General features: G+C 60.8%; 41 protein-coding genes, 1 tRNA gene, 3 pseudogenes and 1 riboswitch (1 of these 46 running past the window's edge). Of the genes and pseudogenes, 11 read left to right on the top strand and 34 right to left on the bottom strand.

The window, feature by feature from the left end; genetic code table 11:
- Nucleotides 1–114: 114 nt before the first annotated feature.
- The 22 genes from ACGG9J_RS08130 to ACGG9J_RS08025 all read right to left on the bottom strand — a co-directional run bounded on the left by ACGG9J_RS08130 (nucleotide 115) and on the right by ACGG9J_RS08025 (nucleotide 26,102).
- Nucleotides 115–1,227 (bottom strand): type I restriction enzyme HsdR N-terminal domain-containing protein, encoded by a 1,113-nt coding sequence (locus tag ACGG9J_RS08130; RefSeq protein ID WP_390135213.1) that lies wholly within the window; start codon nucleotides 1,225–1,227, stop codon nucleotides 115–117.
- Nucleotides 1,228–1,934: 707 nt separating this feature from the next.
- Entirely contained in the window at nucleotides 1,935–3,269 is a 1,335-nt protein-coding gene (locus ACGG9J_RS08125; RefSeq protein ID WP_390135211.1) for a 3'-5' exonuclease, read from the bottom strand.
- A 950-nt stretch (nucleotides 3,270–4,219) separates the two neighbouring features.
- Nucleotides 4,220–4,296: transfer RNA gene (locus ACGG9J_RS08120), tRNA-Arg, on the bottom strand.
- 106 nt (nucleotides 4,297–4,402) lie between these two features.
- Nucleotides 4,403–5,212: a TlyA family RNA methyltransferase gene (locus tag ACGG9J_RS08115; RefSeq protein ID WP_390135209.1), complete on the bottom strand. Its 810-nt coding sequence runs from the start codon at nucleotides 5,210–5,212 to the stop codon at nucleotides 4,403–4,405.
- Nucleotides 5,209–5,529 carry a hypothetical protein gene (locus ACGG9J_RS08110; protein WP_390135207.1) on the bottom strand — a complete coding sequence of 107 codons (321 nt, stop codon included), beginning with the start codon at nucleotides 5,527–5,529 and terminating at the stop codon, nucleotides 5,209–5,211. The genes ACGG9J_RS08115 and ACGG9J_RS08110 overlap by 4 nt, the downstream gene beginning before the upstream one ends.
- Before the next feature lie 5 nt (nucleotides 5,530–5,534).
- Complete coding sequence (locus ACGG9J_RS08105) at nucleotides 5,535–6,599, bottom strand: HAD-IIA family hydrolase (RefSeq protein ID WP_390135205.1); 1,065 nt, start codon at nucleotides 6,597–6,599, stop codon at nucleotides 5,535–5,537.
- A complete protein-coding gene (locus ACGG9J_RS08100; RefSeq protein ID WP_390135203.1) occupies nucleotides 6,599–8,749 on the bottom strand; it encodes a helicase in 2,151 nt (716 codons plus the stop codon). Before ACGG9J_RS08100 ends, ACGG9J_RS08105 begins: the two co-directional genes overlap by 1 nt.
- A gap of 23 nt (nucleotides 8,750–8,772) precedes the next feature.
- The gene (gene tyrS / locus ACGG9J_RS08095; RefSeq protein WP_390135201.1) at nucleotides 8,773–10,104 is read right to left on the bottom strand and encodes a tyrosine--tRNA ligase; all 1,332 of its coding nucleotides are present in this window, start codon (nucleotides 10,102–10,104) and stop codon (nucleotides 8,773–8,775) included.
- Between the two features lie 248 nt (nucleotides 10,105–10,352).
- Entirely contained in the window at nucleotides 10,353–11,084 is a 732-nt protein-coding gene (locus ACGG9J_RS08090) for an SGNH/GDSL hydrolase family protein (RefSeq protein WP_390135199.1), read from the bottom strand.
- Between the two features lie 93 nt (nucleotides 11,085–11,177).
- On the bottom strand, nucleotides 11,178–12,623 hold the full coding sequence (argH, locus tag ACGG9J_RS08085) for an argininosuccinate lyase (RefSeq protein WP_390135357.1): 1,446 nt from the start codon (nucleotides 12,621–12,623) through the stop codon (nucleotides 11,178–11,180).
- A gap of 17 nt (nucleotides 12,624–12,640) precedes the next feature.
- Nucleotides 12,641–13,876, bottom strand: a complete 1,236-nt coding sequence (locus ACGG9J_RS08080; RefSeq protein WP_306221028.1) for an argininosuccinate synthase — start codon at nucleotides 13,874–13,876, stop codon at nucleotides 12,641–12,643.
- A gap of 59 nt (nucleotides 13,877–13,935) precedes the next feature.
- Nucleotides 13,936–14,472 carry an arginine repressor gene (locus ACGG9J_RS08075; RefSeq protein WP_390135196.1) on the bottom strand — a complete coding sequence of 179 codons (537 nt, stop codon included), beginning with the start codon at nucleotides 14,470–14,472 and terminating at the stop codon, nucleotides 13,936–13,938.
- Nucleotides 14,472–15,446: an ornithine carbamoyltransferase gene (gene argF / locus ACGG9J_RS08070; RefSeq protein WP_390135195.1), complete on the bottom strand. Its 975-nt coding sequence runs from the start codon at nucleotides 15,444–15,446 to the stop codon at nucleotides 14,472–14,474. The genes ACGG9J_RS08075 and argF overlap by 1 nt, the downstream gene beginning before the upstream one ends.
- 54 nt (nucleotides 15,447–15,500) lie before the next feature.
- A complete protein-coding gene (locus ACGG9J_RS08065; RefSeq protein WP_390135356.1) occupies nucleotides 15,501–16,766 on the bottom strand; it encodes an acetylornithine transaminase in 1,266 nt (421 codons plus the stop codon).
- 28 nt (nucleotides 16,767–16,794) lie between these two features.
- Complete coding sequence (gene argB, locus ACGG9J_RS08060) at nucleotides 16,795–17,742, bottom strand: acetylglutamate kinase (protein ID WP_390135193.1); 948 nt, start codon at nucleotides 17,740–17,742, stop codon at nucleotides 16,795–16,797.
- Nucleotides 17,743–17,813: 71 nt separating this feature from the next.
- Complete coding sequence (gene argJ / locus ACGG9J_RS08055; protein WP_390135191.1) at nucleotides 17,814–18,983, bottom strand: bifunctional glutamate N-acetyltransferase/amino-acid acetyltransferase ArgJ; 1,170 nt, start codon at nucleotides 18,981–18,983, stop codon at nucleotides 17,814–17,816.
- Nucleotides 18,980–20,074: an N-acetyl-gamma-glutamyl-phosphate reductase gene (gene argC, locus ACGG9J_RS08050; RefSeq protein WP_390135355.1), complete on the bottom strand. Its 1,095-nt coding sequence runs from the start codon at nucleotides 20,072–20,074 to the stop codon at nucleotides 18,980–18,982. Before argC ends, argJ begins: the two co-directional genes overlap by 4 nt.
- Nucleotides 20,075–20,182: 108 nt before the next feature.
- Nucleotides 20,183–20,773, bottom strand: coding sequence for a DJ-1/PfpI family protein (locus ACGG9J_RS08045; RefSeq protein WP_390135189.1), 591 nt, complete (start codon nucleotides 20,771–20,773; stop codon nucleotides 20,183–20,185).
- A gap of 23 nt (nucleotides 20,774–20,796) precedes the next feature.
- Complete coding sequence (locus ACGG9J_RS08040) at nucleotides 20,797–21,405, bottom strand: DUF4190 domain-containing protein (RefSeq protein WP_390135187.1); 609 nt, start codon at nucleotides 21,403–21,405, stop codon at nucleotides 20,797–20,799.
- A gap of 25 nt (nucleotides 21,406–21,430) precedes the next feature.
- Nucleotides 21,431–24,037 carry a phenylalanine--tRNA ligase subunit beta gene (pheT, locus tag ACGG9J_RS08035; protein WP_390135185.1) on the bottom strand — a complete coding sequence of 869 codons (2,607 nt, stop codon included), beginning with the start codon at nucleotides 24,035–24,037 and terminating at the stop codon, nucleotides 21,431–21,433.
- A gap of 7 nt (nucleotides 24,038–24,044) precedes the next feature.
- A complete protein-coding gene (gene pheS, locus ACGG9J_RS08030) occupies nucleotides 24,045–25,112 on the bottom strand; it encodes a phenylalanine--tRNA ligase subunit alpha (protein WP_390135183.1) in 1,068 nt (355 codons plus the stop codon).
- Nucleotides 25,113–25,181: 69 nt separating this feature from the next.
- Complete coding sequence (locus ACGG9J_RS08025; protein WP_390135354.1) at nucleotides 25,182–26,102, bottom strand: TrmH family RNA methyltransferase; 921 nt, start codon at nucleotides 26,100–26,102, stop codon at nucleotides 25,182–25,184.
- Nucleotides 26,103–26,322: 220 nt separating this feature from the next.
- On the opposite strand from ACGG9J_RS08025, the gene ACGG9J_RS08020 reads away from it, so the two are divergent.
- On the top strand, nucleotides 26,323–26,943 hold the full coding sequence (locus ACGG9J_RS08020; protein WP_024626528.1) for a superoxide dismutase: 621 nt from the start codon (nucleotides 26,323–26,325) through the stop codon (nucleotides 26,941–26,943).
- A 106-nt stretch (nucleotides 26,944–27,049) separates the two neighbouring features.
- Here ACGG9J_RS08020 and ACGG9J_RS08330 read toward each other — a convergent pair.
- The 5 genes and pseudogenes from ACGG9J_RS08330 to ACGG9J_RS08005 all read right to left on the bottom strand — a co-directional run.
- Nucleotides 27,050–27,778 (bottom strand): annotated as a pseudogene (locus ACGG9J_RS08330) (energy-coupling factor transporter transmembrane component T family protein); the annotation flags it as partial.
- A 309-nt stretch (nucleotides 27,779–28,087) separates the two neighbouring features.
- Nucleotides 28,088–28,771, bottom strand: a pseudogene (locus tag ACGG9J_RS08325) (ATP-binding cassette domain-containing protein); the annotation flags it as partial.
- A 213-nt stretch (nucleotides 28,772–28,984) separates the two neighbouring features.
- Nucleotides 28,985–29,545, bottom strand: a pseudogene (locus tag ACGG9J_RS08320) (energy-coupling factor ABC transporter ATP-binding protein); the annotation flags it as partial.
- Between the two features lie 10 nt (nucleotides 29,546–29,555).
- Nucleotides 29,556–30,230 (bottom strand): ECF transporter S component, encoded by a 675-nt coding sequence (locus ACGG9J_RS08010; RefSeq protein WP_390135179.1) that lies wholly within the window; start codon nucleotides 30,228–30,230, stop codon nucleotides 29,556–29,558.
- A 191-nt stretch (nucleotides 30,231–30,421) separates the two neighbouring features.
- A complete protein-coding gene (locus tag ACGG9J_RS08005; protein WP_390135177.1) occupies nucleotides 30,422–31,798 on the bottom strand; it encodes a dipeptidase in 1,377 nt (458 codons plus the stop codon).
- 66 nt (nucleotides 31,799–31,864) lie between these two features.
- Between ACGG9J_RS08005 and ACGG9J_RS08000 the strand changes: the two genes are divergently transcribed.
- The 5 genes from ACGG9J_RS08000 (at nucleotide 31,865) to ACGG9J_RS07980 (ending at nucleotide 38,031) form a co-directional block, all read left to right on the top strand.
- Nucleotides 31,865–32,491: a DUF3043 domain-containing protein gene (locus tag ACGG9J_RS08000; RefSeq protein ID WP_390135176.1), complete on the top strand. Its 627-nt coding sequence runs from the start codon at nucleotides 31,865–31,867 to the stop codon at nucleotides 32,489–32,491.
- Between the two features lie 140 nt (nucleotides 32,492–32,631).
- Nucleotides 32,632–34,119: a dihydrolipoyl dehydrogenase family protein gene (locus ACGG9J_RS07995; RefSeq protein WP_390135174.1), complete on the top strand. Its 1,488-nt coding sequence runs from the start codon at nucleotides 32,632–32,634 to the stop codon at nucleotides 34,117–34,119.
- A gap of 48 nt (nucleotides 34,120–34,167) precedes the next feature.
- Nucleotides 34,168–34,902 (top strand): DUF4191 domain-containing protein, encoded by a 735-nt coding sequence (locus ACGG9J_RS07990; protein ID WP_390135172.1) that lies wholly within the window; start codon nucleotides 34,168–34,170, stop codon nucleotides 34,900–34,902.
- Between the two features lie 145 nt (nucleotides 34,903–35,047).
- Complete coding sequence (gene glnA, locus ACGG9J_RS07985) at nucleotides 35,048–36,484, top strand: type I glutamate--ammonia ligase (protein ID WP_390135170.1); 1,437 nt, start codon at nucleotides 35,048–35,050, stop codon at nucleotides 36,482–36,484.
- A gap of 200 nt (nucleotides 36,485–36,684) precedes the next feature.
- A complete protein-coding gene (locus ACGG9J_RS07980; protein WP_390135168.1) occupies nucleotides 36,685–38,031 on the top strand; it encodes an MFS transporter in 1,347 nt (448 codons plus the stop codon).
- Nucleotides 38,032–38,181: 150 nt separating this feature from the next.
- Here the strand turns inward: ACGG9J_RS07980 and ACGG9J_RS07975 are convergent, their stop codons facing one another.
- From ACGG9J_RS07975 to ACGG9J_RS07965, 3 genes are all read right to left on the bottom strand, one after another.
- Nucleotides 38,182–39,378 (bottom strand): Mrp/NBP35 family ATP-binding protein, encoded by a 1,197-nt coding sequence (locus tag ACGG9J_RS07975; protein ID WP_390135166.1) that lies wholly within the window; start codon nucleotides 39,376–39,378, stop codon nucleotides 38,182–38,184.
- 69 nt (nucleotides 39,379–39,447) lie between these two features.
- On the bottom strand, nucleotides 39,448–42,036 hold the full coding sequence (gene ligA, locus ACGG9J_RS07970) for an NAD-dependent DNA ligase LigA (protein ID WP_390135164.1): 2,589 nt from the start codon (nucleotides 42,034–42,036) through the stop codon (nucleotides 39,448–39,450).
- Entirely contained in the window at nucleotides 42,029–45,460 is a 3,432-nt protein-coding gene (locus tag ACGG9J_RS07965) for a tetratricopeptide repeat protein (RefSeq protein ID WP_390135162.1), read from the bottom strand. Before ACGG9J_RS07965 ends, ligA begins: the two co-directional genes overlap by 8 nt.
- Before the next feature lie 53 nt (nucleotides 45,461–45,513).
- On the opposite strand from ACGG9J_RS07965, the gene ACGG9J_RS07960 reads away from it, so the two are divergent.
- Complete coding sequence (locus tag ACGG9J_RS07960) at nucleotides 45,514–47,769, top strand: hypothetical protein (protein ID WP_390135160.1); 2,256 nt, start codon at nucleotides 45,514–45,516, stop codon at nucleotides 47,767–47,769.
- 18 nt (nucleotides 47,770–47,787) lie between these two features.
- Here ACGG9J_RS07960 and ACGG9J_RS07955 read toward each other — a convergent pair whose 3' ends face one another.
- The 4 genes from ACGG9J_RS07955 to ppgK all read right to left on the bottom strand — a co-directional run bounded on the left by ACGG9J_RS07955 (nucleotide 47,788) and on the right by ppgK (nucleotide 53,637).
- The gene (locus ACGG9J_RS07955; protein WP_390135158.1) at nucleotides 47,788–50,025 is read right to left on the bottom strand and encodes a glycoside hydrolase family 3 C-terminal domain-containing protein; all 2,238 of its coding nucleotides are present in this window, start codon (nucleotides 50,023–50,025) and stop codon (nucleotides 47,788–47,790) included.
- A gap of 71 nt (nucleotides 50,026–50,096) precedes the next feature.
- Nucleotides 50,097–51,473 carry an MFS transporter gene (locus tag ACGG9J_RS07950; protein WP_390135156.1) on the bottom strand — a complete coding sequence of 459 codons (1,377 nt, stop codon included), beginning with the start codon at nucleotides 51,471–51,473 and terminating at the stop codon, nucleotides 50,097–50,099.
- 136 nt (nucleotides 51,474–51,609) lie between these two features.
- A complete protein-coding gene (locus ACGG9J_RS07945) occupies nucleotides 51,610–52,791 on the bottom strand; it encodes a pyridoxal phosphate-dependent aminotransferase (RefSeq protein WP_390135154.1) in 1,182 nt (393 codons plus the stop codon).
- Nucleotides 52,792–52,866: 75 nt separating this feature from the next.
- A complete protein-coding gene (ppgK, locus tag ACGG9J_RS07940) occupies nucleotides 52,867–53,637 on the bottom strand; it encodes a polyphosphate--glucose phosphotransferase (RefSeq protein ID WP_390135152.1) in 771 nt (256 codons plus the stop codon).
- Nucleotides 53,638–53,831: 194 nt separating this feature from the next.
- On the opposite strand from ppgK, the gene ACGG9J_RS07935 reads away from it, so the two are divergent.
- The 4 genes from ACGG9J_RS07935 to ACGG9J_RS07920 form a co-directional block, all read left to right on the top strand.
- Entirely contained in the window at nucleotides 53,832–54,611 is a 780-nt protein-coding gene (locus ACGG9J_RS07935) for a nitroreductase family protein (RefSeq protein ID WP_390135150.1), read from the top strand.
- A gap of 64 nt (nucleotides 54,612–54,675) precedes the next feature.
- Nucleotides 54,676–55,449, top strand: coding sequence for a histidine phosphatase family protein (locus ACGG9J_RS07930; protein ID WP_390135148.1), 774 nt, complete (start codon nucleotides 54,676–54,678; stop codon nucleotides 55,447–55,449).
- 517 nt (nucleotides 55,450–55,966) lie between these two features.
- Nucleotides 55,967–56,101, top strand: a riboswitch (FMN riboswitch).
- Entirely contained in the window at nucleotides 56,086–56,712 is a 627-nt protein-coding gene (locus ACGG9J_RS07925; protein WP_390135146.1) for an ECF transporter S component, read from the top strand. (Overlaps the previous riboswitch by 16 nt.)
- Nucleotides 56,713–56,745: 33 nt before the next feature.
- Nucleotides 56,746–57,671, top strand: partial view of an energy-coupling factor transporter ATPase gene (locus ACGG9J_RS07920; RefSeq protein ID WP_390135144.1) — the 5' end (the start) only. 1,507 nt of this gene lie beyond the right edge of the window; only the first 926 of its 2,433 coding nucleotides appear in the window; it begins with the start codon at nucleotides 56,746–56,748; its stop codon lies beyond the right edge, outside the window.

The raw sequence follows: 57,671 nt of genomic DNA, 5'->3' as shown, positions 1-57,671 counted from the left end.
GCTTTCTCGAACTGCAAGGTGTACATGCCACCGCTTGCGCAAAGGTAGCGTATTTTATGCCCGCTGAGCATAGTCTTATAAAACCAGCGTAAAATTACGTTTATATAAAATAAATCAAAGAAGACGGTCTACCTCTTCACGTATCTGATCAGCATAGGAATAGATGTCATCAACTTTTTCGATTGCCATTCGATTGCATTGCTTATTTTCATCAAAAAGGCCGACATATTTTTGCTTCCTATTGAAATAGAGGCGCGCAATAGGTTTCCTATTGTTATCATCAAGAAAAATGGCACAATACTCTTTGGCATCACGCATAGTTACACGTTCCGGGTCGACATTCGAACATGCAATGGCCTTTATAATTAAATAGGCAGCCCACTCTTCATCGGTAGTGACAATGTCACTTTCGGGTTCCATCGGTTCATTTTCGGCAGTTCCGTCATCACCTGTTCCTTGATCATTCTGACTCGATTCGCCAGATTGAACAGGCAAAGTGGTTTTGATGTCATCAGCGCCTAAGGCAGTTTTAAGACGATCGTTAACCTGCTCTGATAGAAACTGCTTCAATGCTTTACCAACTAAAGGTTCGAATTTTTCCTTTATAGACGAACTAAAGCGACCATCATAAACATGTCTTGTAAGAAGCTTTACAAACTCTGTAGAAGGTTCTTTAAACTCATTGCCAATGGCCCTTTTCAGCGAACCGACATACTTGAGTTCCTCTGCGCTACTAGCTATGGAATCAATATCGAAATCAGGTTTAGTTAGTTTTTCCAGAGCTGGCAACATGGTGGGATCGATATTTAATAGATCCAATACTAGAAAAGGTTTGGAATCCATAATATTGGGCTGGTCTATGTCCATATAGAAGTTCCAAACCTGTCCGTTAGTAAGAACCCCTATACGCGCCTTAGTTGTGGCAAAATACCTGAATAGCTGGCTAGCATTGTCTATACTTAAAGGACAGCCAATTTTTTTGCATTCAACAAGAATTTGCACTTGTTCATCATGGACTAATGCATAGTCGACCTTTTCACCCTTCTTCAGGCCAACGTCTGCGGTAAATTCTGGTATAACCTCTCGAGGATTAAAAACATCGTACCCAAGTACTTGTCCTATGAAAGGTAATACAAAAGCAGTCTTTGTCGCTTCTTCAGTATCGATGATACTTTTCTGCTCCTGAACTTTAGCCGCAACCTGATTCAAACTCTCCTCAAAATCCATAGTCACCCTTCCCCATTGAACATTTGTATAATCGTATAATATCAAGACTTGTGTATAAAAATAGGCATATATTACAGGTGTTGGGTCAATGACGCACAATCCGCGAATCCCGAAAAAGCAAATGATAAGTTGTTAATCCTATTGAAATAGAATTCCGGATCTACAATTCTAAATTTATGGACTAATCCTTAACTGGAAATTCCATCAATAAAAGTTACGATAACAGTTATTATTCCTGGCTTCATTACGGGCATAAAAGACAAAGAAAAGAAGCCACTCTGTAAAACAGAAGTCTATTTAAATCTATTATGGACATTGTTCAAATAAGTAGATACAGCCATCTATACTCTACCAAGGCATACTCTACTGATTACTATGCCTGTCTATTGTTTATACGCACCTATAACCATGATCAAAAGCGAATACTTCATTTTATTGAACAAACAAGGCATCCCGATCTAAGAGTTGAGCATTAATCTTATATGCCGCTTGAAGCAACGGTCCGAAGCAATCGTCCTATACAAATCCTTGATAGCTAAGTTGTCTCTATCTATAGGCACAAAGCCGCTTAATGGATGAAGTTGCCCAATTGAGTCAAAACGATAACAACATTCATGTAAGCAAAATTGCCTTGCAACCCTCATGTAGATCCATCGACAGCTACTTTGCCGTTCTAACTTTTCAGCTCAAACTGCTAAGATTTCTCTTCACACAAGCAAATTTAAATTGTCATCCTCTTCATGAGCTACCTGTTTGATTTGGCTCAGTTCTATTTCGGCATGGGCATAGGGGAACGAGACCCGCAACTGGCAGGTTCCCCTTTTAGTTCTCGCGCCGAAATGTGCGTACGATACGCCGCCTTCAGGCGGAACCTGGCAGTAATGGCGTGATGTCTGCAATACGGTGAGGCATCCCGCATATTCTCCGTCAAGCCAGACTTGTATTGTCGGCCAACCTTTGTACTTACCTGTTTTGATGAATCCATGCAGCAATCTCACCCAGAACTCGTCGCTGGAGGAGAATCGGTTAAACAGATCCTGGTGCTTTGCCGCACCCGATACACCGACGGTCTGCCACTTGTCTATACCCTCTACGATGCACTGACCATCAGGACGCTGATTGCATGGGCAATGCACGCCCCTCCCCTTGAAACGCCGGGATTGCCTGGGCTGCTTCAATACCGTAGAAGCACTGGATGAAGAATCTGACGCATTGAAGACAGTAGTGAAACCACCGCCTCGTTCACTCATATACCGACGCATCCATTCAAAGCACTCCTGCGTCTGCGCGGCATCAGACAACGCACGATGCTCCTCGTTCTCTGCAATGCCGAATCTGCGAATAAGATCCTGCAGTCGATGGTGCTTCTCCTGGGGAAACAAAGCACGGCTCATTTGCAAAGTATCTATGCACACTGGGCCGGGCATGGTATATCCCGCCCGTGCGCTCTCAGCTTCGAAAAACCTCATATCGAAACGCACATTATGACCTACAACAGGGTCGTCGCCGACCCAGGACCAGAACGATGGCAGCACATCGCCGATCTTCGGCTGACCGTCCAGCATGGCATCAGTAATGCCAGTCAATTCGACAATCCTGCTATCCAAACTCCTGCCAGGATCGACAAGGGTATCGAAACTGTCGACAATGTTCCTGCCTCGAACCTTCACCGCCCCAATCTCGATGATCTGATCCATCTGTGCACGCAGACCCGTCGTCTCGGTATCAAGTACCACATAATCCGCAGGCAAGCCGTCATCGTTATCGGCAGGTTTCGCATTATCGTTTGAAGCAACCAGCTCGTCAGCAGGACGCTTTGCATGTTTCCCTCTCGGACCATGCTTTTTCTCAGCGGCTGGGCTTATCCACTCATTTCCAAGGTCTTTGGTCTGCGGCTTATACGCCACTGCGTACAGCACTACCAACAGAACAATAACCGCAATAATGATTCCTGAAATCACCGGATGTATGATGATCACGCCGAGCAATGCAAGAATGACAATGCCCAGCAACGAGCCCTTGTCATTCTTCCTTTTTCTCACGATTGTTAAGCTACACCGCAGCCTGGAAACCCGCCAACGTCATTCTGATTCCTTTATGAGGGCATGTAAACATCAGCGGGCACCTTAGCGGGGAACGAAGAGCATGACTCATGCAAGGTCCGGTGCGAATATATAACTTTCTGCATAAGCTCGCTCACTTACGACATGCCAGAATCAAGGAACTAGGCAAAAAGCGATATTGAACATCGACCGGCAGTAACTGATACGTCGCTTATATGCCTTTGCTATGACTGCTGAAAACAAACTTACCTTTCTAGCTCAGGCTTACGTGATATTCTATTGCCGCTCACTGAAGACGAGAGGAAGTGCAAATGCGCAAGGGCATCGCGGCTACAGTAGTCGCAATAGTCATGTCAATGGGCTTGTCATCGTGCTGAGGAAATTCTTCAACAAGCTCGGATGCAGGAAAGCAAACGACCAATTCACAAGAGAAGCCTAAGAAAACGAACAAAGCCCCACAACCGGCTGATCTGACAGGGACATGGAAGCAGACAAACGGTTCCGATAAAGACCCTGCCAGCAAGCAACGTTAACCGCCGATAGCATAGAAATCGGTTGGATGAGCCCCGACACTACCAGCCTATACTGGTCCCGGCAGCTTCACTCCGCCCACCACCGCCGGTGACTACTCTTGGACCAGCCAAGGCAACAAGGACAAAATGTCGCAGAGCCTGCTCGCATCACAGAACGACACCAAAGATTTCAAGTACCAAAAGGGTGAAATCACCTAAAAGGCCAGCGCGAATGGGCACCACAGCCACCGTGCGCCTCAAGAAGCAGTAAAAATAAACTATATAGTGCCCCGCTTAAGCCGGGCACTATTTTACGGGGACTTTTATCCAACAAATGACACGCAAAAACACATTTCAGACAGGATCCACAAAGCAGTAGGAAAGCCCTGCAGCCTTTGCGGCTGTAGGGCTTTCATGTGGTGCGCCAGACAGGATTCGAACCTGCAACCTGCTGATCCGTAGTCAGCTGCTCTAATCCGTTGGGCTACTGGCGCAAGTCATCTTGACGAGGAACTCGTTTTTGACAACTCATTTATATTACCGCAGTTGTGGATTCTGTCCAGTCTGGTGTGTCGCGTGGAAAGCGGGAAGCCACAGCCTTCAGACCGACTGTGACCAAGACAGCCAGAGCAGATATTCCACATTGCCGTGGGCTCCGGTTATGGGAGATGGCATGGTAGCACGGACAGCAAATCCATGCTCACGTGCACAGGCCAAGACCCGCTCCAACGCCTCCTGCCTGCGGTCCTCGTCAGTCACAATGCCATGATGGCCCAGCAGGCTGCGTCCCACCTCGAACTGGGGCTTGACCAGCAGCAGGCAGTTGGCAGCAGGTGCCAGCAAGGCAGGCAGGACGGGAATGACATAGGTCAGCGAGATGAAAGACACATCCGAAACCACATATTCCGGATGATACGGCAGATCCCCCGGCTGGACTTCGCGTATGTTGACACCGTTCCTGTCAATCACCCTAGGATCAGCGGCAATCCGTTCCAGCAACTGTCCGTGGCCCACATCAAGGGCGATAACTCGCCTTGCGCCATGTCTGAGCAGAACGTCAGTGAAACCACCCGTGGACGCCCCGATATCGAGGCAGAGCCTGTCCTGCGGACCGGGCATCCCCTGCGCCGCAAAAGTCGTCAGGGCACCCTCCAGCTTCAGCGCTCCCCGGGAGGCATAGTCATCGCCCGGATCCAGAAGGATCACATCGCCTGGCTGGACACTCTGAGCAGGCCTTGATGCCTGATGATCGTTGACCGTAACCCGGCCCTGTCGAATCAGTGCCTGAGCTCTGGCCCGCGAATCCGTCAGCCCCTGTGCAGGCAGGATGCGATCAAGCCGGTCGCGGGTGTGAGCAACGGTTCTTCTGCAACCATCCCCAGCGCTGACAACCGTATCATCATCGTTCACTTGCCCTCCCGATTCAGGTCCTGCTGAAGCCCGGCCAGCACCTTGCCGAGCATCTCAACCTGTTGGGCATCGTCCAGATTGTCCAATTGAGCCAAATCAGGGAAACGTTCCAAAAGAGGTGCCATGGCCTGCTTATCCATGGGCTCTTCGGGTACTGAGGCAGTCGTATCCTCGTCATCTGCCTGAGAGGACCATCCAGAACGCTCAGACTCTACAGGCTGCCCGGTCTGGCCGGACTGCTCAGGTGGCCCGTAGTGATTGGACTCCTGGGATGGTCCACTCGCTCCCGGCTGTCCGGAGTCGACCTCTTCCGACATGGCCGCTATGCCCCGACGACGAAGGCGGGCAGATCCAGCGCGTCCATGTCTCCGCCACGATCCTGGTACTCCCAGAGCGCACAGGCGCAGGCCCGCACAGCATCCAGATCGGACAGGGGGTCGCCGCCACCATCAAGAGCATGCAGAGTCACATGCCCATCATCATTCACCTTTGCGGTTTGGCCGCCGCAGTGCCAGGTCTGGTCGGCCTCCTTACTGGGCTGGGGTTGTGGTGCAGTCAGGCCGCGCAGGTCTTCAGCCAGATAGGCAGGCCGCAACTTGGCAGGTGCAGTCAGAATGGCGGGTGTTCGGGCCACACCCGTCAGGACGAGCATTGAGTCGTACCCGCCCCGGTTGGCTGCCTCGATGTCGGTGTCCAGACGATCGCCCACGGGCAGGCACCGGCCGATGTCCAAGATCTTCTCCTGGCTGTCGGTCAACAGCTGCCGTGCCTCGTCGTACATGGCCGATTCCGGCTTGCCGGCCGAGTCCTCCGGCTGCTTGCCAGTAGCCAGAATCACCGGTTGGAGCATAGCTCCATTGCCGGGTGCCATGCCTCCTTCGCGGGGCAGGGTCTGATCCTTGTTGGTGGTGAAGTAACGTGCACCGTTTTCGATGGCAAAGGCGGCCTGGGCCAGGTCCTGCCAGCTCAGCTCGGGATACCAGGCCTGAATGACGGCCTCTGGCTTATCTACGGCCTTGTTTACCGGCACCATTCCGTTGAGGCGGATCTGATCACGTAGATGATCGGATCCAATGACCAGCACCCTGGCGCCCTCCTGCAGGTGTCGGCACAGCATTCGTGCGGCGACTACGGCCGAGGTGATGACCTGGCCATCGTCCAGGGTCAGACCGAACCCGCGCAGTTGATCTGCCACTACATGGGGAAACCGGGATGCATTGTTGGTGGTGTAGGCCATGCGCATGCCGAGCGTCTGAGCGCGGTCGATGCCCTCGGCCGCATGCTCAACAGGGTCAGCACCCCGGTAGACCACCCCATCCAGGTCAAGCAGTGCCAGATGATAGGTCTTTGCCGGAGCGTCGTCAGTTCCTTTGAGGAATACGGTCACTATTCAGTCCTAGCTTCATCAGGCGTATCGGACTCATTGACCTGCTCATCCTTGGCCTGTTCAGGTTCATGATCGATAGCGCCTGCCTCGGATCCTGCAGCCTGGACAGTCGCGTCACCGTTGTCAGCAGCAGATTTATCGGCGACAGCCACGTCAGCTTCGCTACCGTTCCGGTCACTTTGAGACCCATCGTCCGAAGTTTCTGCATCAAGGCGAGAGGACTCGCCCCCGGGTTGCTTCACAGAATCCGACGATTCCGGCACTTCAGATTCAGGCGCTTCAGATGAACCAGTTGACTCGGACGAACCAGTCGAATCAACTGCGTCGAATGTATCAGTCGAATCGGATGAGTCACCAGTGTCAGTTGAGTCCGCTGAATCGTCCGAAGCAATTGATTCTGGAGATTCCTCAACCAGGCTGTCATCGGCACCCTGATCGGATGCATCAGTGACATCAGACTGGGCGGTTTCGGTCTCAGTTTCAGCCTCATCCGAGTCATCCTCACCGCCATCCGGGTCAATGGAGAGATCCTCCATCATGGCCGAATCCAGGTGCTCCAGGTCGTAGTCGATCAGGATCTCCTCGGACTGCCCGTCCATCTGATCGTCCTCATCCTCATCGGCATACTCCGCTTCCAGCCGATCCAGCAGGGGTTCCAGCTCCAGGGCCTCCTGGCTGCGTCCAGCCTGTTCGAGGAAGTTCTGCTCGGCCTGCACAGCGCGCATCCGGTAATCGCCGCTGAGCCCACGGGCCTTGACCAGGGCCTGAACAGTCTCGATGGCCTTGTCCCACAGGCCCAGATCGCCCAAGGCTCCGGCATAAACCAGGAACATCTCCGCCTTGGACTCGCCTTGCAGCTGGCTGCCCTCCTCAGAGGTGGCCTCCTCAATGGCCTTGCGAGGATTGCCCAGACCACGCTCGCAGTCGGCGATGAAGGGCAGGTAATCAGAGTAGCCGTTCATACGGTGTGCGGTGCGGAACTCCTTCAAGGCCAGCTTGTAGTCGCCCTGACGATAGGCCACCAGGGCCAGAGTCTCACGGGCAAGATCGATCCGCGAAGCCTGCCGGGCAGCCCACTTGGCGTGGGCTAGAGCACCTTGAGGGTCGGTCTCCTCTAGCGCGTAGGCGGCCAGGATGTGCAGACCAATGTTCTCAGCATGCTCCTTGCTCAGTCCGCGCAGGCGCAGGCGATCATCCTTGGAGAGCATGGACCACTCCAGGCCCTTGGGCATCTTGGGCTCTCCAGGCCGACGATCCGTGTAGGGGTTCTGCGATGGGTAGGAAATGGTCCCGTCTGAGTTGCGGCGACCGCGGTCATAGCCATTCTGGTGGTCACGCTGATAAGTCCCGCGGCGGTCGTCATGGCGATAATCTTCACGGCGACGATCATCACGACCATGCTGGCCTTGGTACCTGTCGCCATGGGAACGGTCACCCCGATAGCCGCCTTGACGATGGTCATCACGGGAACGGTCGCCATAGGAACGGTTGCCGTAGTGACGATCTCCATGTGAGCGCTCCTGGCGTGGGCGATCATCACGGGAGTGGTTGTTCCATGGGCGATCCCCGCCAGACCGCTCATCTTGCCTACGATCAAACCTACGGTTGTCATCCCGGCGACGGTCGCCACGGAAGCCCTGCCCACGATCATGGTCACGGTCATGCCGCTGGTAGCCACGTCCGGAACGACGTTCGCCATATCCCGACCGACCGCGGTCGTTGTCATGATCACGATGCCCGTACCCGCCATGCCCATTGGCATGGAAGTCACGACGTGAACGGTCTCCATCCTGCCGACGGCCATGGCGATCCCGGTCGGAATCCCTGTGGAAGCCGCCGTGGCCATCCTGACGGTCATGCCTGTATCTGCGATTGTCATGGTCGAACCGATCGTGCCCGCGTCCGCGGAAGGGCCGCTGTCCATTCCTGCTCTCGGAGCGACGCTCTTCGCCGCTCTCGCCGTCATGGTTATGGAAGTTGCCGGAGCGGTGACCTCCCGAACGATAGCCTCCGGAGCGGTATCTGCCCGAGCGCGAACCGCCCTTGTGGAAGCCCGAAGAGCGACGGCCGCCCGACCGGAAGCCTCCTGGGCGCGAACCGCCCCGGCCCCGTCCGCGATCGCCCCGGGAATGATTGTGTTCTTCTGCCATCAGTGTCCTTAATTCCTACGTTCCTACTTGCTGGCCCGACGCTCAAGTGCGCCCAGGGCCTTCTTTCCTCTGCGAACCAGGGCGAAGCGCCCATGCAGAAAGTCCTTGTTCTCCAAAACCTGATCCGGATCCCCGACCCGCTGGTTATTCAGGTAGAAACCGCCCGAGGCCACAGTCTTGCGCGCCTCGGAGACCGAACGGAAGAGTCCGGCCGCAACCCCGGCTTCTACCAGACGCTGGCCCTCGCTGGCCGCGGGTAGAACTCGCCCGCCTTGACCATCATCGACTTTGAGGCCGTCCAGAGCGGAATCCAGCACATCCTCGTCCAGCTCCTCCAGGGTCTTGCCGCGACCGAAGAGGGCACCCGAGGCATCAATGGCCCCTTGGGCGGCATGCTCGCCGTGCACATAGGAAGTCACCTGCCAGGCCAGAACCTTCTGGGCCTCGCGCACGCCCGGATCCTGAGCGGTCCTCTCCTCCAGACGCTCGATCTCGGCCTTGGGCAGGAAGGTGAAGGTCTTCAGCAGCTTGACCACCTGGTCATCGGGCTGGTTGAACCAGAACTGGTAGAAGCGGTAGGGACTGAACATGGTGGGATCCAGCCAGACCGCATTGCCTTCGGACTTGCCGAACTTCTTGCCCTGGGAGTCGGTGATCAATGGACTGGTCATGACGTTGACGGAGGCATTGCGCACCTTGCGGATCAGGTCCAGGCCGCTGGTCAGGTTCCCCCACTGGTCGCTGCCGCCCAACTGCAGACTGCATCCGTAGCGGTCGAAGAGCTCCAGGAAGTCGTTGCCCTGGAGCACCTGGTAGCTGAACTCGGTAAAGGAGATGCCCTCGTCGGAGTCCAGACGGCGGGCCACCGTGTCCTTGGCCAGCATGGTGCCCATGCGGAAGTTCTTGCCTACATCGCGCAGGAAGTCGATGGTGCTCATGGACCCGGTCCACTCATAATTATTGACAAACCGGACGGGATTCTCACCTTTGGTGTCCAGGAAGCGCCCGATCTGGCCACGCAGGCGCTCGGTCCACTCGGCCACGGTTTGCTTGGGATTCAGCGTGCGCTCCCCCGACTGCCGAGGGTCGCCGATCAGCCCGGTGGCTCCGCCCACAACGGCGATGGGATGCAGGCCGGCCGCCTGCAGGTGGCGCATGTTGAGCAGCTGGACCAGATTGCCCACGTGCAGTGAGGGGGCCGTGGGGTCAAATCCGCAATAATAGGTCACCGAGGGGTCGGCCAGCACCTTCCTGAGCTCGGACTCGTCCGTGCACTGGGCAATGAGACCGCGCCACTTGAGTTCGTCGAAAAGCGAGTCGAAACCCGCCTGCCTGAAATCGGTGACCTGCGACATGAGAGGCTACTCCCTATCGAAAATTTGATGAATGTATGCTAAACCCTACTATTCTTGCAACAGATACCGACACAGCAGGGCCCTGAACCGCCGCGAACAAGGCCGCATCAAACCGGAATCACCAAGGCATGAAGACGGACTTATTATTCATTGCGAATCAGCCGCTGTCGATTGACTATTGACCGCTGACTGTTTCACTGAGGCATGGCGACCAGAAGGAGCCTCTCAGCCTAATCGCTGCATTCAAGTCAGGAATGTACAGACACCGACAACTGATCGATCAAGTCTTGGGGAATGTGGTCGACCACGCAGGCGGCCATACGCCGGTAGCCCTCAACCCCCGGATGGAAGTGATCGATGCCCCAGAAGTCGGGTCGGTCAGTGCCAACGTCGTCGCGGGTGGCATCCACGAAAGGCACCGAGACCTCTTGGCAGACCTGACGGCTGGTCTGCGTCTGGCGGGCTATTCGACGTTCCACCTCGGCCCTGAGCGCCCGGCCCAGGGCAGGATCCCGATAGAGCTGACCGGAGCTGAGGACCAGCACCTGGCGGCCCTTGTCTTTAGCCAGCTCGATGCTGGCTGCCAGGTCATCCCGCCACTGCTCATTGGTGCGATTGGCCATGATGTCGTTGGATCCTGCACACAGGATCAGCAGATCAGGATGATCCTGCAGAGCGGGCAGGAACCGGTAACGCACCCTGCGGATGGTGGCCCCCAGCCGACCCTGGGTCGACCAGGATACCGGACGCCTCAGCCGGGTGGCCAGGCAGGCGGCTATATCGGGGACGAAGCCCTGGCTCTGGTCCTTCACCCCGCAGCCGACCGCCATGGAGTCGCCCACCACCAGCATGGTCAATGGCTCCAAGTCGCGGCCTTGGTCCGGAGGCGAGCACAACCCCTGGCGGGAACCGGGCGGCTCCTTGGCCAGAGTGATGTGCTGCTTGGCCCACCAAGCCTGGACCAGTGCCACCGGATTCATGATCGCCGCCGCCTTTCGCCGTTTACTCTTCCTCTTGAAGAATTGCCGTTGGGCATTCTAACGCGGCCACCGGTCCGGCGGAGACCAGAGGCTTCACCTGGGAGGATGGTAGGCAGGCCCGTCAGACTGTGAGTCGGCGAAAGCCTTCAGCTCCTCCAGCGCATGTGCAGCCTGGTCCATCTGCTCCCTGACCCTCTCCGGTGCGGTGCCCCCCTGGCCCCGGCGAGCGCGCACGGCTCCCCCGGCGGTCAGGACAGAGCGGACCTGAGGAGCCCGATCAGCGGGCACCCAGTCAGCGAAGACCCTGGCGAAGTCGTCATCATCCAGGTCGGCCAGCTCGCAGCCACGACCCTCGGCCAGCTTGACGCAGGCTCCGGAGAGTTCGTGGGCATGCCGGAAGGGTACCCCTTGCCTGACCAGCCACTCGGCCAGGTCGGTGGCCAGGGCGAATCCTGTGGGGGCCTGCTCCTCCAGGCGGTCCTTGTTGAAGATCAAGGTGGCGACCATGCCGGCAAAGGCGGGCAGCAGGACCTCCAGAGTGTCCACCTGGTCGAAGACCGCCTCCTTGTCCTCCTGCAGGTCGCGCGCATAGGCCGTCGGCAGCCCCTTGAGGGTGGTCAATAGGCCTGCCAGGTCCCCGACCAGTCGACCGGCCTTGCCGCGAGCCAGCTCAGCCACATCGGGATTCTTCTTCTGGGGCATGATGGAGGAACCGGTCGAGTAGCCGTCGTCCAGGCGGACGAAGGCAAACTCCTGGGTGTTCCAGATGATGATCTCCTCGGCCAGCCTGGACAGGTCCACGCCGATCATGGCGGCGACGAAGGCGAACTCGGCCACCACATCCCTGGCGGCAGTCCCGTCGATGGAGTTGGCGCTGACCCGGCTGAAGCCCAGATCCCGGGCCACCGGCAGGGGATCCAGACCCAAGGTGGTGCCCGCGAGCGCGCCCGATCCGTATGGACTGGCATCGGCACGCTTATCCCAGTCCCTCAGGCGTTCCAGGTCACGGATCAGCGGCCAGACATGGGCCATGAGCTGGTGGGCCAGCAGGACGGGCTGGGCGTGCTGCATGTGGGTGCGGCCCGGCATGACCGTGGTCCCCGCCGACCGGGCCTGATCCATCAGAGCCTGGGCCGTGCGCAGCAGATCCTTGGCCAGCACCCGGGCGTGGCGGCGCAGCCAGATCCGAATCAGGGTGGCGATCTGATCGTTGCGCGAGCGCCCGGCCCGCAGCTTGCCGCCCAGCTGGTCCCCCGCTATGTCGATCAGGCCGCGCTCCAGGGCCGTGGCCTCGTCCTCGTCGCCAGGCTCAAGGGCGAAGGCGCCGGAGTCCACCTGGTCCTGGAGCTCATCCAGGGCCTGTTCCATACTTGCCAACTCGCCATCGTCCAGCAGTCCAGCACGGTTGAGGGCACGGGCGTGGGCCCGGGAACCGGCCAGGTCGTCGTCGGCCAGACGCCAATCGAACTGGGTGGATCGGCTGAGTTCGACCAGCGCCGGCGAGGGCCCGCTGCTGAAGCGCCCGCCCCAGAGGGCCATGGGCTTGTCGCCGCTGCTCACTGCTCTTGTCCGTCCTGTGCGATGCCGTTGCCGAAGCGCATGTCGCGAGCGGCGGCCACCTTGTCGGCCAAGCCGTAGATGGCGATGAACCCGTTGGAGGCGTTCTGGTCGAAGCTGTCGCCGGACTCGTAAGTGGCCAGGCTGTAATCGTAGAGGGAGCTGTCGGAGTGCCGGCCGGTGACCACGGCCCGTCCCCCATGCATGACCATGCGGATGCGGCCGGAGACATAGCGCTGGGTCTCCTCGATGAAGGCGTTCAGGGAGCGGACGGCAGGCGAGTACCACTGGGCGTCGTAGACCAGCTCGCCCCAGCGCTTGTCGATGTCGCGCTTGATCCGGTGCTGTTCGCGCTCCAGGCAGCAGTTCTCCAGTTCCTGGTGGGCGGTAATCAGTGCCACAGCCCCTGGTGCCTCATAGAGCTCACGGGACTTGATGCCCACCAGCCTGTCCTCGATCAGATCCACGCGTCCGATCCCCTGGGCTCCAGCCCGGCGGTTCATCTCCTCGATGGCCTCCAGAGGGGTGACGGCCCTGCCGTCAATGCGCACGGGGATACCCTGCTCGAAGTCGATGGTCACCTCGTCCTCGACCGGCGGGAAGGCCGGATCATCGGTATAGGAGTATACGTCCTTGGTGGGCCCGTTCCATGGATCCTCCAGGTAGCCGGTCTCGATGGCCCGTCCCCAGACATTCTGGTCGATGGAATAGGGGCTCTCCTCAGTCTGTTCGATGGGCAGGCGGTGCTCCTTGGCGTAGGCGATCTCCACATCCCTCATCAGCCCCAAGTCACGAACCGGGCTGATGGCCTTCAGCGAGGGGTCGATGGACATGATGGAGACCTCGAAACGGACCTGGTCGTTGCCCTTGCCGGTGCAGCCGTGGGCTATGGTGTCGGCACCGTACTGGTGGGCCGCCTGGACCAGATGCTTGGTGATCAGCGGCCTGGAGATGGCCGACACCAGCGGGTAGACCCCCTCGTACATGGCATTGGCCTTGAGCGCCAGCATGCAGTAATCCCTGGCGAACTCGTCCCGGGCATCCACCACGACAGACTCGACGGCTCCGCAGTCCAGGGCCCGCTGGCGGATGGTCTGCAGACGCTCCCCGCCCTGCCCCACATCCAGGGAGACGGCCACCACATCCTTGCCGGTGCGCTCCTTGAGGTAGGGAATGGACACCGAGGTGTCCAAGCCGCCCGAGTAGGCCAGCACGATGCGATTGTTTTCGGTCATGGCGATCCTCTTTCCTTGTGATTTCACACTTGCAGATGCTGAATTCTTGTCTTCTGCGTTCATCGGGCTCTGGCATCCTCCTGGCCGGAGACGATGGTCATGAGCCAGTCGGCCCGGGATGATGCCGCCTCATCGTCTGCAGCGATGATCAGAATCGTGTCGTCCCCGGCTATGGTGCCCAGGATTCCATTGATGGGCTGGCGGTCCAGGGCGGAAGCCGCATACTGGGCGGCACCGGCCGGGGTTCTGACCACCAGCAGGTTGCGGGCCCGGGCCACCGAGGTGATCAGCCCGGACAGAATCTTGGCCAGATAGGCATCGGTCTTGTTCTCCCCTTCGACCTCAGGCCCCTCGGCGGCAGCCGCCTCCATGGCCTGCTGGTCGGTGGTGGCGGGAATCCAGTAGGCCATGCTCCCGTCTGCATACCGCAGCTTGGTGGCATGCAGGTCGTCCAGGTCACGGCTCAGGGTGGCCTGGGTCACCTCGATGCCCTGCTCAGCCAGCAGGGCCGACAGCTGCTGCTGGGAGTTGACCCGATGCCGGCTCAGGGCCTGGCGGATGGCATCCAGCCTGGCCACCTTGGTCGTCGGGCGCATCAACACACCCCCTGCAGGAGAGATTCGTCACCCCGGGAGCGGGCCACCAGCCAGGTCATCAGGGCCTTCTGGGCGTGCAATCGGTTTTCCGCCTCGTCCCAGACCACGGACTGCGGTCCGTCAATGACCTCGGCCGTCACCTCCCGGCCCCTGTAGGCGGGCAGGCAATGCTGGAAGAGGGCATCCGGGCGGGCATGGGCCATAAGTGCGGCGTTGACCTGATAGGGCTGGAAGGGATGGGAGCGAATGGCATATTGGTCCTCCTCGCCCATGGAGACCCAGGTGTCGGTGAAGACGCAGTCGGCGTCCTCCACAGCTTGAACCGGATCCGTGGTGACCAGAATGGATCCGCCGTTTTCAGCAGCCAGGGTCCGCGCCTGATCCACCAGGCTTGGATCGGGCAGGAAGCCGTGGGGGCCGGCAATCCGCACGTTCATGCCGGCCACTGCCCCGGCCAGCAGGTAGGAGTTGGCCATGTTGTTGGCTGCATCACCCAGGTAGGCGATGGTCATGCCGGCCAGGGCGTCGACCCCGCCCCGGTGCTGGGCCAGGGTCAGGAAGTCGGCCAGAACCTGGCAGGGGTGGAAGGAGTCGGTCAGCGCGTTGATGACAGGCACGGTGGCATGGGCAGCCATGGTCTCCACCCGATCCTGTCCAAAGGTGCGCCAGACTATGGTGGACGTCATCCGCGTCAGCACCTTGGCGGTGTCCGCCACGGGCTCGCCACGGCCCAGCTGCGAGCCAGAGCTGTCGATGACCATGGGATAGCCGCCCAGCTGGGCCACACCCACGCAGAAGCTGGTTCTGGTGCGCGTGCTGGGCTTGTCGAAGATGATGGCCACGGCCTGGGGGCCCTGATAGGGCTGAGATAAATAGGGATTTGCCCTGAAGGCCATGCCCAGTCGAAGAACCTCCAACTGCTCCTCATGGTTGAGGTCATCGTCACGCAGCATGTGCCGCAAACCGCTGTTCATCTCTGCCTCCCTATCGCTATGATCATGTACGTCATTGATGGCTGGTCTCACTGATCATCCTGTTGCAAGCCCTTCCCCGAGACTGACCGGAGCCTTGGACAGGATATCCACGGCCAGGTCGATCTGGTCGGCCTGGATGATCAGGGGCGGGGCCAGACGCAGGGCATCAGGGGCCACAGCATTGACGATCAGCCCGTGATCCAGGGCCCAGGAGGCCAGATCCCCGGCACAGGGGGCGCTCAGCTGGACCGCATCCAGCAGCCCTCTGCCTCTGACCTGGTTATAGAGGGGATTGCCGCAGTCGGTAAGGCCAGCGCGCAGCCTCTCGCCCATCTGCCGCGCCCGTTCCAGCAGGTCCTCCCGTTGGATGGTCTCCAAGGTGGTCAGTGCCAGGGCCGACCCCAGGGGATTGCCGCCGAAGGTGGATCCGTGCATGCCAGGGGTCAGCAGACCTGATGGCCCAGAGCCGAAGGTGATCATCCCGCCCATGGGGAAGCCGCCTGCCACCCCCTTGGCGAAGGTGAGCACGTCAGGGCAGGCTCCTCCGGACAGGCTCCGGTCCTGGAAGGCGAACCAGTGGCCGGTCCTGCCCATGCCGGTCTGCACCTCGTCCAAAATCATCAGGGCTCCGTGCCGGCTGCAAAGCTCACGCACCTGCCGAACGTAGTCAGGATCCAGCGGCAGCACCCCGGCCTCACCCTGGATGAGCTCCAGAATGACGGCGGCCACCGGCTCTCCTGAGGTCTCCCCCTGTGCGAAGGCCTCCTCTACAGCCTCGCCGTCTTCTGCCGGCAGGAAGCCCATACCCGGGACCAGGGGCTGGAAGGGCTCACGGATGGCCGGCTTCCAGGTCAGGCTCAGAGAGCCCATGCTGCGGCCGTGGAAACTATGGGTCAGAGCCAGGATCCGGCCAGGGTGACCGCCCATGCGAGCGCCATGCAGCCGGGCAAGCTTGATGGCCGCCTCATTGGCCTCGGTTCCCGAGTTGGCGAAGAAGACACGGGATCCCTCCGGGGCCTGAGCCAGGTCCAGCAGTCGTTCGGCCAGCTCGATCTGAGGCTGGGAGGCGAAGAAGTTGCTGATGTGAGCCATCTTCCCGGCCTGCTCAGCCAGGGCCTTGTTCCAGGCCGGATGGGCATAGCCCAGGGCATTGACCGCGATTCCGGCCATCATGTCCAGATAGCGGTTGCCGTCCAGGTCCCAGATCCAGGCGCCTCGGCCATGGTCCATGACCCTGCCCGGCCGTCCGAAGACCCGCATGTGGACGCGATCATAGCGGTCTGCCCATTGACTGCTCTGCGGCCCCTGAGGAGTCCTCATGGGCTCCGAAGCTTCCGCAGGAAACGCATCAGCCTTCGTCATGGCTCCTCCTCATGATCATGTCCTTGCCCGGTACGACCACCGTGCCGATGCCGTTGCGGGTGAAGATCTCGTTGAGCATGGAATGCGGCCGCCGTCCGTCGATGACGTGGGCCTCGCCCACCCCGGAGCGCACGGCCTGCAGGCAGGCCTCCATCTTGGGGCGCATCCCCTCATGCATGTCCTCCAACATATCCTCCAGCCGGTCCACGCCGATGCTGGAGACCAGGGAGTCGGCCTGGGGCCAATTGGCGTACAGGCCCTCCACATCGGTGAGGATGACCAGTTTCCGGGCCCCCAGAGCTACTGCCAGAGCGGATGCGGCCGCGTCGGCATTCACATTGAGCACCTGGGTGGGATCCTGCTCGTCAGGAGCCACAGAGGAGACGACGGGAATCCGCCCGGCATCGATCAGATCCTCGACGGCAGAGGCATCCACGCCCACGACCTCGCCCACCAGGCCCAGGTCGACTGGTCGGCCATCCGCCATGCCGGTGCGGCGGGCCGCACTGAACAGGCCGGCATCCTCCCCTGACAAGCCGACCGCCATAGGACCGTGAGCATTGATGGCACCGACCAGATCCCTGCCCACCTGTCCGGTCAGCACCATGCGAACCACCTTCATGGTCTCCGGTGTGGTCACCCGCAGACCGCCGCGGAAGACCGAGGGGATGCCCAGGGCCTGGAGCATGCGGGAGATCTGCGGGCCGCCCCCGTGCACCACCACCGGATGCATGCCCACCTGCCTCAAGAAGACCATGTCCTGAGCAAAGCACTGCCGCAGATGGTCGTCCACCATGGCATGGCCGCCGTATTTGACTACGATCCTCTGACCGGCGAACTCCTCCAGCCAGGGCAGGGCCTCGATGAGCACCTGGGCCTTGCGGGCATCGTCCAAGGCTGTTTCAGCTTCGGCATCCTGCTCGACATCCGCCATCCTCTTCCCCTTCCTTATGACCATCTTCCAATTGCTGCGGCTCTTGGCAGCGCGCCCGATCAGGTTTCCTGTCAGGTGTGGTAGTCGGCATTGATGGACACGTATTCGTGGGTCAGATCATCCGTCCATACCGTGGCCTGGCTGTCACCATGACCAAGGTCGATGTCGATATGAACCTCTGGGACGTGCAGGTTGACCAGCTCCGGATCCTGACCGGGACGGCCGCCCTGGCAGACCTTGATGCCGTTGAAGCTGACATCCACATGGGCCGGGTCATAGGCCGCCTTCGAAACCGGCACGGTGCCCAGGGAGGACACCACCCGGCCCCAGTTCGGGTCCTCGCCGGCCACCGCGCACTTGAGCAGCGTGGAGCCGGAGACCGCCCGTGCGCAGGCAAGGGCTGCATCCTCGTTCTCGGCACCATCCACACGGATGCGGATCCGATGCCTGCTGCCCTCACCGTCGGCCACAATCCGATGGGCCAGATCCGCGCAGGCCTGACCAAGCTTCTCCTGGAACTGGCCGGGGTCAGGCCGCACGCCAGAGGCCCCGGAGGCCATCAGCAGGACGGTGTCGTTGGTGGACATGCACCCGTCCACGTCGATCCGGTTGAAGCTGAGCCGGCAAGCCTCGGACAGGGCTTGGCGAGCCTGTTCCGGCTCCAGAATGGCATCGGTGGTGATTACGCAGATCATGGTGGCCAACTGCGGGGCGATCATCCCGGAACCCTTGACCATGCCGCCCAGCCGCCAGCCGGAACCGTCCACAGCCACGGTCTTGGTGCAGGTGTCGGTGGTCAATATGGCCTTTGCGGCCTCTTCGCCGGCTTCCTGACTGGCCGACATCTCCTGGGCAGCCTGGTCAATGCCGGTCAATATGGAATCCAGGTGCAGCAGATGGCCGATGATCCCGGTGGAGCAGACAGCAACCCGCTTGGCCGGCAGACCCAGTTGCTCTCCTGTCCGTTCGGCCATGGCCCTGGCCTGGTCCAGGCCCTCGGGGCCCGTGCAGGCGTTGGCATTGCCGGAGTTGATGACCACGGCTCCAGCACGACCATCTTCAAGGATCCTGCTGGTCCAGACGACCGGAGCGGCCCGGAAACGATTGGGTGTGAAGACCCCCACAGCCGTGTCCATGGGTCCGCTGTTGACGACCAAGGCCAGGTTGCGGCGCTGTGAGCCTCCCGGACGATGGGCGATGGCCGTGCCGGTCTGGAAGCCTGCAGGGTAGGTGATGCTCATGGTGCCACTCCTATGGTTGTCAATCCGGTCTCCTCGGGCAGGCCCAGAGCCAGATTCACGGCTTGGAGGGCCTGGCCTGCGGTGCCCCGGGTCAGGTTGTCGATGGCGGCGAAAGCGTAGAGGCGGTCGGCGCGCTGGTCCACAGCGACCTGGACCTGGGCCCGGTTGGAGCCATACACATCGGCCGTGGAGGGAAGCCTGCCCTCGGGGAGCAGATCGACAAACTGCTCGTCGGCATAGATCTCTTCCCAGACGGAACGAATATCAGCCATACCCATGCTCTGTCCACGCGCGCTCAGCTTGGCTGAGACCACAGCCAGAATCCCCCTTGACATGGGGACCAGTATGGGGGTCAGCCCCAAGCGGATGGATTGTTTCCCAAGACCCCCGAGGTTCAGGTCCGCAGCTGCGGTCTTGCGCAGGTTCTGCAGAATCTCAGGGATATGCCGATGGGTGCCTCCGACCGAGTAGGGATGGGCCGAATTGATGGCCTGGGCTGCCAGCAGATCCATTCTGCCGCCCGAGCGCCCAGCGCCCGAGTAGCCGACGGCAAGGTCGGCCACCAGATCATCGGTCTGCACCAGTCCGGCGGCCAAAGCGGGTTGGAAGGCCAGAGTGACTGCTGTGACATTGCAGCCGGGACCAGCGATCCGCCGAGTCTGTCCAAGCAACTGACGTTGACGACCGCCACCAGGATTGAGCAGCTCAGGCATCCCGTAGGTCCACGGGCTTGAGAAAGGCCCTCCGTAGTAGTCTTGCCAGTCGCTCGGATCCTCCAGCCGGTGATCAGCGCCCAGGTCGACCATCAGCGATTGTGGATCCAGCTGCTCGGCCAAGGGGCCCGAAGCCCCGTGAGGCAGGGCCAAAACCACCAGATCATGGCCGGCCAAGATCTCCGGCTTCGTATCCTGAATCTGCAGCGAGGCCAGCGACTCCGGAAGGTTGGGCGAGAACTCCCCCAACAGTCGACCAGCGGAGCCGTGACCGGTGACCGTGCATACCTGAAAGGCTGGATGCGCTGCCAATAGACGAATCATTTCCGAGCCGGCATACCCCGAAGCTCCCGCCACAGCCACCGTGTATTGCCGCATGAGTGCTCCCTTCATCGGGCACCATAATACATACTCATGCAGTAAAACGCATATTTATACAATTCGGCGTGTCGCTATGCACCTGCTTTAGCTGCGCATCACTTTCATTTATGCGAAGGGGTCATAACCGGAGTCTCGGTTGCGGATGTATTCCATTTGCATGCTGGCCTTGTCCGCAGCATCGGGCCCGCATGTGTCCTCCACAAAGGCCAGGGCCATATCGATGCCGGCCGAGATACCCGAAGAGGTGCGAAACTTTCCATCGACCACCCAGCGGGCATCTTTGATCCAGTCCACACGCTCCCCCATGCTGACGACCCAGTCAAAGGCCAAGTCATTGGAGGTTGCACGCCGACCGTCGAGCACACCGGCGGCAGCCAAGAGAGCCGAGCCTGTGCAGACCGTCATTACCTGCGGCGACTGGGCAGCCAGACCTGCTAGCTGCCCAATCCATTGGTCATTTCCAACCAGAGTTCGCGTGCCAGAACCGCCGGGTATCAACAAAACTCCCTTGGGATCAATCGCTTCGAGTCCTACAGCTTCGACCCGGACGCCGCCTTCCCCGACTTTCACTCCAGGACCGTCCAAGGAGAAAAGCCGCACCCGGGCGTCATCAGTGTTGACGAAAACCTCAAAGGGGCCAAAGACATCCAAGGGTTCAAACCCGTCGAATACGACAATATTGATATCCAAGCCCATCTGAATGACCCCCTGCTTAAATCTCAGGCGCTGACGCCACCTGAGCCGGAGCCGCCGCCACCCGTCGAGGGCGACGGCATCATCTGCTGGTAGAAGTCGTTCAGGGAGACCCCGTTGACCAGAAGCCAGATCCAGGCCAAGGTAAAGAGCAGGTTGATGATCAGGGCAGCCATGGCCAGCCCATAGCCCTTCATATGCAGTCGGCGGGTCCGATACATGGAAACGCCGCCGAGCAAAGCGGGAATCACAGGCATGGGCAGGAAGAGGGCCATGAGGAAGGCGATGATGGCGCAGGGATCCCAGTGGCCGTAGACCGGATTTTGGGAGGGATCGTTCAGATCGGGCATGCCCTGGGGAGGCCATCCTGGCGCACCGGGACGGGTCTGAGGATTCCCAGGATTTCCGCCGCGACCGAGACCCGGCTGCCCCGCCATGGGCATGGGCCGGTTGGCGGGGTTGCCTTGGGACGAATCGGATTCCTTGGTCTTGGATTCAGGGTCTGGGCGACCGTAGATGTACGGATTCCATCCTGGATAACGATCGGCGCGTGCGCCGTACAAGGGCTGGTCGCCCCCATCATGATCCTGGCGGTCAGGTCCACCGGCTGTGCCCTGTTCTTGAGAATCCGTCATGTCCCTCGGTCCCCTCGATGCCCGGTCAGGCACGCAGCACGGCGCCCAGACCTGCAGTCTTGTCAACAATGGCCTGGCGCAGGGATTCGCTGTCCTCGGACGTCAAGGTGCGGTCCGGGGCGCGGAAGGTGACTGCGAAGGCCAGCGATTTTGCATGCTCACCGATCTGATCGCCAGTGAAGACGTCGAACAGCTCGATGGATTCAAGACTAGACCCAGCCGCTTCTCTGATGGCGGAAGTCAGGTCGGCTGCCGAGACCGTGTCCGGCACGGTGAAGGCCAGATCCTGACGGACCGGCGGGAAGGTCGACACGGGCTTGGCCTGCAGAGGGGTGTAGTCCAAATGGTCCAGCACCATGTCCAGACTCAGCTCGAATGCGGCCGAGTGGGCAGGGAAGCCCAGAGCCTGATCAACCCGAGGATGCAGCTCGCCCACCATACCGACAAGCGTGCCGTCATCCAGAACCAGCCTGGCGGTACGGCCCGGATGCCACTGGTCAGGCACCTGCTCAGCCGAGGGCTGCTCCAGCCGATAATGTGCTCCCAGCCTATCCAGGACACGACGAGCCGATTCGACCGCATCGGTCCAGTCCACATCCCTGCTGTCTTTGAGCCAACCGTCCTCCTGGGCACGGCCGGTCAGCAAGGCCGCCACATGCAGCCGTTGCTCTGGCAGACCCTGGTCCAAGCGGGCCAGATCCTCGTCGCTGGGCCGCACACCGCCCGGAAGGGTGGGCACCGCAGGCGCCTTGGGGTCGCGACGGAAGACATAGCCGATCTCGAAGAGCCGCACGTCCGTGTTGCCACGGCGCAGGTTGCGCTCCACAGTGTTGGCCAGCGGCAACAGCAGGCTCTGGCGCAGATAAGGCCTGTCAGCAGCCATCGGGTTGGCCAGCTCCACGCTGTTGATATGGACCTCATCAGGATCCATGCCGAAGGCTTTGAAATCACTGTCGCCAACAAATGGGTAATCCAGAACCTCGGTCAGCCCATACTCGGCCATGGTGTCAGCCACCCACCGGCGACGCTGCTGGCGATCGGTCAGACCAACCGCTCCGGACACCTTGGGTGATGGCACGGTGACGGGGATGCGGTCATAGCCCACCAGGCGGGCCACCTCCTCGACAAGATCACAGCCCTCGCCCAGGTCGGGCCTCCAGGTTGGCGGAGTCACCGACAGCCGGTCTTGAGGATCACCTTGGACCGTGCATCCGATGTCTCGCAGAATGGCCACGATGCGCTGGGGCTCCACCTCCAGTCCGGTCAGACGTGCCACCTCGCTGACGGCAAAGTCGATGACCGGCATGGGCTTGGTCTGATCCATATCCAGCGGAGCATCCAGGTCCTGGCCACCGGCAAGGCGATGCAACAGGTCGGCGGCCATGGCTGCGGCGGCTGGCTGCATCTGCGGATCGACTCCGCGCTCAAAGCGCTTGGAGGCCTCCGAGGGCAGCTTGTGGCGACGGGCGGTCCGGGCGATGGTCACCTGGTCGAAGTGAGCGGACTCAATCAGAATGTTCTTCGTCTGATCGGTCACTTCTCCGTACAGACCGCCCATGACGCCGGCCAGTCCCAGGATGCGGGAACCCTCTTGACCCTGGGGCGAGTCGGTGATGAGCAGATCTTCAGTGCTGAGCTCGCGATCCTTGCCATCAAGGGTGGTCAGGTGCTCGCCCTGCCTGGCCCTGCGCACCACGATGGGCCCGCTGAGCTTGTCCAGATCGTAAGCGTGCAGAGGCTGGCCCAGATCCAGCATGACGTAGTTGGTGATGTCCACCGGCAGGCTGATAGAGCGCATGCCGGCCCGAACCAGCCGTCGACGCATCCAGCTGGGAGTCGGCGCCTTGGGGTCGCACCTGGTCAAGGCACGCAGGTAGTACCGGTCACAACCGGGCTGACCATGAATAGGGTTCTCATCCTGGACGCGCACGGCCAGCGGAGCCTGATCCTCTTGGGCAGCGGAAGCAGGCACGGTCTTGTTCAGCTCAATCACCGGATCCGTGTACTCGGCGCCCGTGGAGTGGTGATATTCGCGGGCAACCCCCCGGTAGGAGAAGGCATAGCCACGGTCAGGGGTGATGTTGATCTCAAGGACAGGCGTGTTCATATGCAGGAGGCTCATGGCATCGTCACCGGGCTTGAGCTGTTCGTACTGCTCGGGGGTGAACCCATAGTTGCGCAGCAGGATGATGCCCTGATGGTCCGAACCAAGCCCCAGCTCACGCTCAGAGGCGCACATGCCGTCCGAGATGTGGCCATAGGTCTTGCGTGGTTCGATGCGGAAGTCACCGGGCAGGACGGCTCCAGGCAGGGTCACCACCACCTTCTCGCCCGCAGCCATGTTGGGGGCCCCGCAGACGATGCCACGCGGCACCTTGTGACCCTGGTCGTCCACGGCGTTGTACTGCTCGCCCACATCCACATGGCACCAGTTGATGGTCTTGCCGTTCTTCTGAGGCTCGGGCTCGGCATCCACCACATAGCCGACCACGATGGGGCCGGTCACTGTGGACTGGTGGATGTCCTCTTCCTCCAGACCGACCCGAACCAGGTCCTTGGCCAGCTGTTCATAGGTCAGATCCTCAGGGACCTGCACATGCTCTTTGAGCCAGTCGATATCTACCATTGGCATCTGACGGTCACTCCCCCATCTCGAACTGCTGGCTGAACCGCACGTCGCCTTCGACCAGGTCGTGCATATCGTTGATGTCGTGGCGCAGGAGCAGGGTGCGCTCCATGCCCACACCGAAGGCGAAGCCTGAGTAGCGCTGCGGGTCCACGCCGGCCGACCTCAGAACGTTGGGGTTGACCATGCCGCAGCCTCCCCATTCGATCCATCCGGGGCCACCCTTCTTGTCAGGGAACCAGAGATCCATCTCGGCGCTGGGCTCGGTGAAGGGGAAGTACGAGGGCCGTAGTCTGGTCCGGGCCTCGGGACCGAACATAGCCACAGCGAGCTTGTCCAGGGTGCCCTTGAGGTCGGCCATGGTCAGATGTTCATCGACGGCGATGGCCTCGCACTGGTGGAAGACCGGGGTGTGGGTGGCATCAAGCTCGTCGGTGCGGAAGACCCTGCCCGTGCAGGCCACGTAAAGCGGTACACCACGGGTTATCAGGGAACGGGCCTGGTCGGGCGAGGTATGTGTGCGCATGACCATGTTGGAGCCGACGAAGCCGGCGGCGTCCCTGGCCTGGCTGCCCTTGACGTAGAAGGTGTCCTGCATCTGGCGGGCGGGATGGTCAGGGCCGAAGTTGAGGGCATCGAAGTTGTACCACTCGGCCTCCAGCTCGGGGCCCTGGGCGATGCTCCAACCCATGGAGACGAAGAAATCCTCCACATCCTCCATGAGCTTGGACAGCGGGTGACGGGCACCTTGGGGACGGCGGTTGACCGGCAGGGTCATATCCACCTGTTCGGCAGCCAGGCGGCGGGATTCCTCCTCCTGGCGCAGCTCCCGCTCCTTGAGCCCATAGGCACGTCCGAAGTCAGCCTTGAGCTTGCCCGCTAGGCGCCCGGCGGTCTTCTTCTGATCCGCCGGCAGCCTTCCAATGATCCGGCCGGATCCAGCCAGGGCTGAACCCGTCCCCGCATACTTGGCCTTGATCGCCTTAAGTTCCTCCAGATCGGAGGCTTCGCGAATCCTGCCGATGCCCTCGTTGACCTCGTCGGTCATCGCCGCGGGGTCGAATTCTTCCTGTGCCACCATGGACCTTTCCACTGTTGCCAATGCCGTATCCGGGCCGCAAATCAGCGGAAATCCCGGTCGTTGACGCCTTCACATTCTTTCAATACGACTCGACATGGCCATGGCGTAAAGCAGCACTGCTGCCGAAGTAGCCAGATTGAGTGATTCAGCCCGCCCATATATGGGTATGCGGACGATCTGATCCATGGACTGCAGCAACTCATTGGGCAGTCCACGTGCCTCATTGCCGAAGAGCAGGGCCATGGGCTGACCCGCCGAGTCTGGCTTGGCCAGGGCACCGCTCGCCATCAAATCAGTCAGGGAGCTGACGGGTTTATCCGGCGTGCCATAGACATCCGCGGCCACCATGGTCCGGCCCTGCCGCCTGCACAAGGCCAGGAAGTCGTCGGTGCTCATGGTCATCAGGGGAATGTGAAAGGCCGAGCCAGCCGTGGAGCGAATGACCTTGGGATTGGTGGGCTCCACGCACTGGTCCACTAGTATGACTGCCCGGCAACCGGCGGCATCAGCGGTGCGAATGACGGTTCCGGCATTGCCTGGATCACGAATCTGCCAGAAGGCCGCCACCAGGTCGGGCCCCTCCCCCGTCGGGTGCTGGGAATCCTCAAGATCCGTCGGCTGGGCCAAAAATCCATCAGTGCACGCCTGGGCCAGGATCCCTTGGGCATTGCCGCTGATGGCATGCATGACCCGGGCCGAGACGAAGTGCCCGTAGCAGTCAGGCAGCTCCCGTGCCTGATCCATGATGGCCCCTACGGTCTCGTTGAGCGGCTGCGGATGACCGCCCTGGACTACAGGAGAGGATTCATCCGCCTGAATATAAAGGTCGGTCAGCAGGTCGGGACGCCAGCGGACCGCCTCGCGCACGCTCTGCGGGCCCTCTATCAGGAAACGGCCATGACGCTGCCGGGCCCGTCGATCCTGCAGTTCAGCCAGGCGACGAATTCGTTGGGCATGCGGGTTGTCAAGAAGGGAGTCATCAAAGGGCATGGGCATAACTCTAGCCCCGGCAGTCGAGAGTCCTGCGATCGGACCTCAATGAGCTCAGATCTGTGGGAAAGTTCACTGAAAGAAAGCTCCGCGCCTCTTGTGCTCACCGGACAAAAGGCTAGGGTGAAAGGACCGGTCGGGTCGACCACGTCCATCGCTGGTATGGCGCAGACCGACCATTGCACATCTGGCTTGGCCAGAATCATTGTGAGGAGACGATATGCCCGTATATACACTTCCCGATCTGCCATATGACTACTCGGCACTGGAGCCGTACGTGTCCGGCAAGATCATGGAGCTGCACCATGACAAGCACCATCAGGCTTATGTAAACGGGGCCAACAAGGCCCTGGAGCAGATCCACGACGCGGCCGAGTCCGGCAACGTGGCCCAGTCCAACCTGCTGGAGAAGAACCTGGCCTTCAACCTGGCCGGGCACAAGAACCACTCCATCTTCTGGAAGAACATGGCCCCGGCCGACGGCCAAGAGCCCACTGGCGAACTCAAGGCCGCCATCGAAGACCAGTTCGGGTCCTTCCAGGGCTTCCAGACCTACTTCGAGTCCATGTGCGCAGGCATCCAGGGCTCCGGCTGGGCCGTCCTGGCCTGGGATACCCTGGGCGAGCGCCTGGTCACCCTGCAGATGTACGACCACCAGGGCAACCTGCCCGTCACCATCTTCCCGCTGGTTCTGCTGGACCTCTGGGAGCACGCCTACTACCTGGAGTACCTGAACGACCGGGCCAGCTACGTCAAGGCCTGGTGGCACATCGTCAACTGGGAGGATGCCTCCAAGCGCTTCGACGAGGTGCGCAACATCAACACCACTCTCGCCAGGTAAAAGACCAGCGCTTCCAACCACTGACAGACCCCGGTCTTTCCCGCTTCTGCGGGAGGGGAAAGACCGGGGTCTGTCCATGCCTGGAGTCTGTCGGAACACCTGGCAGTCAGTTGCCGAAGAAGGCGATGGAGCCGGTAAGTGCAGCCAAGGTCAGGGAGATTGCAGGCACAGCCAGGCAGATGAGCAGGAAACCCGCATCGCGGGGTCTGACCTGGGAGACCCGGGCATGAGTGCGCGGTGTACTGCCGCCGAAGCCGCGTGCCTCCATGGCCGTGGCCAAAGTCGTCGAACGTCTGATAGACAGGACCAACAGGGCGAAGGCCTGGGGCATAAAGGCCTTGAAACGGTTCTCATCGCCCAGCCCGCGACTGCGGCGCGAGGCAGTCAAGGCCGACCAGTCGTCCTTGAGAACAGTGAAGAGCCGCATGCCTGCCAGCCCTCCATAGACGAAGCGATCAGGCAGGTGGAGCACCTGGCTGAAGGCATCGGCCAGGTCAGTGGCATCTATCCCCAGCACGGTGATGATAGCCGGGATCCCAATAGCCAGGATTCGCAGCCCAGTAGCCAAGGCCAGGTCCAGCGACCGCTGGGTGATGTGGATCATTCCCCACTGCCAGAATGTAGCGCCGCCGCTCTTGCCATAGAGGATGATCGCCAGAGCCGAGCCTGGTGCCCCAAGGAAGATAGGCCAGGTGGACCTGACTGCGCGCCAGGGCGTGAAGCCTGCCGCGCCCAGCAGCAGGAACTCCAGAATAAGCGCCGTTGTAGCTGAGACCGGGTCCAGACTGATCAGCAGGGGCAGAGCCGCCAAAAAGGCCCCAATCAGGCGGAATGCCGGATTGATGGAGGCAATGTAAGGCGACCGGCTGGCAGGTTTGACAGGTTCGTCCCGCTGATTCATGGGCGTGACGGTCAGCCTGGCGGCAACAGCCTTCTGACGGGTCTGCAAATCTGACCCGGTTATGGGCCAGACAGTTTTCTTGTCTCCCGGTGGCGTCATCTCCACCAGGCGGGCATCCAGGGCCTGGACCAGCTCCCTGTCGTGGGTGACCAGGATGATGCAGGCCCCCTGGTCACGCAGGTCTGCAATCAGCCGGGCCATGCTGACCCAGGTATTCCTGTCCTGACCGAAGGTGGGCTCGTCAAGAATCAGCACCTGAGGTGCTGCCGCCAGGGCCGAGGCCACGGTGAGCCGCCTCTTCTCGCCTCCCGAGAGCGTGTAAGGGTTGGCACGCGCGTACTGCCGCAGTCTGAAACGCCTCAACAGTTCCAGGGCGCGGTCCTGGGCCTGGTCCTCGGTCATGCCGGTACGGATGGGGGCCAGTTCGACCTCTTCCAGGACCGTGCCCCGGGCGAACTGATGCTCAGGATTCTGAAAGACATAGGCTATGCGCGCCGCCAGCTGGGATGATGCCCACCGGATGGGTTCGGGCTCCGCAGGTGTCTGCCCCTGGGGTCCCCGTAGCAGGCGATCCTTGGCAAGGACCGAACCAGCCACCGGCTCCAGCAAACCAGCCAGGGTCATGGCCAGCGTGGACTTGCCGGCTCCGTTGGCTCCAACCAGGGCGGTGACCTGCCCGGCCCTGAATTCCAGATCGATATGCTCGGCCACTGCCTTGCCCTGACGGCCCACCGACAGATCCCGAGCGGCCAGCAGGACGGGATGATCATCCTGTCCAGGGCTGGATTGCCCAGACCTTATCTGACCCCGTCCAAGCTCAGGGAGCGAATCCCTGGCGCTTCTATAAGCTTCGGGAACCCAGATACCCAAGGAGGCCAGGTCCAGCTCAGGATCAGCGAAGACCTCCTCGGGACTGCCGTCGGCCATGATCACGGTCTTGCGATAGGCCGCAGCATCTGATACGCCGGTGCCACCTTCAACCTCACCCAGCCCAAGCACAATGACCCGGTCGATCATGTCCATCCAGGGCCCTGCCCGGTGCTCGACCAGAATCATGGTCGAGCCTTGCCGGTCCAGAACCTTCCTGACGGCGCCAACAATTTGGTCGACGCCGACCGGGTCCAGATTAGCCGTGGGCTCATCCAGCAGGAGCAGCCCAGGCTGCATGGCCAGAGCGCCGGCCAGGGCCAGACGCTGCATCTGCCCTCCACTCAGATGCATGGTAGACCGGGTCAGCTGCAGATCGGCCAGGCCTACCTCGGCCATGGCTTGACGCACCCGTGGCCAAATCTGACCCCGGGGCAATCCCATGTTCTCTGGTCCGAAGGCTACGTTATCGCCAAGCCGCTGAAAGATGGCCTGCGCATCCGGATCCTGCAGAACCAAGCCCACACGCCCCCGGCTGGAGACGGCGGGATTGCCGTCGATCAGGACCTGCCCCTGGGTCACCCCGCCCTCGTCATCCTCGACCTGGTCCTGACCGCTCTGCGGGGCATGATCGCCCAGCAGCCCGGCCACACCCTCAAGGATGGTCGATTTGCCGATGCCGGAGGCTCCCAGCAGAAGCACCCGCTGACCTGCAGGAATGCTCAGCGAGAGATCCCTGACGGCGAAGTGGTTTCTGTAGGCATGGCGGTACCCCCAGCCGCGCAGTTCCAAAGCGGCTGGGCTGTAGGGATTGTCCTGGATGCTCTGATCCACGCCCGGACCTCTACTTCCCGGCCGTGCGAATATCGCGGCCGGAGGCGAAACGGTCCAATGCCCCGGTGGCGGCGATGGCCTTGTAGAGGTACCAGACCAGCACTCCGGCAATCAGGGCGCCCGAAATCAGGGTGGCTATCAGATAGATCACCCCGTAAGGACCAGTCAGGTTGATGGCCTGCAGGTGCGTGCAGAAGGAGTACAGCCAGCAGCCGAAACCAGCGGCAGCGCCCGACAAAGCCGCCGTGGACATGTTCCACCGCCGGTAACGCAGCAGCATGAAGACCAGCTCGGCCATGAAGCCCTGAAGCAGACCGATCAGTATGGTCTCCACAGGCACCCATTGGCTGCCCAGCAGCGACTCCAGGATGGCTGCCACCAGCTCGGCGTAGACGGCAGCCCCCGGCTTGCGTACGATGACCAAAGCCAGGGGCCCGGCGAATAGGTAGAGGCCGTTGAGGATACCTCCTAGACCGGGCACAACCCCATCCAGGAAGGACCAGGGAATGGTGGTCACCATGGCGACCACCCAGTAGATGACGGCGGAGGCCACCCCGATGACCGAGGCGACGGCGATATCCACCACCCTCCACCGTTTGGAGGGGATCCTGACCTGAGAGGAAGTCCCTTCAGACTCCGGCTCCGGTTCGGAAACAGTATTGTTCATGAAATGACCATCGGTCATGATCTTGTGCCTTTCCTCGGGGCGCTCCCTATGAGCGCCATCCCGTTCAGGCACGGGTCCAGTGACATCCGTGCGCCGGCATTGCCCGGTAAACGTTCGTCCGGTTGAGGCTGAGCCTCCTCTCAGCCGCACGCCCTTAGGCATACGGCCCCCGTGTCACCTATAACCCTAGAACACGCCGTGGCCAAAAGTCAGTTCTGACCCTCGCCCAGGGAATCCAGCAAAAGGGCCTCGGTGATGATGTTGTCGACCAGCCCCTGCAGGGAGATGGACTCGTTCGGGCTGTGGGCATTGGACTGGGGATCCTCGGGGCCGGTCACCAAAACCTGAGCCTCAGGGAAGAGCCGCTTGAGCTCGGGAATGAAGGGAATGGATCCGCCCTCGCCCTTGTTGACGGGGTCGCATCCAAAGGCCTGGCGCATGGCCTCCTCGGCCTGCCGGACCACCGGGCTGTCGGCATCCATGGCCCATCCCATGCCCATGTCGCTGGGGGTGACCTCCACCCTGGCCCCATGAGGGGCATGGGCGACCAGAAAATCAGCCAGGGCTTGCGCGGCCTGCTCGGGCTGCTGGGTGGGCGCAGTGCGCAGCGAAATGCGGAAGCGGGTCTTATCGGACAACACGTTGAAGGAGCCCTCGACCGGGTGGGCATCGAAGCCAATCACCGCCGCCGCTGGCTTGGTCCAGAGCCGGGAGGCCAGGGAGTTGGTTCCGGCCAGTCGGTAGGAGTCCACAACGCCGGCATCCGCACGCAGCTGATCCTGGTCCAGGTCACGCTGCAGGCCGCCGATGGGCTGTCCGCCCTCCAGGCCGGGCACCGCCAGCTGACCCTGGTCGTCATACATGGAGGCAATCAACATGGCGGCCAGGGTGTTGGCGTCCAGGATGGGCCCGCCGAACTGCCCAGAGTGGACCGGGTGTTCCAAAACCGTGACTGTGACATCCAGGTCTGCATTCCCCCGCAGGGAGGTGGTAAGGCTTGGGGTGTCAGCCGACCAGTTGCCCGAGTCGGCCACAATGATCACATCCGAGGCAAAGTCGTCCCGATGAGCCTGGAGGAAGGGGATGAAGCTGCGCGAGCCCATCTCCTCCTCCCCTTCAATGAAAACCTTGACGTTGACGCGCAGGTCCTTGTCCAAAGCATGCAGGGCACCCGAGTGGATGGCAATGCCGCCACCGTCGTCGGCAGATCCGCGTCCGTAGAGCCGCCCCTCCTTCTCAATGCCAGTAAAAGGATCAGTAGACCACTGGGAGGGGTCGGGCACTGGCTGCACGTCGTGATGGGCGTAGAGCAGAACGGTCGGGGCATTGTCATCAATCTGCCGGGATCCGATGACCTCGAAGGCACCCGGGGTCCCGTCAGGATTGGTGGCCTGAACCACCCGGGCCTCTACACCCACCTGCCGTAGCTGTCCGGCCACATAGTCGGCCGAGCGCCGCATGTGATCCCCGGTGATCCCCTTGGCCGAGACAGAGGCCAGAGCGATCTTGTCCTTGAGCAGATCAACGATCCGGCTCTTATCGTCTTGCACACGTGCGCGGATCGTCTCCAGGCCCAGTTCCGCCATCGTTACCTCCTGTGATTGCTTGCGTATCAATGCTTGCGAGTCTAGGCGTCACCGTAACCTGTTCGCATGACATGGAACCCCTTCTCACGCAAGGATCGACGGGACAAAGAGGCGGAGGCGGACCAGGCGGCCTCCACTGAAGAAGCACGAGGCAAGGGACGCCCCACACCCAAGCGCAAGCAGGCTGAGGCCCGGAACCTGCGCCCGTTGGTCCCCAAGGACCGCAAGGCCTCTCGTAAGGCCGCCAAGGCCCGGATCCGAGCCCGTGAGGATGCCCAGTACGAGGCCATGAGAACCGGCGACATCAACCACATGCCCAAGTCGGAGCGCCTGCCCTGGAGAATATACATCCGTGACTATGTGGATGCCCGCTTCAATCTGCTGGAATGGATCTTCCCGGCCATCATTCTTATGTTCGTGGCCACCCTGATGGGCATGTTCGTGGGTCCGCAGCATTATGCCACCTTCACCATGGTGGTGACCGTCCTTCTATACGGCTACCTGATCGTGGCCCTGGTCGATACCTGGCTGATGTGGCGCAAACTCAAGCGTCTGCTGATCGACAAGTTCGGCGAGCGCTCGGTGGCTAAGGGCTCGCGCTCGGCCTCCTACGCATGGCAGCGGGCTATGATGGTCCGGCGCTGGCGGGTTCCCAAGCCCAGTCAGAGCAAGAGGGGGCACTGGCCCGACTGACAAGCAATCGTTCTTGCATACCGGCAAGTGGGTCGGTTAAGCCGCCCGGTGCCTCTAGGGTTCCGGGCGGTCTTTGTATTCACTCCGCATTCTGCGAATGGTCTTCATTCTCCCAGCCGGTACGGCTAGCATGGGTTGCTATGCAGCAATCGATCAACCAACCCGGCACAGAGTCTCCTGACCCTTGGGATGCCGACAGCCGCCAGTACGACACCATCATCATCGGATCCGGCCCAGGCGGGTATGCCACGGCCCTTCGCACGGCAGAACTGGGCGGACGAGTGGCCCTGGTCGAGCAGGACCCTGTGGTCGGCGGCGTCTGCCTGAACCGCGGATGCATCCCTACCAAGGCCCTGCTGACCGCCACCCAGGTTCTGGAACAGGCCAGCCTTGGAGCCGCTATGGGCATCAATGTCGAGTCGGCCAACATCGATTACCAGAAGCTCCAGGATTATCAGGACCGGATGGTGGACGCCATGACCGGCGGCCTGGCAAACCTGCTGAAGCAGCGTGGCATCACCGTTGTGCACGGCCACGGCACCATTGCCGGCGACGGCCTGGTGGATGTGACCGCTGCTGACGGCAATCGAACCCGCCTGACCACCTGCGACACCATCCTGGCAACCGGGTCTCATGCCAGGGCCCTGGAAGAGCTTCCCTTCGATGATTTGGTGATCGACACCGACCGGGCTCTGACCCTCAAGCCCTTTCCTCGCCGGGCCTTGATTATCGGTTCAGGTGCAGTGGCCCTGGAATTCGCCACTCTTTGGAATCAAGCCGGCTGCCAGGTGACCCTGATGATCAGACATGACCGGGTGCTCTCCCACTGGAGTCGGCGGACCGGCCAGATCATGACCCGGGAACTGGAGCGTCAGGGAATTCAGATCGTCACCCATGCCCGCTGCTCGGGCGGTCACCGTCTGCCCGGCGATGAAGGCGTTCAGGTCGACTACCAGCCAGCCGACGACAAAGGCCAGGCGGGAGCGATTGAGACAGATCTGGTCCTGGTGGCCATCGGCAGGGACCCTAACACCGATCCCAAGCACATGAAGGAGCTGGGCATCGACCTAGACGAGCAGGGTCAGGTCCTAACCGACTCCCAAGGGCGCACCAGCCGCGACCGGGTCTGGGCCCTGGGCGACATCACCCCTGGTCACCATCTGGCCCACAGGGCCTTCCAGCAGGGCATCACCCTGGCCGATGCCGCCTCTGGTCTGGATCCTGAACCGGTCAACGAGGCCACCATCCCCCGCGTGGTCTTCTCCTCCCCCCAGGCCGCAGCTGTGGGCTTCAGCCGCCAGGAAGCCGAGGACGATCCTTCGCTGAACCAGGTCAAGGAGACCATCTACCCCATGATGGCCAACTCGCGCATGCGCATGAGCGGCCTGCAGGGCACCCTCAGTCTGATCACCGCCTGCCAAGCCACCGATCTGGAGAAGCAGATTGTGGTCGGTCTGGAGATGGTCTCCCCCCAGGCATCCGAGAACATCGCCGAGGCCCAGCAGCTGGTGGGCAACCAGATCCCCCTGCACCGGGCGGCCGGGCTCATCCATCCCCATCCCACCTTCTCTGAAGCCATTGGAGAGGCCCTGCTGAAGGCTGACGGCAGACCTCTGAACATGCGCTAGGCATGCGGTAGACTGGTCAACCAGTGAACGTTTCCAAGTGAGGATGGCATGGCTACAGAGGACGCTAAGGGCAAAAAAGCAAAAAAGAAGACCAGCACGATCAGCCAGATCGTCAAGATCTTCCGATTCACTTACGAGGAGGACAAGGCCCTTCCCTGGCTGTTGACCGCGGCCATCCTGGTGCCGACGCTGATAGCTGTGGTGATCTGCCTGCTGGCCCACTTCGGCTGGCTGTCCTGGATCCTGACCGTGCTCCTAGGCATCATGGTCGGCCTGCTCCTGGCCACCATGACCCTTACCAGGCGTTCCGACAAAGTCGGCTATGCCAAGATGGAGAGCCGTCCAGGCGCCGCCGCCGCCGTGCTAAGCAGCATCTCCAAAGCGGGCTTCTCCTTCCCCCAGGAGCCTGTCTGGATCGATGCCAAGACCAAGGATGCCGTCTGGAGGGGCACTGGCCGCACCGGCGTCTATCTGATAGCCGAAGGCGACTACAACCGCGTCAATAAAGCCATGAATCGCGAGGAGGAGAAAATCCGCCGCATCACCCGCGGGTCGGCTATCCCCATTTACCGGATCAGCGTGGGCCACGGCCCTGACCAGGTTCCGTTGAACAAGCTTCAACGCACCGTGATCAAGAAGAAGGTCAAGCTGACCGCCACCGAGCTGGAGACCCTGAACGACCGACTGGTCACCTTGCAAAAGCGGCAAAGCGCCCTAGGGATGCCCAAGGGCATCGATCCGACCAAGATACACGTCAGCCGCAAGGCCATGCGCGGGCGTTGATGTTTTTGAAGGTCCCGGCGTCTCTCCCAGGGAGGCACCGGGACCTTCGCATGAAACACCCCCGTAACCTCACCGGCGCATTGCCGAAAAATCCGGTCCCCTAGACTAGGTGACCGTTACGGTTTTCCAGGAAAGGAGCAGTTCAGTGAGAGAACTGAAGTCAAAGGCCGATTGCGAAGCTGTAATCAACCAGGAGGGCGTGGAATACGTCTCAGTCAGGTTTACGGATCTGATCGGCGTCCAGCAGCACTTCACCGTCCCCGCCAGCGAATTCCTCAAAGATGCCTTCACTGACGGTATGGCTTTCGACGGCTCCTCCGTCCAGGGATTCCAAGCCATCAATGAGTCCGACATGAAGCTGATTCCGGATCCTGAAACCGCCTATCTGGATCCCTTCCGCCGCCACCGCACTTTGAATGTGGCTTTCTCCATCGTGGACCCGGTGACCGACGAGCCCTACTCTCGCGACCCACGGCAGATCGCTTCCAAGGCCGAAGCCTACCTGCGCTCCACCGGCATCGCAGATACGGCCTCCTTCGCTCCTGAGGCCGAGTTCTTCATCTTCGACAAGGTGCGCTTCGAGAACAGCATGCAGCGCTCCTTCTATGAAGTGGACTCTATCGAGGCGCCTTGGAACTCGGGCGTGGATGTGGAAGAGGACGGCTCAGACAATATCGGTTTCAAGAACCGGGTCAAGAAGGGCTACTTCCCCGTACCGCCGATCGACCACTACCAGGATCTGCGCGACGACATGGTTGCCAACTTGCAGAAGGTGGGCCTGATTCTGGAACGATCGCATCACGAGGTGGGCGGCGCAGGCCAGCAGGAAATCAACTATCGTTTCAATACCCTGCTGCATGCGGGCGACGACCTGATGAAGTACAAGTATGTGGTCCACGAGACCGCTGCCCTGGCCGGCAAGGCGGCCACCTTCATGCCCAAGCCCATCGCCGGGGACAACGGGACCGGCATGCACTGCCACCAGTCCCTCTGGAAGGATGGCAAGCCCCTCTTCTACGACGAGAATGGCTACGGCGGACTTTCCAACATTGCCCGCTGGTATGTGGGCGGCCTGATTGAGCATGCCTCGTCTGTTCTGGCTTTCACCAACCCCTCCACCAACTCTTACAAGCGCCTGGTGCCCGGCTATGAGGCCCCGGTCAACCTGGTTTACTCGGCCCGGAACCGTTCGGCAGCTATCCGCATACCCCTGGCAGGCACTTCTCCTGCCGCCAAGCGGATCGAGTTCCGCGCCCCCGATCCATCCTGCAACCCCTTCCTGGCCTTCTCTGCCCAGCTGATGGCAGGACTGGACGGCATCCTCAACCACACCGAGCCTCCGGCCCCCATCGACAAGGACCTCTATGAGCTGCCTCCGGAGGAGCACGCCCAGATCAAGCAGGTGCCCGGCTCTCTTGAGGAGGCTCTGAATGCCCTCGAAGAGGATCACGACTTCCTGAGCGAGGGAGACGTTTTCACCGACGACCTGATTCAAACCTGGCTGGACTTGAAGCGCGGCGAGCTGGACCAGACCCGTCTGGCCCCCACCCCCCTGGAGTACGAGCTCTACTTCCATATCTGAGTTCCCCTGAGGACTGACCCTGGCTGACCGGCCAGGTCACATGTAGCCCGATCCTTCCTGCTGAAGGGTCGGGCCTTTTGCGTCGTCACAACCATCGGTCTCCGCCTATTGACGGCAACACGCCAACCCCGGCATCCCGGCAGGCGGTCAGGCCAGAATGAGGAGAGGTACGAAAACAGATCCGATGGAGGTGGAAACCGATGCGCTGGCTGCTAGAGTTCATGGAGTTGCCCGTATATCTGCGAGCCATGCTCATCGTGGACCTCATGTGCAACTTCGGCATCGGTCTGGTCATGCCCATCGAACTGCTCTTTGCCACCCATTCCCTGGGCGCCACCATGAGCGAGGCCGCCCTTCTGGTGACCATCAGTTCGGTAGGGTCCTTGATCTCCAACCCCATCATCGGCTGGGTCTCGGATCGTCGCTCCTCCTGGCTGGCCATGCACACGGCCATGATCTTCTCGGTCATCGGCCCCCTGATCTTCACCGTGGCCCACGACTACCGAGCAGCAGTCGCAGGAGCCTTCGTCTCAGGACTAGGGATGGGCATGCAGACCTCCTGGGCCAGCATTCTGACGCAGATCTCCACTAGGGAGCAACACCGGATCGTCTACGGCATCAACCAGGCCGAGCTCAACCTGGGCATCGGCCTTGGAGCTGCTGTAGGCGGTCTGCTGGCCGCAGGTGGTCAGGACTTCCTCTACCGGCTGGGCTTCGGCGGCAGGGCCCTTGGATTCGCCCTGCTTAGCCTGTCCCTGCTGGTCATCGAACGGCATTGGCAGCTGCGCCGCCTGACGGCTGAGCTCAAGGCTCAGGCAGAACGAGAGGTCGTCCAGGAATCCGCAGGGGCTACCCATGCCTTGCAGGGCAACCAGCCGGACAGCACAGAAAGCAGGACCGTCAACGGCACCTTCGGAGGGCGGACCAGCTCCCTGACCAGGGTGCTGGCCTCCATGATCCTGCTGACCATGGGCACCTTCTTCATGGACCTGTTCGGCTACTCCCAGTTCGACGCCGGTCTGGTCACCACTCTGATCTCCGATCCGCACATCCCCCGCTGGTCCCTGTCAGTGGTGGACGTGGTCAACACCTTCTCGGTGGTCATCATGAACATCGTGCTGCTGCCCCGGCTCAAGGACGCCAACCATGTGCGTCTGCTGCGAACCGTGCCGGTCTTCTGGGCTGCAGCCTGGGTGATCATCGTCCTGGGCCTGCGCCTTGATTCCACCCCCAGTGCCCTGGGCGTAGCCTCCCTGGGCATCACCATCTTCGGGCTGGGCGAAGTCATGATGGGCATCTCCCAGCCGGTGGTGGCCGCCGAGCTGGCTGGACCATCGTTCAGCGGGCGCATGTTCGGCCTGCTCAACACAGCCGCCTCACTGGGCTACATCGTGGGACCCATGTTCGCCTCCTACATCCTGGCCGGGCATGAGGTCATTCCCTTCCTGGCCATGTGCGCCATCGGCCTGGTCCTGCTGGCCGTCCCCTGGTTCCTGGCCATCCCCTCGCGGCAGATCACCAGCCAGCAGAGCCCGGCCGTCGTCTAATCCTGAACAAGGCACGGCCGGACTAAAACCTCGAAGACAGATAATTCGAGGGATGGCCAAGAAGACATACCGGCGGTGGCCAGTCCATACCCGCAGTGGCCAGTCCACCAGACTGAGCTATTTCTGTAGAGTCAGTCATCGTATAGACGGTCAGTCATCACCGGCGGCACGCCGAACATCGCCAGGCTCCGAACCTTCCATCAGGGTCTTGGCCAGATCCACGAATCTCTTGGTCAGCGGCGAATCATCCAGGGAGCCATCTGGTCTGAGCACGGCCGGCCGACCGGACTCCCCCGACTCACGCAGGTCTGTCTGCAGGGGCAGCTGTTCCAGCAGGGGCACCTGGTATCCCAGATCCCGGGTCAGCTGGTCGGCCACCCGCTGGCCGCCTCCCTGGCCGAAAATGCGCAGTCGCTCACCATTGTGCTCGTACCAGGACATGTTCTCGATTACACCCTGGACCATAGTGGGCAGCTGCAGGGCCACCAGCCCTGAACGCACGGCCACCTGCGAGGCCGATGGCTGGGGGGTGGTGACCACAATCAGCCGGCTGTTGGGCAGGGCCTGGGCCACCGAGAGGGCCATGTCCCCGGTGCCAGGAGCCAGATCCAGCAGGAGCACGTCGGGGTCCCCCCACCAGACATCGGAGAGGAACTGTTCCAGCGAGCGCTGCAGGCGCGGCCCCCTCCAGAGGATGGCCCGGTCCGACCCGGCGAACATGCCAATGGAGATCAGCTTGACCCCCCAGGCGGTGACCGGCATCAGCATGCCGTGCAGATTGGTGGGCCGGCTGTGCACGCCGAAGAGCCCAGGCAGGGAGAATCCATAGATGTCTGCGTCAATGGCGGCCGTGTCATAGCCCAGGGCAGCCAGCGTGGCCGCCAGGTTGACGGTCACCGAGGACTTGCCCACGCCCCCCTTGCCCGAGGCGATGGCGAAGATGCGGGTGCCCACGCCCGGTTTGGAGAAGGGATTGCTGCGCCGGGCGGCCTTGAGGTCGGCCACCAGGTTGTCCAGCTTCTCCCGGCTCATGGAGGAGACATCGATATGCGGACGCAGCCGGGCTCGCGGGTAGGAGGTCACGGTCCCGTTGATCTGGTTGGTGATGGTGGTCGACAGCGGGCATCCCTTGATGGTCAGCTCGACCCTTACGGTCACCTCATAGTCGGCCTGGGCATCCCTGGCGGGCTCGACAATGATGTCGGTGATCATGCCCAGATCGGTGATGGACCGCCCCAGCTCTGGATCGATGACCCTGCTGAGCCGCTCATAGACCTCCCCCTTGATTCTTCGAGGCAGCTCCTCCAGATCCCGGGTCCCTTCCTTGCGATGCTCTACTTGTTCCATGCCGTCACCATATCGCGCCCAGCCATCGGCTGCTAGGGCGCGGCTGGTCGGATATTGCGAATGTCACAATCAGCCTTGGGCCGGGCTGGGGTCGCCAGTGTCAAGCAGGCGATGGAAAGCCGCCTCGTCCAGGATGGGCAGGCCCAGGCTCTCAGCCTTGTCGGCCTTGGAGCCCGGATTGGCGCCCACCACCACATAGGTGGTCTTCTTGCTGACAGACCCCGAGGCCTTGCCGCCGCGCTCGACGATGGCCTCCTTGGCGGAGTCCCTGGAGAAGTCCTCCAGGCTGCCGGTGACCACCACGGTCATGCCTTTCAGGGTCTGGGGCTTGGTGCTGCGTTCGACGTGGGCGCCCACTCCGGCGGCCTGCCAGGCATCCAGGATGCGACCGCGCCAGTCACCGGGCTGTCGGGCGCCCTGGAACCAGTCGTGGATGGAGTGCGCAATCTCGGGGCCCACCCCGTCCAGCTCGGACAGGTCCTCTACGCTGGCCTCCTCCACGGCCTTGAGTGACGGGAAACGGGTAGCTATGGCCCGAGCCGAGGTCGGTCCCAGGTGCCGAATGGACAGGGCCACCAGGACCCTCCACAGGTCGGCATGCCTGGCCTTGTCGATTTCTTCAAGCATCTGCAGGGTGTTCCTGGAAGGTTGGGCGTCGGCACTGTCCAGTGCGGCCTCCTGGACCTGGGTCTCATGACTGTTCATAGCCCGCTCGCCTTGTCCTGCCTGGGCGCCCTTGGGCAGATTATAGAAGGCCGGCACCCGGTACCAGAGGCCGCTGCCGCCAGTCCTGCGCTTGGTTGCAGCACGCCCTTGCCGGCCTTCGACCTCCATCTGCTCCATCAGAGGAACCTCACGCCAGACATAGACCTGACGCAGATCCTCCACCTTCAGGTCGAAGAGGCCTGCCTCGCTAGTCAGGACCGGATCCTGCCGGGGCGGAAGCGTCAGATCCGGATCCGGCTGGTAGGGGGCTGCCTGGCCGCCCTGGTCGACCAGGACCTCACGCAGGCCGGGAGCATAGACCTCAACGGAATCGGGCCGGTTCTCATCGGGGTTGGTCAGAGCTATGGCGCTCTGCTCCCCCAGATGCTCGATGTCGAGGGCCTTTCGCGAGGCCATGTGGATGATCCGCTCGGTCAGCTGGGCCGGGCAGGACTCCACATTGGGACAGCGGATGTCCACGTCGCCCTCCTTGGCCGGAGCCAAACGGGCGCCACAGCTGGGGCAGGTCTCGGGCATGACGAAGGGCCTCAGGTCCTTCTCGCGCCCCTTCCTGGCCTCGACGACCGGTCCGACCAGCTCGGGGATCACATCGCCCGCCTTGCGAACCACGACCGTGTCCCCGATCAGAATGCCCTTGCGCTTGACCTCAGAGGCGTTGTGGAGGGTGGTCCTGGAGACCGTGGACCCGGCCACGGTGACCGGGGTGAGCACAGCCACCGGGGTGATTCGCCCGGTCCTGCCCACCTGGACAGTGACGTCCAGAAGCCGGGTATTGACCTCCTCCGGCGGGTACTTGTAGGCTACGGCCCAGCGGGGGGCACGGGAGGTGGCGCCCAACCTGCGCTGCAGATCCCTATCCTGAAGCTTGACCACGATGCCGTCCAAGGCGTGCTCGATATCATTGCGGTGCTGGCCGTAATAGTCGATCATGTCCAGGATCTGGTCGAAAGAGGTGACGACACGGTTGTGGGGGGAAATCGGAATCCCCCACTGCTTGTAAAGGTCGTAGGCCTGAGACTGGTCAATGACCTCGTCGTGGGTCCCCTTGGGATGGGCCGGTCCCCACCTCAGGGAGCCCAGGCCATGGGCGTAGAAGCTCAGACGGCGGCTGGCCGTGATGCGCGGATCCTTCTGCCTCAAGGATCCGGCGGCGGCGTTGCGAGGGTTGGCGAAGGGCGCCTTGCCCTCCCGCTCCTGCTGCTCGTTCAAGGCGTTGAAGTCGTCAAACCGCATGAAGACTTCACCACGGACCTCCACGAACTCGGGGATGTCGCCGGACGGACCCGACAGGTTCTGCGGAATGCTTGGAATGGTTCTGACGTTCAGGGTGATGTCCTCACCAGTCACCCCGTCTCCTCTGGTAAGGCCTTGCTCCAGAACCCCGTTGCGGTAGAGGAGGTTGAGTGCCAGGCCGTCGATCTTGACCTCGCTGGTCATAGGCAGGGCCTTGTTTTGCGGCCAGTCAAGCTCGCTGCGAAGCCCGTCATACCACTGGCGCAGCTCCGAAATACTGAAGACATCATCCAGGCTGAGCATCTGGGAGGGGTGACGGACTGAGGCGAAGTCATTAGAGAAGGTTCCCCCTACCCGGTGCGTCGGCGACTGGGGGGTATCCAGGCTGGGGAAGCGGGACTCCAGCTCCTGCAGGCAGCGCATCCTGGCATCATAGGCGGCGTCGGAGGAGACCGGCGCATCGTCTATGTAGTAAGCGACCTGGTCGGACTCCACCCAGGCGGCCAGCCTGGACCAGAGACGCTGGGCCTGCTGGGCCCCCAAGGAGTCAAGGTCCAGCTCCCCCAGCCGCATGGCATCAGCATCGTCGGGCTGAAGGGAGGCTATCCATCGGTCAGTGCCCGGCCTGGGCCTGGACTGGGCATTGCCATCCTCATCGCTGGTTTGCTGAATATCTTCCTGAGCTGTTTTGTCATGCATTGAGCGACCTCATGAACTGTGCCTGTACCACATCAACACCTTCATTATCGTCGTCGTTCATCCTGGCGGCCGCCATTGACAGTGTTCGGGCCGGGACAAACAGCCCGCCGTCCACACAGATGCGCGCGGCCTGGCGCACTATCGAAGCCACCTCGGTGTGAGGCCAGACCGGCAGGCCGTGTTCAGCCAGCACTCGGCGGGCCTGCCTGTGGTCTTCGGGCAGAACCACGCACTGGGAGCGGGCCCTGGCCTGCAGCTCGGCCAGCTCGGTCTTGAGGGCTGGTATCCGGTCGGGACTGATGTGCTCGCTCATCAGATAGGCCGCTGCAGCCACGTCGAACTCGTCGCGCATCCATGAGGCATAGGCCAGACGGTAATAGGCAAATGAGGCATCGTCCCTGTCCAGAGCCACTCGCAGGGCGTTCAGGGTGGCAGCCCGGGCCGAATCCCAGTCCTCCCGGTTGGCCAGCATGACCGCCAGCTTCAGGTGGGAGAGCGGGTAGGCGGGCGCATAGGCCACCATGGCGTTCAGATGCTTGAGGGCCGCCTGGTCCTCCTTGAGCTGTGCCAGCAGGTCGGCTATCTCCAGGTGGGCATAGAAGAGGTTGTCAGGAATGAGCAGGGTCCGCTCCCCCGGTGTGGCGAAGAGACGGTTATAGACCACCCGTTCGGCGTATGAGTTGAAGTAGCGGGGCACTCGGCCCTCGGCTGCAAAGACGGCATCCATATGGGCGATGGCATCCTGCTCAACCTGTATGCCCTGGGCCGCGCCGCCGGAGAAGAGGAGATCGCGGGCTTTGACGCGCTCCTTGTCCAGCTGTGAGGACAGTGAGAAGTCGAAGTCGGGAACAGGGGTGCCGTCGATCATGGCGCTGGCCACCTGAGGGGCCAGCTGTTCCAGCTCGGGATCGCCGATGCTCTGGATGATGCCAGTTGCTTCCTGGGCCTTGGCTGCCGAAGTCATAGTTCGGTCCGAGGCTAGCCGGTGGAAGCCACCCACAGCCCTCTGCAACAGATCGGCGCGTTGAATTGACAGGTCCACAGCCTTGTGCGCTCCTAAGGCCTTGGCTGACTTGTCGGCAAAGGCCACCTCGGAGAACTCAGGCTCCTCCTGGCTGCCATGTGGGCTGAAGCGGTCATCGCGCATGTCGAAGTCGGCATCAGTGGGCTTGAGTCCGCCCTGGGAATCCACCTGCATGGCCGCGTCGAAGAAGCGGTAGACGGCACGTGGATCCTTCAGACCTTGCGAACGGATACGGGAGAGGAAGAGTTCCCTGCTGAAGACCACCGATACCAGGGTGCGTACAGTCGGATTGCTCTGTAAGGCGCTGAGCGGATTCTGCGATCCGTTGACGTCAGTCTGATCCTCGGAAGCATCATCATTCGGGACCTTCTCGTTCGAAGCTCCCTCTGCGGCAGACTCGTCCGCATCGGAACCATTGGCTGAGGACGGCGGCGCAAAGGCTGCGGCGTCAAGGTCCACACCCTGCATGAGATCCTTGAACTCACGGTCCACAGATCCCGTTTCGTCCTGGTCCTCTGCCTTGTCCTCCTCATTTCCCTCTTGCTGCTCGGGAGCCATCCGGGAGGCAATGGGCTTGGTGGGATCCCCATGCACGTCGCCATCCTTGGGATCGGCCTTGGACCCTGTGGGGGCCACCTCGCCTGAACGCATGCGCTCAAAGGCCTCCAGAGCCTGTCCCATCATGGTCCTGATGGCCGAGTTCTGCTGGTCGACAGCCTCTTCCAGACCGATGGAGTCGATCTGCAGGCTGACCTCGCGCACGGCCGGATCCACCCCGAAGGCCAGGGCGGCCATCATCAGGCCGACCCGCATATTGTAGTCAGCGCTCATTGCAGACCGCTCGCCCTCATCCAGGTCACGCCAAGCCCGTGAGTGGTCATCGTAGCGGCTGGAGGGCATCATGGTACGCCCCGCTGCGGTGAAGGCCAGGGCCACCTGCCCCTGGGCAAGGTTGGTCCTGAACTCCACATCGAAGCGGAAAGGCAGCCGAAGGGAGCGCACCAGCATGGCCAGCGTCTGCCGATAGACCCACTCGGATCGCACCGGCTCCTGACCCTGTCCGTCCGCTCGCACCGGCAGAGCCCGGGGAGCATGTTGGCGGACTGTGACGGCGGTCGCCGCAGCTTTTTCGACCATGGCGTTGATAGCGATCCGTCCGTCGTCCTCCAAAGGGTCGAAGGGAATCGAATAGTCTCCCGGGCGCAGCAAGGCGACAATGGCAGGATCATCCAAAAGAGCCTGATCCAGCCGAGTTGCCTGGACGCGGTTGATCGAGTCCTCGGTGGGCAGCGTCCCCAGACGGGCATTGCGCTCCAGCCAGGCGCTGACAGCGGCGAACCTGTTGAGATTGCCTTCAATGCGCAGGGCCGCAAGAGCGGCGGTGAACTCCAGCCCATTGTCCCAGCTCAGGAAGTAGGCGCCGGAGTAAGAAGAAGCATACAGGTGCAGGGGCTCCGCCCCATGAATGGCCTCAAGGCCCGAAACGGGCGAGAGCGCCCCGGCCTCACGCATCAGATCGGCGAACAGATCCTCCAGACCGGAGACCCGCTGACCATGGGAGCGCGCCTGAATCATGTCGCCCACGCTGCGTCGGATGGCTCCCATGGGCGCCTCCCGGTTAAGCCGGTAGAAGATGTTGCCCGAGCCGAACCCGGTAAAGGTTCCTTGGATGCGCGGCAGGAGGTAAGCTGCGAAGAAGGCGATGGCCACGGCATCCCGGTACTCCAGGTCCAGACGCATTTCTGCAGGCAGCAGTGGGCGCATTTGCTCCAGGGAATAGCGGCCATCGGATCGAAGCCAGGAGGCCAGCCAGCGCAGGTGACCGGCAGCGTCACGACCTGCTACGGCACCCTGCAGGGCGTGAACCGGCCCCGAATCCTGTTCTGGATCACGACCCAGCCGACGACCGTCGGCCAGGGTCACTTCCTCCTCCCGCCCCAGCAAGAAGGCAGGCTCCATGTTCTGCAGGTCCATCCGGCTCTGCTCGCCGATGAAGACCCGGCCATGATCGTCAGCCAGAGCGATCTGGGCAAAGTGACGTCGATCAGTGAAGACACCCAGCGCGAAGCCGCGGCCTGGCGCATCAGACCATTGGACCCAACCCAGAGTCAGCCCCTCGGGCACGCCCTGCAGACGGGGAAAAAGTCGACGCTTGACAGCGATGCCCAGAACACGGCTGTGTGAGGTCAAAAATTCGCGCATCTGCCGATCATCAGGATGACGCCCCGTCCGGTTTATCAGATCGACCATGTCGGCCACCGAAGAATCCAGGGGACGATCCCTACGACTCCCAGCAGTCGGCCGAGAGGAGCCGACCAGTCCCTCCAGTGAGGAAAGAATGGAACGGCCCAGGCTGGACAGATCACCAAGCCCCCGGGACTTCTTCGCGTTCTTGGACATACCTTTGATTCTCCCAATCCAGCCAGACATGTCGCCGTTAGAATAAAACCGTGATGACTCTGCCAGTCCTGCGACGCCCCGCCTTGAGCAGGGGCACGACGATTCGGCTGCTGCTGGCGCTTCTTGCTGTGCTCATCCTCGAACTGGGAGTATTCAACCTGGCCCATTGGCAGTCGCTGGCGGCATCCGCTCCCGACTCTGCAGCAAAGGCCGCAAATGGTGCCGCGGCACGTCCTAACCAATTGGGCCCTGGACTTTCCACGATTCCGAGTGGAGAACTGAAGATCACCGATCCAGCTGGGGCCTGGATAAATATCCCTGTCACAGATGGATCCGCATCCTTTGTTCAGGCCCACTTTGCAAAGGACATCGAGGGTTCGTCCCTGTCGCAGATCCATGTACGTCTGGACCTACGCCTGGCCGGCGACAAAGGATGGACCCAGGGTACCCGAGGGCTGATCTGCCCCGGTCAGGCCCGCAGCCACTACCTGCGCATACGAGGAAATCCCAAAAGTGACCGGATCCAGGCTATGCGACTGTGGATACAGGAACCCATCGGATCTCAACTGGAGCTGACCGGAATGACTCCAGCCGAGGTGGTCCCCCTGGACCTCAGCCCGGCGCGGATACTGACGCTGGTCTGTCTAGCAGTGTTGATCCTGAGCTACCTGCCAGGCTCGGTCCTTTGGCGGACCCGGCTGAATACGGGCTCAGTGAGCCAGCGCCTGGTCCTGGTCCTGATTCTGGCTCCACTGGCAGCCTGGTCCTGCTGGAACATCCAGCACGATCTATCCACCTTCATCCCCATGGCCTACCACCATCCGCAGGCCTACGTCTACGACTTCAACCAGTACGATCACGTGGCCCAGGCCCTGCTGCATGGACGCCCTTGGCTGGATCTGGGACAGGCGCCGGGTCTGGCCAAGGCCGCCAATCCCTTTGACATAGCCACCCGGAACGCACTGTTGGCCCAGGACCAGCAACCCATATATTGGGACTACGTCTATAGGAACGGCCACTGGTATTCCTACTTCGGCGTGCTGCCGGCGCTGCTGCTCTTCCTGCCCTACCGAGCGATAACCGGCCTGGTGCATCCAGGCGGCTATGCCCTACCCACCAGTTCGGCTGCAGCCCTGCTGGTTGCGGCGGCCACCATCATGACGGCTCTGGCCACTATCCGCCTGGTGGCCCGCTGGTTCCCTCGGGTCAACTTGGCCGTGGTCGGCATGGCCCTTACAACCATGCTGGGAGGGTCCGGCATGGTCTACCTCTGGTGCCGCCGAAATTTCTATACGGTTCCCTTCGACGCCTCCTTGCTGGCGGCCATGACCGGTCTTTGGCTCTGGATGGGGGCCAGACGGGTCCCTCGACAGACTGCCGACGCCGGTAAACATCAGAGCCGTCAATCAACACGCATGTGGACCATAGAAGACGGGGATCACTCCTGGCATCTGTCCAGACCCCGACTCTTTTTGGGATCATTGTCAGTAGCCGCCACTCTGGGATGCCGACCCACCTTCCTGACCGCCGGTCTACTGGCACTACCCCTGTTTGCCAAGGAGATAAGGGCAGTACTCAGCACTCTGTTCACGCGCAAGCCCCATCCCGGGGCTCTGTCCCGAAGACGGGCGCTGTCCTTGCTGGTCTGCGGCCTGCTGCCTGTCCTTCTGTTGGCGGCTCCTCTGCTCTGGTACAACCGCTGGCGCTTCGGGTCCCTGCTGGACTTCGGCAACCGATATCAGATGACCGTCCTGGACTTGACCAACTATCATCCCGGCACCCAGGGCCTGTTGCAGATCTTTGGCTACTACCTTCTGCAGCCGTTGACCACCATGCCGATCTTCCCCTACCTGCAATTCTCCCCCGCTCCCCTGCGGGTCTGGCACTTCACCGAGCCTGGCCTTGGAGGGCTGCTGATCACCACCCCGGCACTATTGCTGGCCATTGCTCTTATTGTCGTGCCCCGAGTACGACGGAATCTGCAGCGTCGGGGATGGATGCCCGCCTTGATCCTGGCCTTGGTCCTAGCGGCTCTGGTCATGGCCGCAGACTCCTATTTGGGCGGATTTTCGGTACGCTACACTATTGATTTCGCCTGGCTGATCTGCCTGGCCGCCGTGGTGGTCATGGCCGCTGCATCCTCTGCATATGAAAACGGCCGCTCCACAGCGGGAACGGCCGTCATGAGCCTGCTGACACTGGCCTGTCTGGCTGGTCTGGTCCTGACATTCATCGACGCCGTGGTCCTGCTGGAGCACTTTGACCCCAGTCAGGCCATGAATGTAGCCGTCTGGTTCCTAGGACCCTGAGTCCAGCCGACCGCGGTATCAGAAGTTCAGGCCCTGCTGCCTGAGGGCCTCATGATACCGGTTGACCATGTCAGCCACGATGCCATTGCCATCGCCACCCGACAAGGTGATGACCGAGGCCAGGGGCATGGTGTCGAAGAGCTGGGCCGTATTGGGATCGTCGGGCAGCGGTATGCCATCCTGCTCGATACGATCGTTCATGATGGGCCCGCCGATTACATTCTCGCGCCACTCAGCCATGGTTGATTCGGCATTCAGCGGGATGAACCGGCCGTCGCCATCCACCTGCAGGTCCTGCTCCGCAACCAGATCGCGGCTGGAGGTGCCCACCTGTATGCAGTAGGTGCCAGCCTCCACATGCCAGGCATCCATGGCCGTGGACCAGTAGGCGAAGTCGCGCTCGGCCAGTTCCAAGCTCACCCGGCGGGACTGCCCGGCCTTCAGGAAGATCTTGGTAAAAGCCTTGAGCTCGTGGCTGGGCCGATTCACCCGGCTGGCGCAGGGAGCCACATAGACCTGCACAGTCTGAGCGCCGTCCACCTGCGAGGTGTTGGTCACGTTCACCTCCACCCGAGCCGAGTTGGCTCCTGTCTTGCTCACCGTAACCTGATCCAACGCAAAGTCGGCATAGGACAGCCCGAAGCCGAAGGGGAAAGCCACCGGACGCTGGAAAGTGTCATAGTAGCGGTAGCCCACATAGACCCCCTCACCGTAACGGGAGTGTCCCTCCTCGCCGGGGAAAGAGGTGATGGTGGGGTTGTCCTCCAGCCGGATAGGGATGGTCTCAGGCAGATGGCCCGAGGGGTTGGCAGCACCGGTCAGCACATCCACCACAGCGCGTCCACCCTCCTGACCCAGCAGCCAGGTCTCCAACAGGCCCTTGGTCTTGTCCATCCAGTCGGCAACCGTCACCACGGCACCATTGGAGAGGACGACGACCACCTGGTCGTTGACCTCGGACACAGCCTTGAGCAGCGCCACCTGCTTGTCGGGAAGATCCATGCTGGTGCGGTCGAAGCCCTCGGACTCAGCATCTTCCGGCAGCCCCAGGAAGAGCACCACAGTGTCTGCTCCGCGCGCAGCATCAAGCGCCTGCTGGGTCAGGGCAGGATCCTGCTCTTTGTCATCAAACGTGAATCCAGGAGCAAAGTCCACCTTCATACCGGCCTCTTTGAAGCCGTCCAGCGCTGAAGAGACCTCGGTAGGTGTGATGTGCGAGGAACCCCCGCCCTGGTAACGTGGAGTTCTCGCGAACTCGCCAATGACGGCAACTTTCCGCCGCGGGTCAAGGGGCAGAATCCGGTCCTCGTTGCGCAAGAGGACAATGGACTCCTGGGCCGCTCGACGAGCCATGTTGTTGTGCTCCCCGATGTCATAGCGATACCCCTGCTGGGACATGGCCGAACGAGCTTTGTCGATCAGGTCCAGAATTCCCTGGGCCATACGGTCCAGCTGATCCTTGTCCAACTGGCCAGTCTTCACAGCCTGAACCACCTGATCATCAGTGCGGGAGGGCGGCATCTCCAGATTGAGCCCTGCCTGCAGGGCATTGACCCTGTTGTGGACAGCTCCCCAGTCTGACATGACCATACCCTGGTAGCCCCACTCACCGCGCAGCACGTCCGTCAGCAACCAGTGGTTCTCCGAGCTGAAGACCCCATTGACCTTGTTATAGGCACACATGATGGTCCAAGGCTTGGCATTCTGAACCACATATTCGAAGGCCGGCAGATAGATCTCGCGCAGGGTGCGCATGTCCACGTCCGAACTGACTCTGAGCCGGTCAGTCTCCTGGTTGTTGGCTGCAAAGTGCTTCAGAGAGGTTCCCACGCCCTTGGACTGGACACCTTCGACCAGGCCTGCAGCTTCATGCCCAGCAAGCACAGGATCCTCCGAGTAAAACTCAAAGTTGCGGCCGCCAAGCGGGCTGCGCTTGATGTTGATGCCAGGCCCCAGGATCACAGCCACCCTCTCCTGGACGCACTCCTCACCCATTGCCTGGCCCACCTGATAGGTCAGCTCAGTGTTCCAAGAGGAAGCCAGTCCAGCGGTCGGGGGGAAGCAGGTGGCCGGGACCGAGCCATAGACGTCGGAACCGGTGGCCTTGCGCAGGCCATAGGGGCCGTCGGTGATCATATAGCCTTCATAGCCCTTGTCGGGCAGTCCTTGCAGATGCCAGGAGTCGGATCCCGAGGTCAGCGAGGCCTCCTCTTGCAGATCCAAATTCTTGGCTTTGGTATGCGATTTTTCCGTCATGTCTATTTTCCTTTCGGATTCGATTGGCCGGGCCGCTGCTCAGCACAGGTCCGGATTACAGGTTTTCAGACTCACTTGACCTTGCGGATCATCATGATGAAGAAAGTCCCCGCCAGCAGGCAAACGATGGCAACGGGGAAGATCATCCTATACCCGCCAAAGATACCGATGACCAGGGTGGTGCACCCGGGGGCGATCACCTGACCAATGGTATTGGCCAGGTTGAGGATGCCCAGGTCCTTGCCGGCCTCCTTGGCATTCGGCAACACATCGACATTCAGCGCCTGGTCCACTGACATGTAGCAACCGTTGCCGATTCCGGCCAAGGCGGCATAAATGCACATGCCCGTTGCGGTCGGCATCAGGAAGGGGAAAACCATCCCGAGAGCAATGATCAGACAGCTGATGGCCACAATCACTTTCCGCTTCTGCAGGAAGTCCGAGAGAGGGCCCGAGACCACAGCGGCCAGGATGGTGGTGATCACCGAGAGCAGAGCCATGATCTTGAGTGTGGATGCAGCCTGGTCATCACTCAAACGGCAGTACTTCTGCAGAATGTAGAGTTGGTAGCCCTGGATCATGTAACATCCGACGATGAAAGTGAACCTGCCCAGAAGCGCCATGTAGAAGTCCCGGCTGTTCTTGGTGGGCGGTATGAAGGACCGGCCGACGTCAGCCCAAGTCCGTTCCACGACTGTGTTTGCAGCTGACTTCTCGCGCGGCCAGATCAACACGGTGAGGATTCCAGAGAAGAGGAAGATGATCATGCCGACTATCAGGCCCGTACGGATGTTGGCTATGAACGAGCTGCCGATGATGTTTCCCAGTTGCTGGCCAACCACCTGGCTGGCACCATACAGAGCCGAGTAGGTTCCCCTGGTCGATTCGGGAATCCTGTCTGAGAGGACCGCCACAGCCGGGGCTATCAGGCAGTTGATGCCCACCTGGACGATGCACCAGCCAAAGATGATCATGAAAAGGGTATGCGACTGGATGATCATCAGAAAACCAAGGGCGCCGATAATACCGCCCAGCACGATCCAGGGGGTGCGCTTGCCGACGCGGAACCTGGACATATCAGAGAGAGCGCCGAAAACAACGTTGGCCACCAAGGCGAATACGCAACCAATCGAATTCATCGTCCCTAGGGCCGCTTCAGCGCTGACTCCATGCAGGGAATTGAAAATCTGAGGCAGAAGAACACCCGACCCCATGGTAAAGGGCGCCGCCCAGAGCAGGGATACCAGGACGAACCCGATGGCGAAACGGACCTTCTCCTTGCTGTTGAGCCTTCTACCAGTATCCGGAGCCAGGCTCGCATCCATGCCTTGGTCTGCGACAGCACCTCCGGTCTCATCTGCTGAGGCCATGGCTTTGATGTCCTCCCCGATTCGAGCACCAACCCCATCAGCCGAGTCTCCCCTTCGATCCTTATTTCCGTTCCCCATCGTTACTGCTCCTTCGTGTGCAACCTTGCAATCAGTGGCTCATCATTGAGCCCCACCAATCTCCCCCCCCCCTTCCATGACGGGTGATCATTCCGAACTTATTATCGGAGCAAACTAGGCAAGAGGAGGGTTTTCATCACAACATTTTTTCGATAGCTGAGACGACTGAGTCCACATTTCGTCGGAATTCCAAGGATTTCGGCAGAAGTGACAGGGCCAGATATCCATTGCCTGGCATGTCGAAGAAGTATCCGGGCTGGCCAGTCAGCCCATAGGACCTAATCAGACGTAGAATCAGTTCCTCTTCGTCAATGACCTGGGGAAAGCGCAACAGAACGTTCCAGCCGCCCTCAGGCCTGAGCAAAGAGACGCAGGAATCTTTTTGGCTCAATGCCTGTCTAAGAATCTCAAGATTGCCTCTGACGCGCTTCCCTACTCGACTGGTCTGAGCGGGAATCTCCGACAGCATGGCCTTCATATCTCTGGTGATCAGAAGGCTCATGGGCAGGTAATCATCGGCTATCAGATCAAGATGGTGTTTGGCAGCAGCAACCTGGTCCGAAGGCCCGGAAACCTGGATCCAGCCCACCTTGGCATGTGGGGCTGCCAGGCTCTTCGAAAACCCATCCAGGGCAAAGGTCAGCACTCGTTCCTCTCCTGCCAGGCGAGCACGGCAAGGCAGAGGATCCAGGGGATAGTCGAAGAAGACCTCATCCGCTATGATGGCCAACCCCTGCTGCTGGCAGAGTTCCAATAGCGACCGGCGTTCTTCCGGATGAACATAGGAGCCAGTGGGGTTGTTGGGATTGATAAGGACCAAAGCGCGGATACGGTCACCTTCAGGTCCCTTCAAGGCCTGTCTGACCGTGGCCAGATCAAGGATCCAGGATCCGTCGTAGGAGAGGCGGTAAGGAATTGTCCGAACACATTCCAGACCGGCGATGGATTCAATCAAAGGGTAACCAGGCCTGGGTTCCAGAATGGCGTCTCCCGGGTCGCAAAGAAGCTTCATCAGCCAGGAATATGCCTGGGATGTGGAAGAGAGCAGGTAGAGATCATCAGGATTGACCGCTGCACCGTGATTGTTCTCAATCAATCCCCGGCGCCTGGCCAGAAACTCGGCCAAAGCCTGGCGAGCCGCAAGAGGTCCCCTCGGCTCAGCCTCATAGACTTGCGGCAGGAATGCCGGGGCCAGTCCGAAACGGGTGGGATTGGAATCGTTCAGCCTGTCCAGCTTGAGACCATGGACTCGGGCCTCTGACTCGGCCACGGCAATGCGGTTGGGGCGGTCAGACCCGGTTCGGCGAGAAAAATGCATGATTGCCCAGCTCCTCATCCGATTCAGCAGTCGCCTGAACGCCCCATGCAGGATGGCGGCAGAAAAAGTTCCGCTTCACCCCAGGTGCTTTTGCCGAAGATCAGCCAGATAGGCGGCACCCACGATGCCGGCCTGGTTGCGCAGCTTGGCAGCCACAATAGGAGTCTTGATGTCGATATGAGGCAGGAACTTCTCGCTCATCCGACTGACACCGCCGCCAACGACGAAGAAATCGGGATTGAAGTAATGCTCAAGCAAACGGTAGTACTTGGTCAGGCGATTGGCCCACTTCTTGTAGCTCAGCTTCTTGCGGTCACGCACCGAAGAGGCTGCGTATTTCTCCGCCTCCTTGCCGTCCAGCATCAGGTGACCCAGCTCACTGTTGGGAATCAGAACGCCGTTGTATATCAGAGCAGAGCCGATTCCGGTACCCAGCGTGGTGGCGATGACCAGGCCCTTCTGCCCCTTGGCCGCTCCATACTGCACCTCGGCAAGACCAGCTGCATCCGCGTCGTTGACAACGCTGACAGGCCTGCCGCAAGCCTTGGAAAGGACCTCCTGAACATTGGTGCCTACCCAGGCCTGGTCCAGGTTGGCCATGAAATCGAGCGGCTTGTCAGGCTTTACAGGGGCCGGAAAGGCGATGCCCACAGGCACGTCTGAAGGAACTTCGAAACGGTCCAATAGCTCCTTGACGACAACCCCCACAGCCTCTGGCGTGGAATGCTCAGGAGTCAGAATCTTTTTGCGAGGCTCTGCAAAATCTCCGATCGTCAGGTCAACAGGGGCAGCCTTGATGCCGGATCCACCAATATCCACTCCGAAAGCCTGCGCTGTTTCAATCATTGCTGCTCCTTAGCTGGTCAAAGATGAGGGTCCGAACCGGCACGGTAGCGATTGTACCCCAAACCATGCCTCTGCAACCTTTAAAAGCGGCACAAGCCGGACTACGGGTGGATCCGCTCCTCCGGCCTTGTGCTACCTGCCATCGCCTCCCTATAGAAACTGCACAAGAAAGAATTGAGTGGGATAATGAGGCTATGACCGAACATACACAACTCATCGATGCAGTCAACGTACGCATCACCACCAGAGAGTACGACCCCAAGCCCATTGATCCGGACCTGGCCAGGCAGCTTAACAGCACTTTGAATGCTCTGAACATGCTGAGCGGCCTGGACATGCAGCTGGTCCTGGGCAAGTCTGACGCCTTCGCAACCGACAACGCCTCAGGGCATCTGGCCAACGCAGCAAATTACCTGGCCTTGGTCGGGCCTAAAGACAATAAGGAGAGTCTGGAAAAAGCCGGCTTTTACGGCGAGCGTATGGTCCTTGCCGCCACCCTTTACGGACTGGGGACAGGATGGGTGTCGGGCAGCTGGGACCGTCAGGCGGCCGAGCGCCACTGCCGGATTACCCCCAGCCAGTCGCTTTATCTGGTGGTCACCATCGGCTATCCGGCTGATCAGGTCGGCTATGGCAATCAGGACTTCGACAAGCTTTGCCAACGCCAGAGCGAGCATCGGACCTCCAAGAGCTATGAGGGGCTGACCTCAGCCATGAGCGCGCAGGATCGCCAGGACGCGCCGGAATGGTTCGAAGCCGGCGTTGCAGCCGCCGCCAAGGCACCCTCGGCCATGAATGGGCAGCCAGTGCTTTTTGCCTATGACAAGGAATCTGGAGATGCCAGCGCCACTCTGGATCCCTCGGTCGCCTATGGTTCTGCGGTCGATTTGGGCATAGCCAAAATGAACTTCCAGATCGGGGCCGGAGGCGGCGTTTGGACCTGGGGCAACGGAGGCCATTTCATCAGATCCTAACCAAGTCTGCACCCATAACTGCACTATGGTGAGCCGGCAAGAGGGCCGTGTAGGGTGATGAACTATGAACAATGGAGCATCATCTCAGAATCCTCATCATCAAATGAACACCGGTGAAGAGTCCGTGACCCTTTACCTGACCCGGCATGGCAGAACCACGGCCAATGTCATGCACATAATGCAGGGCTGGTCCGATTTCCCCTTGACCAGGCAGGGCCGTGAGGATGTGCTCCAGTTCGGTAGGGGCCTGCGGCCCATTCGTTTCCGTGCGGCCTGGAGCGGCAATCTGAACCGCCAGTATAAAACGGCGCGTCTGGCTCTTGACATGTCCGGCAATGGAGACCTGCGTGTGGGCGTGGACCCCGATCTGCGCGAGGACAATTTCGGCAGTTTCGAGGGCCGGGACGAACGCACCACTCTGGACCAAGTCTGCGCCGCCATGGGATTCAGGGACTTTGCTGCAGCCAAGGCAGCCTACGGCAGAAACATCCCCATCCATATGCAGGACACCTTCCATCGGCTGGATGCCTTGGACGTTTTGTCCACAGGACTGGAAGAACAGGACCGGGCTGAGACCACGGCCCAGGTTCGCAGCAGAATGATCGGCGCACTGACGCGCATCGCCCAGTCTGCCATCGAAGAGGGCGGCGGGCCTGTCCTGGTGGTCTCCTCCGGCATGTGCCTGCAACAGTTCCTGGTGGCCATCGACGACCACTGCACCATCCCTGACATGGACAACACCGCGGTCACCAAGGTCGTCTATGGGGATGACGGCTTCCACCTGGCGGGACCAGTCAGTTCCATGGAGTACTTCCAGGCAGGAAGGCAGGAAGAGTAGCAGGCAGATTTGTATAGACGCGCTGCATTCCCCCAGCTGGTCGGCCCTTGAGGGGCTCCATAGATCTCCAATCAGGATCGTGCGATATCTGTCGCGAACCCAACCATCCTTTCTATGCTCAGCGCGTCTTCCCCGTCACCGACCTGATAGCGGATGTAGACCGAAACGTCGCCGCAGTACTTACAAACCAGGTCATCGGCTGAGCGAAAAGAGCTGCTGGTCAGTATTCTTCTGATCCATTCCAGATCATCCGCTTGGGATTCGTCACCTTCAGCATCCCTATCACCGTTTTATCCAGCCAACGCCGGATGCACAGCTTCATCCGCGCACAGCAACGGTCTCCCATCCTCGCCTGGCTCCAACCTCCTTGCAGCATTGCGAACTTTCGACAACCGTATATTCGTTGTGCATGGCAACAGTTGTATGAGAGACGGTTTTATTTTCTCCTGGCTTGTCTGGAAATGCACCAGCAGCGAGAGGGAATTGACCATTACAAGGACCACAGCTATATTGAAATTGTCAGTTTCAGGGAAGGTGAAAGTCCTTACTGGCGGTATCCGGCTGAATGCCGGGAGCCCGCGACCCGCGCAAGCGGTGGATATCGGTCAAAGTCCGAAGCCAACGGTTACAGTCCGGATGGAAGAAACGAGGCCCTCTATGAGCATGCCCAATTCTCATTCACACACCACTGCAAATAAGGACACGCGCTTCAACGATGTCCACTCCACAGGTGCAGGCGGTTCAGGACGCTGGTCGACCAAGCGGATCGCGGTTTACGCGCTCTTCGTAGCCCTCGCCATGGTTCTGAGCTTCTTCTCCTTCCCGATCTTTCCTGCCGCCCCCTGGCTCAAATACGACCCCTCAGGCATCGTCGTCCTGGTATGCGGCTTTGCTTTTGGTCCGGCGGCTGCCGCCATCATCTCCATCCTGGGATTCGTCCCGCACCTGTTCACCAACCCCTTCGGCGCTCTGATTTCGATGATCGTGGCCCTGGCGCTGAGCGTGCCGGCAGCCTTGGCCTACCGCAGGATGCACAGCCGTAAGGGGGCAGTCATCGGGATCGTCTCCGGCGCCATTCTGGGCGTGATCGCAGCCATCCTGTGCAACGTGGTGATCACCCCCTTCTACGCGCACATGTCCATGGCCAAGGTGGTCGCCATGATCGTGCCGATCCTCCTGCCCTTCAACCTGATGAAATTCGCCATCCACGGCGTGGTCACTTTCCTGATCTACAAGCCCATCTCCACGTTGATCAACAAGTAGGCTAGGGCGGTTCGGAACGTCATGGGAGCATCCATGGCCCAATCCACAGTCTCGGATTCAGCGGGTTCAAAGGCAACAGTCGCCCGTCTCAGTCAAGTCTCCTTCTCCTATGACGGAGGCCAGACCTGGGCCTTGGACCAACTGTCCATGGAAGTGCATGCAGGAGAGCATCTGTGCATTCTGGGAGCGAATGGTTCCGGCAAATCTACGCTGGGAAATATCCTTTCAGGTGCGACGGCACCTGACCACGGCCAGGTCGAGCTTATGGGCCGGGCAGTCTGCTCCGATACCCCGGATCAAGGCCGACAGATCGACACAGAGGCCTACCGACAGGCACGGCGGAGCATTGGCATGGTCTTTCAGAACCCAGAGGATCAGATCGTGACCACTGTCGTCCAGGACGACGTGGCTTTCGGACCTGAGAATCTGGGCCTGCCCCGCCAAAAGATGCTCTCCTGCGTGCCAGCAGCCCTGAACCAGGTAGATCTACAGACACGGATGAATGACGATCCCACCCGCATGTCTGGCGGACAGCAGCAACGCCTGGCCCTGGCCGGCAGCCTGGCCATGAATCCAGGCATGATGGTGCTGGATGAACCTGGAGCCATGCTCGATGCGGCCGGCCGGCAGGAGATCCAATCAATCCTCTGCCGGCTGACAGCCCAGGGCACAGCTGTCGTCCACATCACCCACCTGCTCGAACAAGCCAGACGGGCTGATCGGGTTCTCGTGCTTGACCATGGGCGCATCGTGGCCTCTGGAAGACCTGATCAGATTCTGAACAGGCAGGATCTGCCTGCCCTTGTTGGAGAACCGGACCGAAATCCGCTGACCCGCAGCAGGGCATTAGATACGGACGCGAAGACCACGGCCGACAGACGGACCGACACCATGGTCAAGTTGTCGGACGTCTCTTACAGCTTTCCCGATGCCGGCAGCAAAGCCCTCAGCCAGGTGAA

The sequence above is a fragment of the Bifidobacterium apicola genome (genome assembly GCF_042846865.1).
Lineage (GTDB): Bacteria > Actinomycetota > Actinomycetes > Actinomycetales > Bifidobacteriaceae > Bombiscardovia > Bombiscardovia apicola.
This window is presented reverse-complemented; position numbering and strand designations above follow the sequence as displayed.

Bases quoted from the DNA above. Each gene is read 5' to 3' on its own strand.
- ACGG9J_RS07980 (WP_390135168.1), top strand. From the start codon at position 36,685: ATGCGCTGGCTGCTAGAGTTCATGGAGTTGCCCGTATATCTGCGAGCC.
- ACGG9J_RS08020 (WP_024626528.1), top strand. From the start codon at position 26,323: ATGCCCGTATATACACTTCCCGATCTGCCATATGACTACTCGGCACTG.
- pheS (WP_390135183.1), bottom strand. From the start codon at position 25,112: ATGGTGGCACAGGAAGAATTCGACCCCGCGGCGATGACCGACGAGGTC.
- ppgK (WP_390135152.1), bottom strand. From the start codon at position 53,637: ATGATTGAAACAGCGCAGGCTTTCGGAGTGGATATTGGTGGATCCGGC.
- pheT (WP_390135185.1), bottom strand. From the start codon at position 24,037: ATGCCAATGGTAGATATCGACTGGCTCAAAGAGCATGTGCAGGTCCCT.
- ACGG9J_RS08110 (WP_390135207.1), bottom strand. From the start codon at position 5,529: ATGTCGGAAGAGGTCGACTCCGGACAGCCGGGAGCGAGTGGACCATCC.
- ligA (WP_390135164.1), bottom strand. From the start codon at position 42,036: ATGCATGACAAAACAGCTCAGGAAGATATTCAGCAAACCAGCGATGAG.
- ACGG9J_RS07965 (WP_390135162.1), bottom strand. From the start codon at position 45,460: ATGTCCAAGAACGCGAAGAAGTCCCGGGGGCTTGGTGATCTGTCCAGC.
- ACGG9J_RS08010 (WP_390135179.1), bottom strand. From the start codon at position 30,230: ATGACCGATGGTCATTTCATGAACAATACTGTTTCCGAACCGGAGCCG.
- ACGG9J_RS07995 (WP_390135174.1), top strand. From the start codon at position 32,632: ATGCAGCAATCGATCAACCAACCCGGCACAGAGTCTCCTGACCCTTGG.
- ACGG9J_RS08000 (WP_390135176.1), top strand. From the start codon at position 31,865: ATGACATGGAACCCCTTCTCACGCAAGGATCGACGGGACAAAGAGGCG.
- ACGG9J_RS08045 (WP_390135189.1), bottom strand. From the start codon at position 20,773: ATGGGCTTGGATATCAATATTGTCGTATTCGACGGGTTTGAACCCTTG.
- tyrS (WP_390135201.1), bottom strand. From the start codon at position 10,104: ATGTCGCAGGTCACCGATTTCAGGCAGGCGGGTTTCGACTCGCTTTTC.
- ACGG9J_RS07960 (WP_390135160.1), top strand. From the start codon at position 45,514: ATGACTCTGCCAGTCCTGCGACGCCCCGCCTTGAGCAGGGGCACGACG.
- ACGG9J_RS07945 (WP_390135154.1), bottom strand. From the start codon at position 52,791: ATGCATTTTTCTCGCCGAACCGGGTCTGACCGCCCCAACCGCATTGCC.
- ACGG9J_RS07990 (WP_390135172.1), top strand. From the start codon at position 34,168: ATGGCTACAGAGGACGCTAAGGGCAAAAAAGCAAAAAAGAAGACCAGC.
- ACGG9J_RS08065 (WP_390135356.1), bottom strand. From the start codon at position 16,766: ATGAGGACTCCTCAGGGGCCGCAGAGCAGTCAATGGGCAGACCGCTAT.
- ACGG9J_RS08040 (WP_390135187.1), bottom strand. From the start codon at position 21,405: ATGACGGATTCTCAAGAACAGGGCACAGCCGGTGGACCTGACCGCCAG.
- ACGG9J_RS07950 (WP_390135156.1), bottom strand. From the start codon at position 51,473: ATGGGGAACGGAAATAAGGATCGAAGGGGAGACTCGGCTGATGGGGTT.
- ACGG9J_RS08080 (WP_306221028.1), bottom strand. From the start codon at position 13,876: ATGACCGAAAACAATCGCATCGTGCTGGCCTACTCGGGCGGCTTGGAC.
- argB (WP_390135193.1), bottom strand. From the start codon at position 17,742: ATGGCGGATGTCGAGCAGGATGCCGAAGCTGAAACAGCCTTGGACGAT.
- argF (WP_390135195.1), bottom strand. From the start codon at position 15,446: ATGAACAGCGGTTTGCGGCACATGCTGCGTGACGATGACCTCAACCAT.
- ACGG9J_RS07930 (WP_390135148.1), top strand. From the start codon at position 54,676: ATGAACAATGGAGCATCATCTCAGAATCCTCATCATCAAATGAACACC.
- ACGG9J_RS08025 (WP_390135354.1), bottom strand. From the start codon at position 26,102: ATGCCCTTTGATGACTCCCTTCTTGACAACCCGCATGCCCAACGAATT.
- ACGG9J_RS07935 (WP_390135150.1), top strand. From the start codon at position 53,832: ATGACCGAACATACACAACTCATCGATGCAGTCAACGTACGCATCACC.
- ACGG9J_RS07975 (WP_390135166.1), bottom strand. From the start codon at position 39,378: ATGGAACAAGTAGAGCATCGCAAGGAAGGGACCCGGGATCTGGAGGAG.
- argJ (WP_390135191.1), bottom strand. From the start codon at position 18,983: ATGAGCATCACCTACCCTGCAGGCTTCCAGACCGGCACGGCCATCGCC.
- argH (WP_390135357.1), bottom strand. From the start codon at position 12,623: ATGGCCCTCTGGGGCGGGCGCTTCAGCAGCGGGCCCTCGCCGGCGCTG.
- ACGG9J_RS08075 (WP_390135196.1), bottom strand. From the start codon at position 14,472: ATGCGCCCGACGACCAAGGTGGCCAGGCTGGATGCCATCCGCCAGGCC.
- ACGG9J_RS08100 (WP_390135203.1), bottom strand. From the start codon at position 8,749: ATGGCAGAAGAACACAATCATTCCCGGGGCGATCGCGGACGGGGCCGG.
- ACGG9J_RS07955 (WP_390135158.1), bottom strand. From the start codon at position 50,025: ATGACGGAAAAATCGCATACCAAAGCCAAGAATTTGGATCTGCAAGAG.
- ACGG9J_RS08090 (WP_390135199.1), bottom strand. From the start codon at position 11,084: ATGAATCCGGTGGCACTGGTCCAGGCTTGGTGGGCCAAGCAGCACATC.
- ACGG9J_RS07925 (WP_390135146.1), top strand. From the start codon at position 56,086: ATGGAAGAAACGAGGCCCTCTATGAGCATGCCCAATTCTCATTCACAC.
- ACGG9J_RS08005 (WP_390135177.1), bottom strand. From the start codon at position 31,798: ATGGCGGAACTGGGCCTGGAGACGATCCGCGCACGTGTGCAAGACGAT.
- argC (WP_390135355.1), bottom strand. From the start codon at position 20,074: ATGCGGCAATACACGGTGGCTGTGGCGGGAGCTTCGGGGTATGCCGGC.
- ACGG9J_RS08130 (WP_390135213.1), bottom strand. From the start codon at position 1,227: ATGGATTTTGAGGAGAGTTTGAATCAGGTTGCGGCTAAAGTTCAGGAG.